Raw genomic sequence first — 56,681 nt, 5'->3', positions numbered from 1 at the left:
AGGTGCCCGAAGGTCTTCCTCTCCGCAATCGCGCTCGCTGCAACCGTCATCTATTGGCTATGAGTCCTGACCCTAGTAAACGACATTCCCCAAATAGAACGCCAACCGCACCATGTTGCAGCCACTTTACGGGTATGCAAAGTGATCATTGAGACTCATTGCAGTGAATGGCCGGTGTTAGCCCCTCGCGAAGGATTCTGGGTGGGTCATGAATACGTAGTTTGGGCTCGAAGCCGTCATGCAGCAGTGCAGAGCGGAACCCAGATTTGCTGCTGCCTGAACGTCGGCTTTCCGCCCGGTGGCCTGTCTGGCTCGCGCCCGCAGAGAAAGTCCACTTCCCGCCAAACCTGCATGTGATCACTCGGTTTACTATTCGCCAGGTGTACGACCGCATTGGGCTGAAAGCGGTCATTCTCTGCCATATAGACGAAAGGCCGCTTCGTGCAGGCAGGCATCAATCCCTGCAAAGCAAACGAAAAGCCGCCAAAGCCCCTACCCCCACCGTCTCAACACAACCTCAACCGCCTCCGCAACATCCGCCACCACCGCCGTCGGGCGCGGTGCGAACCTCGCCTCATCGCCGCTGCGATACTTCCCCGTCCGCACCAGGAACGCGGCCCCCAGCCCGGCCTTGAGCGCCCCGGCGACGTCGCTTTCGGCGTCGTCGCCGATCATCACCACCTCGCCCGGATCGCAGTTCATGCCCTGCGCGGCGGCGTGGAAAAACGCGGGCGCGGGTTTGCCGAACAGCCGCGCCTCGGTGCCGTTGGAATATTCCAGCGCCCGCACGAAGGCCCCGGCGTCGAGCAACAATTCGCCATCCGCATCGCGGAACACGCGATTGGCCGCCAGCGCCAGAAACGGCGCGCCCCTTGCCAGTTCCCGGAAGGCCGCGTTCATCCGCTCATAGGTGAAACTGGGCCCCGCATCGCCGACCACGACGGCGGTCCGGTCGCCGCCGGGCAGGTCCGCGAAATCTTCTTCCAGATCGGGATGGGCCAGCAGATGCGGCGCATAGCCTTCGCGCCGCAGCCAGTCACAGGCCGCTTCCGCCGGTGTCAGTACCTCTGCAGGGGTCACGGGAAATCCCATCGCGGCGAGCTTGGCCACGACCTTGCGTTTCGGGTTCCGGGTCGAATTGGTCAGGTATCGGACGGGCAATCCCGCGCGCTCCAGCTTGCGCAGCGCCTCGACGGCGCCCGGCACCGCATGATCGCCCTCATGGAGAACACCGGCGATATCCAGAACCACGCCCCTGATCACCCCGCCCCCTCCGTGCTGCCCCAGCTATGGGCCGAGTATGCACCGAAACGGGCGGCCGGGCCATCCGTAGCGTTTGCCGCTACAAATGCCGCAAATGCCGATAAAGGTCTGCGGCGCCTAGCCGTCGGCCTTTTCTTCCAGTACCAGCCATTCCTCTTCCGCCGCTGCCAGCGCCTGCTGCCGTTCGACCAGTGCGTCGGTGGCCTTCTGGAATTTCACCGGTTCCTTGCTGAAAAGCTCCGGATCCATCAGGAATTCCTCCAGCTTGCCGATCTCCGCTTCCAGCCGCTCAATGACGGACGGCAATGCCTCCAGCCGGTGCTTTTCGGTGAAGGACAATCCCTCGGCGGGCTTGGACTCCGGCCTCGATTCCTGCTTCACCTTTTCCCCGGAAGGCTTTGCTTTTGTTTTCTTTTCCTGCGGCTCGCGCTCGGCCCTCTGGGCCTGGTAGTCGCTCCATCCGCCAGCATAGACGGTCGCCCTGCCATCGCCTTCCATGGCGATGGTCGTGCTTGCCACCCGGTCGAGGAAATCCCTGTCGTGGCTGACCAGAAGCACGGTGCCGTCGTAATCGTCCAGCAGTTCCTGCAACAGGTCCAGCGTTTCGATGTCCAGATCGTTGGTCGGCTCATCAAGCACCAGAAGGTTACTTTCCTTCGCCATCAGCTTGGCCAGCAGCAATCGCGCTTTTTCCCCGCCCGACAAGGACTTGACCGCCGCGCGCGCCTGCCTTTCGTCGAACAGGAATTCCTTCAGGTACCCCACCACGTGCTTCGGCTGGCCGCGCACCAGAACCTGGTCGGCCTTGCCCGACACCCGCATATCGGGATCGCCGGTCAGGCTGTCCCACAGGGTCATTTCAGGGTCCAGCTGCGCCCGGCTCTGATCGAAGATCGCCGGCATCAGCTTGGTGCCAAGACTGACCGTTCCCGTGTCCGGCGCCTCTTGTCCCATCAGGATTTTCAACAGCGTCGTCTTGCCCACGCCGTTGGGGCCGACAAAGGCCACCCGGTCGCCGCGCTGGATCTTGACCGAGAAATCCTTCAGGATCACCTTGTCGCCGTAAGACTTTGAAATGTCTTTCGCTTCCACAACCTTGCGGCCCGATTTCGGGCCCGAGGACAGATCCATCGCCGCCGCGCCCTGGCGCTTGATCTGCCCCGCGCGTTCGGAACGCAATTCCTGCAGCTTGCGCAGCCGTCCCTGATTGCGCTTGCGCCGCGCCGAAATGCCCTCGACGGCCCAGCGGCCCTCGGACTTGATCTTGCGGTCCAGCTTGTGGCGCGCGATGTCCTCTTCTTCCCAGACCTTGTCGCGCCAGGCTTCGAACGCCTCGAATCCCCTTTCCTGCCGCCGAACGCTTCCCCTGTCGATCCAAAGGGTCGCCCGCGTCAGCGCACGCAGGAAAGCCCGGTCGTGGCTGATCAACACGAACCCCTTGCGGGTTTCGCGCAATTCGCTTTCCAGCCAGGCGATCGCCTCGATATCCAGGTGGTTGGTTGGCTCGTCCAGCAGCATCAGCTCGGGCGCCTCGGCCATCAGCTTGGCCAGCGCCGCGCGCCGCCGTTCCCCGCCCGACGCGGTTTCCACCGGGCGCGCGGGATCGAATTTCAATCCTTCACCGGCCATTTCCACCCGGTACATCTCGGACGCGTCCAGTCCGCTGGCGGCATAGTCGCCCAGCGTGGAAAAACCCGCCATGTCGGGTTCTTGTTCCATATACCCGACACTGACGCCGGGCGGCACCACGCGGGTGCCGTGATCGGGTTCGACCAGCCCCGCCATCACCTTCATCAGGGTGGATTTCCCCGACCCGTTGCGCCCGACCAAGGCCACCCGTTCGCCAGGCTGCACCACCAGAGACAGATCGAGAAACACCGGATCGCCGCCGAAGGTCAGCGAGATGTCGTTCAGTTGAAGCAAAGGAATACGTGCCATGTCAGGCGGGCTAGCGCGCGGCGCGGGCGGCGTCAATGGGGCGCGCGCTCTCCGGCAGCTTTGACCTGCGTCAATGCGTTTCGCGCAGCACTTGTCAGACTGCGATCACATTTGAATCCGTCAGGAGGAACACATTATGGCTCATCGCAGTTGGCTCCCCTCGGCCTGGCTTGGTTCCAAGGGAGAAGAACATCCTTTCGCCGCGCTGCGCGAACAGATCGACACGATATTCGACGATTTCGACAAGGGCATCCTTAATCGCGAAGGCGGCTTCGCCATCCGCAGCAATGTCAGCGAAACCGACAAGGACGTCTGCATCACCGCGGAACTTCCCGGCATCACCGAAAAGGATGTCGATGTCAGCATCACCGGCAACCGGATCACCATCAAGGGCGAGAAGAAAACCGAAGAAGAGGAAAAGGGCGAAGAGGAAAACCGCACTTTCCGCCGGATCGAACGCTATTCCGGTTCGTTCGAACGGATGATGACCCTGCCCTTTGACATCGACCCCGACACCGTTGCGGCCGAGGTCAAGGACGGCGTGCTGACCGTGACCATTCCCAAACCGCCCGAGGAAGTCACGGGCACCAGGAAAGTCGAGGTGAAGAAGGCGAAGTAGGCCGCGGCTCCGCAGCGAGGGCACGGCGGATCTCCGTCACGGGTCCGCCTACCCCGCGACCCCGCGCAAAAGCCGCTTGCGGGCCGGCGGAATCGCGTTGATTTCCAGCCCGGTGAACACGTGCAGCGTATTCATGTTCCGATCCACAACCGCGTGATCCGACACCCACCCGCCCATCAGCAGATACGTCCTGAGAAGCGGCGGCATCCGCAGCATCGCCTGTTTCGCATCCGGTTTGCGCCGCAGTTTCTGGCCGAACCGGAACACTTGCGGCGCCTTCACCCGCGGCAACCAGCGCTTCGGCGCCAGGTGCCGTTCCTTCAGCATCGCGAAAGCATCGAGGTATTCCTTTTCGTCGGTGCCGTGGAAGGACGAACAGCCGAACAGCATTTCGACTTCGTTGTCATCCACATACCGGGTCATCGCGCCCCAGGCGACGCGCAGAATATCTGGATCCCGGACCTCGGGATGGATGCAGAATCGCCCCATTTCGACCATCGGCCCCTCAAAATCCTTCAGGCCGGACAATTCATAATATTGCGCCGAATAGCTGCGGCCGATCTCGCTGCCGCCGGACAGCGGCAGAATCCGGAAGCAACAGACCAGCCGCCCGGTCTTGCTTTCCTCGACCAGAACATGGACGCAAACGGCATCGAAACCATCCACGTCCAGCCCGTCTGTCCCGTGAAAACTGAGGTGGCGCAACCGCTGTGCGGCTTCGACATCTTCGGCGGTTTTGGCCAGGCGCGTGTTATAGCGCCCCTTCTTCAATGACAGCATCAGGCGGCTCCGGCTGCTTTCCCAGGACAATTTGCCCTGGGTGAAAAGGTAGTTTCGCCGACCTTAGCACACAAGATATATCAGGGCTGTGACGAACTGCCTGCCCCGCTCTGTCCGGTCTTATCCCGCCTTATCCGGTAAAGTCGCCTGCCCGAAACTGTCCGATATTGCCCAGAAGCTGACGCAGGAAGCCCTTGTTGGCGATGTTCGAACTGGTCACCCGGCGGGTCAGCGGAACCACCCGGCCATCCTCCAGCATGAAGCGTTCTACATTGCTGACCACGCCACGCTTGTCGAAGCTGATCGCCAAGACCTGACGGTCGACCACTTCGGGGCGTTGATAGGCGTAATGGCGCACCCGGCTTTGAACGTAGTAATAGCCACTATCGTTCAGCACGCCAGTCGCGCCGGGCGTGCCGATGGTTTCGGCGACGCTGTCGCGGGTATCGACGCCGACGACGACCGCGGACAGATCCTCGTCAGTGGGCACGTATCCGTGATTGCGATACAAAGCGGTGCATCCGGCCATCGCCAGCATTACCAGCCCTGCGGCGGCAGTTCTGAAAGTCTTTCGCGTGCGTGACATTGCTGTCCTCTTGCCTTGGCCCTCTGCGCCTCTTATCCCGCTTACAGAAGGAAAGCCTTCGGTTCAAGCAGAGGAACCCACCCGATCATGACAAGCCTGCCCAGCCACCCGTTGCGCGTCTCCGACCTGCCGACCACCAGACCGACCCGTTTCGAACTGGTTCCGGATGACGCAGAACTTGCGGCCATCGCAAACGAATTGGACTTGGTTCAACTGCGCAAGCTGCGCTTCAAGGGGGAGATTCGCGCCGAGGGGCGCGAAGATTGGCTGCTTGTGGCCGAACTGGGCGCGACCGTGGTGCAATCCTGTGTCGTCAGCCTAGACCCGGTGACCACTCGGATCGACGAAAAGATCACCCGGCGCTTTGTTGCCGACCTGCCCGAGGACGCCACGGATGAAGAAGAGGTGGAAATGCCGGAGGACGACACGCTGGAAGCCCTGGGCAGCGTGATTGATCCGGCAGAGACGATGATCGAATCCCTGTCGCTGGCGCTGCCTCTCTACCCGCGCGCCGCAGGCGTGGAGCTGACCGAAAGCCAATTCACCGAACCGGGAAAAAAGGCTATGACGGACGAGGAAACCAAACCCTTTGCCGGGCTGGCCGCCCTGCGTGACAAGCTGGAAAAGAAAGACTGAAAAAAACACTTGCACCGAAGTGGATTCACAGTATTTTCCGGCGCTCATCCGAATTTTGGGTTGGACATGTCGGCACGGACCGAATATGAGCCACGAACCCACGTGAAACCGGGCCGCCTGCGCCCCTAGGAAATTGAGGTTGTGACATGGCTGTCCAACAGAACAAAGTATCCAAGTCGCGCCGCAACAACCGTCGCGCGCATGACGCGCTGGTCGCGGCAAATCCCAACGAATGCCCCAACTGTGGCGAGCTGAAGCGCCCGCACCATGTTTGCGCATCCTGCGGTCACTATGCCGATCGTGAAGTCGTCGCTCTGGTCGACGAAATCGATCTGGACGAAGACGCGGCATAACGCAAAACTCGGGGACCAGCGTCCGCAATGACCGCTTTGCAGGATCAATCCACGGCGGGTGCAGGGCGCACCATCATCTCCGTTGACGCCATGGGTGGCGATCGAGGACCGGCGGCAGTAGTCGCCGGTATTTCTCGTTCGGCCAAGAAAAATCCCGATATCGGCTTCATCCTGCACGGCCCCATCGCCGAGTTGAAGAAGCTGGTCGCGCGCAAGAAAACGCTGGACGGCCGGGTCGAGCTCCGCGACGCCCAAGGCGTTGTCACGATGGAGGACAAACCCTCCCAGGTGATGCGCCACGGCAAGGACACCTCGATGTGGTCGGCACTGGAATCGGTGCGGTCCGGCGAAGCGGATGTCTGCGTATCCTGCGGCAATACCGGCGCGCTGATGGCGCTTTCCATGGTGCGTCTGCGCAAGCTGCCGGGCGTCAACCGCCCCGCAATCGCGGTGCTGTGGCCGTCGCGCAATCCGCAAGGCTTCAACGTGATGTTGGATGTCGGAGCCGATGTGCGCGCCGACGAACGCGACCTGCTACAATACGCACTTATGGGGGCATCTTACTCCCGCAACGGCATGGGCCTGCAAAAGCCGCGTATCGGTCTGCTGAATGTCGGCACCGAGGAACACAAGGGCCGGGCCGAACTGAAGGCGGCCCATGACCTGATCAAGTCCAATGCCGACAATGCCGGTTTCGACTTCGTCGGCTTCGTCGAAGGCGGCGATATTCCCGGTGATATCTGCGACGTGATCGTCACCGACGGGTTCACCGGCAATGTCGCGCTGAAAACCGGCGAAGGCACCGCCAGCCTGATCGGTGACCTGCTGAAGGAAGCCTTCCAGTATTCGCCCCTGTCGCGGCTGGCCTCGGTTCTGGCCTATACCTCGATGCAGCGCCTGAAGAAGCGGATTGACCCGCGCCAGGTCAATGGCGGCGTGTTCCTGGGGCTGAACGGCACGGTGGTCAAATCGCATGGATCGGCCGATGCGACCGGGGTCGCGGCGGCGGTAAAGCTGGCCTTCCAGCTGTCTCAATCGGGCTTTTCCCACAAACTGGCGGCACGGGTTGCATCTGCCAAGGAGCAGGTTCAAGATGGGTCCGCTGAGCAGACCGAAAACGGTGATAAAGAATGACAATACGCGCTGTTGTAAAAGGCGTTGGCCACTATCTGCCGGAACGTATCGTTCCCAACAGCGAGTTTGAAAAAACCCTCGATACATCCGACGAATGGATTCGCTCGCGCTCCGGCATCGAGCGGCGGCATTTCGCCGCCGAGGGGGAAACCACCTCCGATCTGGCGGTCAACGCAGCCCGCGCGGCACTGAAAAATGCCGGACTCGAACCCGATGATATCGACACCGTGCTGGTCGCGACCTCGACCCCGGACCTGACCTTCCCTTCGGTCGGCACCATGGTGCAGGAAAAGCTGGGCATGACCCGCGGCTTCGGTTTCGACGTGCAGGCGGTCTGCGCCGGGTTCATCTTCGCGCTGACCAATGCCAACGCGCTGATTCTGGCGGGCCAGGCCAAGCGGGTGCTGGTGATCGGCGCCGAAACCTTCAGCCGGATCATGGACTGGACCGACCGGTCGACCTGCGTGCTGTTCGGCGACGGCGCAGGCGCGCTGGTGCTGGAAGCTGTGGAAAGCGAAGGCAGCACTTCCGACCGCGGCATCTTGGCATCGGACCTGAATTCCGACGGCCGTTTCCGCGACATGCTCTATGTCGATGGCGGCGTGTCCACCACCGGCACCTCGGGCAAGCTGCGCATGCAGGGCAATCCGTTGTTCCGCCAGGCCGTGGAAAAGCTGACCGCCACCGCCGAATCCGCGCTGAAAAAGGCCGGGCTGAGCGATGACGACGTCGATTGGATCGTGCCGCATCAGGCCAATATCCGCATCATCCAGGGCACCGCCAAGAAGATGGGACTGTCGATGGATAACGTCGTGGTGACCGTGCAGGATCACGGCAATACCTCGGCCGCATCGATTCCCCTGGCCATGTCGGTCGGCGTCGAACAGGGCAAAATCAAGAAGGGCGACCTGCTGGTTGCCGAGGCAATCGGCGGCGGCTTGGCCTGGGGCGCAGTGGTTCTGCGCTGGTAAGTCAAAAAGGGCCGTTTCAAACCCTTCTTGCAAGTCATTGATATTGACTCGGAAATTACCTTACCTCATGCTTGACCAAACAATGGGGGGCTCCTGTGATGAGTGGCAAGACTCTAACCCGGATGGATTTGAGCGAAGCGATTTTCCGCGAAGTCGGTTTGTCGCGTAACGACTCGGCCCAGCTGGTTGAAAGCGTACTGAACCACATGTCCGATGCTCTGGTGCGGGGCGAACAGGTCAAGATTTCGTCTTTCGGCACATTTTCGGTCCGGGAAAAGGCCGCCCGCGTGGGTCGCAACCCCAAGACCGGGGAAGAGGTGCCGATCAATCCCCGCCGCGTTCTGACCTTCCGCCCGTCTCACCTGATGAAGGAACGGGTCGCCGCCGGAAACGCAAAAAAGGGATAAGCTCGGATGGCGAAATCGCCCGACGCTTTCCGCACCATCAGCGAAGTCGCAGAATGGCTGGATCGTCCGGCCCATGTGCTGCGCTTCTGGGAAAGCAAATTCAGTCAGGTCAAACCGGTCAAGCGTGCCGGCGGTCGGCGGTATTACCGGCCGCAGGATATGCTTCTGCTGGGCGGCATCAAGAAGCTGCTGCATGACGACGGCATGACCATCAAGGGCGTGCAGAAGCTGCTGCGCGAAAACGGCGTGCAGCATGTCGCCGCGATGTCGCAGCCGCTGAACGGGTCAGAAACGATCGATGTCCCCCCTGCCCCCCAGCCCGAACCGGCCGCCGAGACACAGGACAACAGCGACAACCTCGTCGCCTTCAAACGGCCGGGATCCGGGACCGAACCGCAGGACGCGGCCAAGCCGGAACCGGAAGCCGAAAACGCACCGGTGCAGGACGCGGCCCCCGTCGCAGAAACCGATGCGCCGCAACAAGCGTCGCTGTTCGAATTCCCCGCCGCCGCCCCGGTGACCGAGGAGGCGCCGGCCCCCACCGAAAAACCCGTGGCAGAACTGGTCGAGGAACCCGTTGCGAAGGAAGCCGAATCCGAAACGGCAGCCGCGCCGGAACCGGCGCCCGAGAAACAGTCCTCGGCCGAATCCGAGGAGCAGCCCGCCGCGACGCAACAGCCCGAAACACCGGTTCCCGCCGCCGCCCGCCCCGGTATCCTGTCGCGTATACTGACCCGGCAGGCCAAGCTGTCCGGGGCCGACGTGACCCCGATTCTCGATCGCGCCAGGTCCCATGCCGATGCGCTTGGAAAAGCATCCCGAGAGCGGTGAAGAAAATCGCAATTGCCCCTTGCCCCCGTCCGGAAAATCGCTATGAAGACCAGACCGTCGGGCTATAGCGCAGCCTGGTAGCGCGTCCGTCTGGGGGACGGAAGGTCGCAGGTTCGAGTCCTGCTAGCCCGACCAATTTTCCCCTCTACCACCCTTTGAAAATCGCCTGCCAGCCCACCCGATACCGGGACGGGATCACCCGTTTGCGCCGACGCGACCGCCGCTGCGCGCAGTTTCCGGATGCGACGCAACGTTTCTTTGCAAATCCGTCCAGGCGGTCAATTTTTCTGTTTTCTCCGGCTTGATTCCCCCTTCCCTGTCGAGGATGGTCAGGCAACAGCGCCGCCCCGGCGGCCCCCGAATGCACGGAGGAGAGCATGAAGAAAACCGTCGAAGATTTCGCCCTGGAAAACCTGGTGGTGACCATGGATGCCGATGGCATCACCACGGTCACGCTGAACCGCGCGGCCAAGCGCAACGCGCTGAACGCCGAAACCGTCGAGGAACTGATCGAGGTCTTTTCCAACCTGCCCCGCATGGGCGCCCGCGCCGTCGTGCTGCGCGCGGAAGGAACCCATTTCTGTGCCGGTCTGGACCTGGTCGAACATCACGCCGAAGACCGCCGTCCGGAAGAGTTCATGCATCTGTGCCTGCGCTGGCACGAGGCCTTCAACAAGATGGAATACGGCGGAGTGCCGATCATCGCCGCGCTGAAGGGCGCCGTCGTGGGCGGCGGGCTGGAACTGGCATCGTCTGCGCATATCCGGGTGGCGGATCAAAGCACCTATTTCGCCCTGCCCGAAGGCCAGCGTGGCCTGTTCACCGGCGGCGGCGCGACCATCCGGGTGGCCGATCTGGTCGGCAAGGCGCGGATGATCGACATGATGCTGACGGGCCGTATCTATGCCAAGGAAGAAGCGATTCAGGTGGGGCTGGCGCAGTACCTGGTCGAGGACAGCGAAGCCAAGGCCTATGAAATCGCCCGCGCCGCGGCGGAAAACCCGCCCTTGTCGAATTTCGCCATCTGCTCGGCCATCAGCCACATGCAGAACATGTCGGCACTCGATGCGGCGTATGCCGAATCCGTGGTGGCAGGCGTCGTGAACACGCAACCCGCGTCGCGCGGGCGGCTGGCAGCCTTCGCCAACAAGACCGCGGCACGGGTGAAGCCCGGTCAGGGCTGATTTCAGCCCTTTGCCACCTGCATCAGCGGCCCGCAGCAAAGGCCGCCGGGCCGCTGATGCGCAGCAGGAAGGGCCGCCCGACCCGCTTTGCGGGCTCCGCACCCGCTCGAGAACGTAAAACAACGGTTTCCCGCAAGTATTTTCCCCATTTCCTATTCCGTCCCGGCCACGCCTTTTGCTAAGACAGGTCAATTGTAAAGGGGACCGACATGACCGGCGTTTTACCCAGCCAGGAATTGCAGCGGATGATCGCAGCGGGCCGGATTTCGGCCTCTCCGGAAATCATTGCCGAACAGATTCAGCCGGCAAGCCTTGACCTACGCCTTGGCACCCGCGCCTGGCGTGTGCGTGCGTCTTTCTTGGCGGGCCACGGCCGCACGGTGCAGGACCGGCTGGAAGAATTCGAGATGCACCAGATCGACCTCAGCAACGGGGCGGTACTGGAAAAGGGCTGCGTCTATGTCGTGCCGCTGATGGAAACACTGGACCTGCCCGAGGGTATCCAGGCGGTGGCGAACGCCAAGAGCTCCACCGGGCGACTGGACCTGCTGACCCGCACCATCACCGATGGCGGCGAGGAATTCGACCGCATCCAGCCCGGCTATACCGGTCCGCTTTATGCCGAGATCTGCCCGCGCTCCTTTTCCGTACTGGTACGCCCGGGCATGCGGCTGAACCAGATCCGGTTCCGCGCCGGTCAGGCGGTGCTGAGCGATGAAGAATTGCGCGCGCTGCATGCCGACACCCCGCTGGTGGACGGCGAGGCGGTGATCGACGAGGGCCTGGGTTTCTCGGTCGATCTGAAACCCAGCACAGGCACGCTGGTCGGCTATCGCGCCAAGCCCCATACCGGGGTGATCGATCTGGACCGGATCGGCGAATACGACCCGGCGGAATACTGGGAAGAGGTGCGGACGCAAAACGGCCAGATCATCCTCGACCCCGGCGCCTTCTATATCCTGGTCAGCCGCGAAGCGGTGCATATCCCGCCCGAATACGCCGCCGAAATGGCGCCCTACCTGGCGATGGTGGGCGAATTCCGCGTCCATTACGCCGGCTTCTTCGATCCCGGTTTCGGTCATGCGGCGGCGGGCGGCGCAGGATCGCGCGGCGTGCTGGAGGTACGCTGCCACGAAGCGCCCTTCGTGCTGGAACACGGGCAGGTGGTGGGCCGTCTGGTCTATGAAAAGATGGCCGAGGTGCCGCAGCAGCTTTACGGGTCCGGTATCGCCTCGAATTACCAGGGCCAGGGGCTGAAACTGTCGAAACATTTCCGCGCCCCCTGAGCGGAAAGGGGACAGGCCATGAAAACCTTCAGCGCTGCGACGATTGCCTTTCTGGCCGTTCTGGCGCTGACGGGCTGTTCCGCGCCCCCCGATGGCTCTTCGGCCCCCTACAGCGCCTATACGACGGCCCGGATCGACGTGATCATGCCGCCCAACGCCCCCCCGTGGGGCAGCAGTTCCGCCGCATCTCGGACAGCAGCGATACCGGAGGCCAGGGGGGCAATCACCTCGGCATGGATGTGCTGGCGCCGCAGGGCACCCCGGTCCTGGCCGCGGCGAACGGTGTCGTTGTCGCCTCCTATTACGAACCGGCCTATGGCAACCGGGTGGAAATCAGCCACGGAACTGATGCCGAAGGCCGCCAGATCACCACCCGGTCGGTGCATCTGGATGCGCGGACGATCGCCAAGGGCGATCATGTCAGCCACGGCCAGCAGATCGGCCGCGTGGGATCGACCGGGGCGCTGGCGGGAACGCTCAACCACCTGCATTTCGAGGTCCACCGCAAGGAAGGACAATCGGCCGAAGCCGTCGATCCGCATCTCTATTGGGCCGATGGCGTCGGCCGGGTCACCTGCTTCGACCCTGCCCACGATTTGCCCGACACGCCGGTGCGGCTGACCTATCCGCTGCGCTGCCACTGATCCATTCCGCAGCGTCACCCACCGCCCCGTCAGGTTCCGCTTTCCCAAGCCCCCGCGAAAGCGCTATCGCTGGGGCAAGATGCTGACACGCCCCATTCCCCTTCTGACCGCCACCATCGGCGTTGTCGGCGCCAATTCGCTGGTGCTGCCGCCGATCGCGACCGTTGTCGCGCAGGATCTGGGCGCGCAGCCCGGCGACATCATCCAGGCGATGGGCGCTTATGGCGCGGGCACCGCGCTGTCGGCACTGTTTCTGGCGCCGCGCGCCGATCTGATCGGCGCGGATAAGGCGCTGCGGCAGGCCTGCCTTTTGCTGATCGTGTCGCTGATCCTGTCGGCGCTGGCCCCGGTTGTTGCGGTGCTGCTGATCGCCCATGCCATCGCCGGGCTGGGTGCGGGCATGGCTTTGCCCGCGATCTATTCACTGGCCGCGCAGGTCGGGCCGCCGGGGCGCGAAAAGCAGACCATCGGCACCGTGCTGACCGGCTGGACGCTCAGCCTTGTGGGCGGTGTGGTGCTGGCCGCGTCGCTGGCCGATATCGCCGGATGGCGCAGCGTCTACGCGCTGATGGCGGGGCTGACCGGGGCGATCTGGCTACTGCTGGGGCGCTGCGACATGCGGGTAGCGGTGACGGCCACCGCCCCCACCTCGCCGCTGACCGGGCTGCGGGTTCCGGGCATCACCCGGGGGCTTCTGTCCAACGCGATGCTGATGCTGGGATTTTTCGGCGCCTACAGCTTCATGGGGCCGCATGTCGTCGACACGCTGGGAATGACCACCTCGGCCGCCGGGGTGGTCACCTTTGCCTATGGCAGCGGCTTCGGGCTGGCGGTGTTTCTGGACCGGTTCGTGGACCGGATGCCGGCGCGGCGGGCGACCGTTCTGGCCTTTGCCGGGCTGCTGATCGCCTACGTATTGATGGCGCTGAGCGCGGCGCAGTTCGGGCTGTTGCTGGCCGCCGCCTTCTGCTGGGGCATATTCCAGCATTTCGGGCTGAACGCCGTGGTGGCGCGGCTGACGGCGCTCGATCCCAAGCAGCGCGGCGCTGTGATGGGGCTGAATTCGGCCTCGACATATCTGTGCGTGCTGGGCGGCGCGATGGTGTTCCGCTGGCCGTTCGAAGCGGCGGGCCTGCCCGCCTGCTTGGCGGTGTCGGCACTCTGCGCCGCGCTGGCCTGCATCGAGGCGCTCTGGCCCTGCCCTACTTGTTCAGACGGCGCGTCATCCGGGCGGCCTGACGCGCGCGCTTGACGTCGTGCCGGGCCTGCTTGCCCTGCTTGCCACCGCTGGCCAGCTTGTTCACCCCGGCATCCACGCCCTTGTTGACGAATTTGCGGACCACCTGTCGGATGATCATGTTGATCAGTTGATTGGCGTTCATGGGGCTCTCCGGCTTTGTTTCAGCGCTATGTAGGCGATAAATGTGCCAATTTCAGGGCCGTGCAGTCCGCGGGCAAACGTACCGGTAACCGGTCAATCCTCGAACATCTCGCCCTGGCCGATTTCCTCGTCTTCCTCTTCATCGCCTTCGACCAGCGTCGGCATGGCCCCCGGCGGTGGCCGGTTGTCCAGTAGCCCGGCCGAGCGCAATTCCTTCAGCCCCGGCAGGTCGCGGGCGTTTTCCAGTCCGAAATGGTCAAGGAATTCCTGCGTCACGACGAAGGTAACCGGGCGCCCAGGCGTCATCCGGCGGCGGCCGAAGCGGATCCATTCCATTTCCAGCAACTGGTCCACCGTGCCCCGGCTGACCGAGACACCGCGGATTTCCTCGATCTCGGCGCGGGTGGTCGGCTGGTGATAGGCGATGATCGCCAGCGTTTCGATGGCGGCACGAGACAGCTTGCGCACCTCGACGGTTTCCTTCTGCATCAGGAAACCCAGGTCGGGCGCGGTGCGGATCGCCCAGGCATCGCCCACCTTGACCACGCGAACACCCCGGCCCTCATAACGTTTGCGCAGATGCACCAGCGCTTCGGAGGCATCGCAGCCATGCGGCATGCGGCCTTCCAGTTCCTTCACGCTCAGCGGTTCGGCGGAGGCAAACAGCATCGCTTCGACCATCCGTTCCTGCTCACCGATCGGGGGCGCTTCGAACAGGCTTTCTTCCTGTTGCGCGCCCTGCTCTGCCTGTTGTTCCGCGATTTCTTCAGCCATTGCGCTCATCTTCCCTTCTGCGCAGTTCGATCGGTTCGAACGTGCCGCCCTGCCGCAGTATCACCTTGCCCTCCTTGGCCAGTTCCAGCGACGCCGCGAAGGTCGCGGCGGTGGCCGAGCGGCGCTTGACCGGGTCGTTTTCCCAGCCGGAGGGGAAATAGCTGCTGATATCGGTCCAGGTGCCGGCAAACCCGATCAAGCCGCGCATCCGTTCCAGCGCCTGTTCCATCGTGTAGACCGAATCCCGGTCCATCACGAAGGGGCGGAATTCGTCCTTGGTGCGAATCCGCGCATAGCCCTGCATCAGATCCAGAAGCGTCGCCGTGTAGGTCACCCGCTTGACCCGTTCGACCCCTTCGGGCAGCCCGCGCACGAAGAAATCCTTGCCCATCTGGTCGCGCGCCATCAGCTTGGCCGCCGCGTCGCGCATCGCCTGCAGGCGTTCCAGTTGGAACGCCAGGTGAGCGGCCAGTTCTTCGCCCGAGGGCCCTTCCTCGGTCGGGTCGGGCGGCAGCAGCAGGCGCGATTTCAGGAAGGCCAGCCAGGCCGCCATCACCAGGTAATCGGCGGCCAGTTCGATCCTGAGCGCCTTGGCCTTCTCGACGAAGGCCAGGTATTGTTCCGCCAGTTGCAGGATGGAAATCTTGCGCAGGTCGACCTTCTGGGTGCGCGACAGCATCAACAGCAGGTCGAGCGGCCCCTCGAACCCGTCGACATCAACGATCAGGGCCTCCGCCGCCATCCGTTCGGCGACGCTCTGTTCTTCCTGCTTGTCTTCCTCGAAGTCGAATTCGTCCTCAGCCATGCCCGCGCCCATTCAACAGCGCGTCCAGCTTGGCCCTGAGGGCGGGAATGTCAACCTCGGCGGGGGCATGCCGGGTCAGGAGGGCGCGTTCCGCCCGCACCTGTCCCGCATCGGACAGCCGGCCCGAGGCCTCGGCCACCTTGCGTTTTTCCTCCAGCGACCCGTTGCAATGCAGGACCAGATCGCAGCCCGCAGCGATCGCAGCCCGGCTCAGATCGGCCGGGTCGCCGCTCAGCGCCTTCATCGAGATGTCGTCGGTCATGATCAGCCCGTCGAAACCGATCTCGTCGCGGATCAGGTCCATCATGACGGGCGACAAGGTGGCGGGGCGGTTATCGATCCGGTCGTAAACCAGATGCGCGGTCATCCCCAACGGCAGGTCGCTGAGCGCCCTGAACGGAGCAAAATCGGTGCGGTCTAGATCATCGCGCGAGGCCGACACCACCGGCAGGTCCAGATGGCTGTCGGCCACCGCGCGGCCATGACCCGGGATGTGTTTGACCACCGGCAGCACGCCGCCGTCCAGCAACCCATCCGCCACCGCCCGGCCCAGCCGCGCCACGGTATCGGCGTCAAAGCCGTAGCAGCGGTTTTTCAGGAACGGATGGGTGTCGGGTGTCGCCACGTCGACCAGCGGCGCGCAATTGCTGTCCACCCCCACCGCACGCAATTCATGCGCGATGATGCGGTAACGCAGATACATCGCCTCTGCCGCGGCCTCTCCGGCGGCCTGCGCATGATCCAGCGGCGGCAGCCATTCGGTGCCCAGCGGCGGGCGCAGCCGCTGCACCCGGCCGCCTTCCTGATCGATGGTGATCGGCGCCTCGCGCCCCACCGCGTCACGCAGGTCGGCGCAGAGCGCGCGAACCTGGTCGGCGCTGTCGATATTGCGGGCGAACAGGATGAAACCGAACGGATCGGCATCGCGCAAGAACCGTTTTTCTTCCGCGCCGAGCCGCAATCCCAGCGGATCGAGGATGGTCGCACCGAACCGGGTCACTTGGTGGTTACCGGAATGCATTCGGCCTTCTCGGCCACCAGCGCCGAACAGAAACGGCGCGCTTCGCTGATATCGGCAAAGCCGTGCGCGCGCAGCCGGTAGAAGGTGCGCCCGCCGCTTTCGGCCTTCTGGATCACCCGCTTCTTGTCTTCCATGAAATCGCCGAACCGGGCCGACATGCGGTCCCATTCCTTGCGCGCCACCTCGGCGCTGTCATAGGCGCCAAGCTGGGCCAGCCTTGTGCCCGCGGGAATGGTGGCCGGGTCGATATCGATGCCAAGCGCCGCGGCTGCCGCCGCCGGATCGGTGGAGGCCACCAGCCGTCCCCCTGCCGGACGCAGCCGGGGCCGGAGCGAGGTGGCAAGGCCGATCTTCGGCGCTTTCTTTGCGGGTTCGGCCTCGGACGCGATATCGTCCGCTTCGCCCGTCGCCGCCTGCTGCGGATCGTCTACCGGGCTCAGCGGCTCGGCGCCCTCGGTCAGATCCCTGACCAGCGCCTCGACCGACATGTTCACCGCCGGATCGGCGGGCTGTACGTCATCGCGCGCGCTCAGCTTGATCAGGCTCAGTTTGGCGGTTGTACTGTCCTCTGCGGCCAAGTCCACCGGGCGCGGCGCCAGGATCAGGCGGTCGGCGGGTTTTTCGGCCACGCCCTCGGCGGCGACCTTGTTGACCGCAAGCCCCTGATTTTCCGCCGGTGCGCCACCCGGATCCTCGGGCATCACCCGCATCGGGCCTTCGGCGGCACGCACGACAGGCACGCCGCTGACATCGCGCATCACCAGCTTGTAACCCCAGACACCGACACCGATGACCAGTGCCAGCGATACCGCGGCCCCGGTCCAGTTCGTGATCGTTGCGATGGATTTGCCCGTTGCGGGCGCATATTCGCGCCCGTCTGCCTGTGTCTCCGCCATAATCGCCTCTCGTGCCGGTGGGGCGTGCCCCGCCGTTTGACTGCTCTTCACGATCCGGCGGCGGTGCGTTAGCGCATCTCTTCCACCGGAGTTACGCCCAGAATACCAAGACCGGCGGAAATAACAACGGCCACGGCGCGGGCCAGCGCGATTTTCGCCTGGCTTGCGGCCGCGTCGCCTTCCTGAAGGAAGCGCAGCGACATGTCCTCATTGCCGCGGTTCCACAGCGAATGGAACTCGCTGGCCAGTTCATAGAGGTAGAAGGCAACCCGGTGCGGTTCGTTGTGGCGTGCGGCGATTTCCACCAGACGCGGCCATTCCGACAGCTTCTTGGCAACGCTGAGTTCCGCTTCGTGGCCCAGTTGCGACAGGTCCGCCGCCGCCAGCGTGGCGTCATCATGGGCGATGCCGGCCTCTTCGGCCTTGCGCAGCACCGAACAGATCCGGGCATTGGCGTATTGCACGTAAAAGACCGGGTTGTCCTTGGACTGTTCCAGCACCTTGTCGAAATCGAAATCCAGCGGCGCGTCGTTCTTGCGGGTCAGCATGTGGAACCGGGTCACGTCGGCGCCCACCTGTTCGACCACGTCGCGCAGGGTGACGAAGGTCCCTGCCCGTTTCGACATCTTGAACGGCTCGCCGTTCTTGTAGAGCTTCACCAGCTGGATCAGCTTGATGTCGAGAGGCACCTTCCCTTCGGACAGCGCCGCGACAGCGGCCTTCATCCGCTTGACGTAACCGCCGTGATCGGCGCCGAACACGTCGATCAGCATGTCGAAACCGCGTTCCACCTTGGTCCAGTGATAGGCGATATCGGGGGCGAAATAGGTCCATGCGCCGTCCGACTTCATCACCGGGCGGTCGACGTCGTCACCGTATTCGGTCGATTTGAACAGGGTCTGCTCGCGCTCTTCCCAATCCTCGGGCAGCTTGCCCTTGGGCGGCTCCAGCACGCCTTCGTAGATCAGGCCCAGCCCCTTCAGGCGTTCCAGCGCCGCTTCGATCTGGCCGGTGCCGTAGAGCGACTTTTCCGAGTAATAGACATCCATCTTTACGCCCAGGCTGGCCAGGTCGCCGCGGATCATCTCCATCATCGCTTGCGTTGCGAAATCGCGGATTTCGCCCAGCCATTCGGCCTCGGGCTTGTCCAGCAGGGTCGCCCCGTATTTTTCCTTCAGCGCCTCGCCGACCGGGATCAGGTAATCGCCGGGATAAAGGCCCTCGACGATCTCGGGTTCCAGCCCGTTGGCTTCGCGGTAGCGTTCATAGGCGGACCGCGCCAGCACGTCGACCTGCGCGCCGCCGTCGTTGATGTAATATTCGCGGGTAACGTCGTATCCGGCGTAATCCAGCAGGCTGGCCAGCGCATCGCCGAACACCGCGCCGCGGGTATGGCCGACATGCATCGGCCCGGTCGGGTTGGCCGAGACGTATTCGACGTTGACCTTCTTGCCCTGCCCCAGGCCCGAACGGCCGTAGGCGGTGCCGTCGGTCAGCGCGGTTTTCACGATGCCCTGCCACAGCGCGGGATCAAGCCGCAGGTTGAGGAAACCGGGGCCGGCGACCTCGGCGCTGGTCACGCGGGGATCGGCGGCGAGCTTGTCGGCCAGCTTCTCGGCGATATCGCGCGGCTTCATCTTGGCGGGCTTGGCCAGAACCATCGCGGCATTGGTCGCCATGTCCCCATGCGCGGCATCACGGGGCGGTTCGACCGCCACATTGGCGAAATCCAGCCCCTCGGGCAGATCGCCCGCTTGGATCATCTGGTCCAGCATGTCCAGCACCAGCGCGCGGATATCGGAGAACAGGTTCATCGGTCACACATCCTTTCAGCTTGGGCCGGGGTTTAACACGGCAAGGGGAAAGGTCAACGGCAAGCTGGCAAAGGGATCACCCCGCGCGGGCGGGCAAAGGGAGCGCCGCCCCCTCTGCGCCGTTGGCGCATTCACCCAGGGGGTATTTGCGCCAAGAAAAAGAACCGCGTCAGGCCTGGCCTTGCGTTTTTTCCTTCGGCGGCGCGAAATAGAGCAGTTTCACGCCCTCACCGCCTTTCAGGCTGCTGTCCTCGCGCGGGAAGCGCAATTCGCCATTGGGATAGATTGCCACGATCAGCACGACATCGGGACGATCGTCGCGCCACTCTTCGAGACCGTATTCCTCGCTCAGCGTGGTGGTGCGGAATTCCCACCCGGCGCGCACCAGCCCCTGCAATTCGTCATACTGGCGCCCCTGCGCGAAGACCCGGCCTCCCAAGGTGGCGGGCAGCGCATGTCGCGCCTGGCTTTCCTTTGCGCGGGCCAGCTGGAACACGTTATCGCGCCCGTATTCCGGCGCCAGGTCGGTGGTGACCAGCGTGTTGTAGGCATCGTTGTCGGTCAGCGCCACGAGCCGGACATACTGCGCCAGTTCGAGACTGTTTTCGGCCGCCTCCGACAGGATATCGCCGAAAAAGGTGGGCAGGCCCAGTTGCCGTGCCGCCCGCAATCGGCTGCGGTTGGGGTCCGCGATCAACACCGGCAGGCCTGCCTTGTCGAGCGCCTCGGCCAGCGCGGTGGACCATTTCGATCCGCCGATCAGCAACACGCCGGGCGTATCGGACCCGGCCAGCCCAAGCGCCTGCGCCAGCGGTTTCAGGGTAAAGCCGTGCAACACCACGGTGACGGCGACCAGCGCGAAGGCCAGCGGCGCTACCAGCGCGCCGTCTTCGATCCCCATCGCCGCCAGCCTTTCGCCGAACAGCCCCGCCACCGCGACAAGGACCACCCCGCGCGGCCCGGTCAGCGCGATCAGCAGCTTTTCGCGCCAGGGCAAGCCGGTGCCGACCAGCGAAATCAGCACCGTCAACGGCCGCGCCAGCCCGATCACCAGCCCCAAGAACAGCGCCGCGCGCCAGTTCAGCCGTCCCAGCATGGCGAAATCGAGCGACGCTGCGAGCAGGATGAAGACCCCGGAGACCAGCAGCACCGTCGCGTGTTCCTTGAAGCGCCTGATCTCGGAATAGGACGGCAGATCGGCGTTGGCGATCACCACGCCCATCAGCGTCACCGCCAGCAGCCCGCTTTCGTGCAGCAGCGTGTCCGACAGGGCGAAAACCCCGATCAGCACCACGAAAAGAACCGATACCTTCATGTATTCCGGCACCCAGCCGCGTTTGAACGCCGCCGCCAGCCCGTATCCCGCCGCCGCGCCCAGAACAGAAGCGACGGCGATGCCAAGCACCAGTTCCTGCACGGCATTGCCCGCGGTGGCGGCGGTTTGCCGGACCATCACCACCTCGAAGGCCAGAACCGCTGCCAGCGCGCCGATGGGATCGTTGATGATCGCTTCCCATTGCAGCAGTTGTGCCGGGCGGCGCGCCAGCTTGGCCTGGCGCAGCAAGGGGGCGATCACGGTGGGGCCGGTGACGATCATGATGCCGCCGAACACCGCCGATGTTTCCCAGCCGAGCCCGGCGCCATAGCGCAGCGCAAGCGCCGAAGACAGCCAGCCAAGGGGCGCACCGATGAAGACCAGCCGCCGCACCCCCTTGGCGGCGTCGCGCAGCTTGTGAAGGTTAAGGGTCAGACCACCTTCGAACAGGATGATCGCCACCGCGAGCGAGACCATGGGCGCGACAAGCGGCCCGATGTCGCGGCTGGGTTCCAGCAGTCCGGTGGCAGGTCCGGCGGCGATCCCGGCCAGAAGCATCAGCACGATGGCGGGCAGCTGCAACCGCCACGCGACGTATTGCGCCCCGACGCCAAGCGCACCGACCAGGGCGATGGCGGTGATTGGCGTCAATACCGCCTCGGCGCCGGTGATTGCCATGTTTCCCCCCTATCCGCCCCGTTGCGTGGGCGTGGCGCGGCGCCCGGCCGGAATCGCGCTCCGCCCGGTCAGCCGTTCATGTTCCTGCAGCGCGTAGCGGTCGGTCATGCCGGCGATGTAGTCCGACACGATCCGCGCCAGTGCGGTTTCATCCTGCGCCTCTTCCACCGCCTTGCGCCATTGCTTCGGCAACAGGTCGGGCCGGTCCATGAACATCGGAAAGAGTTCATGGATCAGCTCGGTCACATAGCTGCGGATTTCCACCACTTCCGGCGCCCGGTACATGCGGTGAAACAGGAATTCGCGGATCACCTTCAGCTGGGCCCACAGGTCGGGTGAAAACTGCACCATCATGCGGCCGGCATCGCGGATATCCTGCACCGAGGACGGATTCAGATCGTCAAGGTTACGCCTGGACACCGCGATCACATCCTCCACCAGCACCCCGAAGAAGCGGCGCAGCGCCTCGTGCCGGCGGCGGTAGTAGTTCAGGCCGGGATATTTGCGGTCAACCTCGCCGAAACAGTCCTTGAGGATCGGCATTTCGGCCAGTTCGTCGGTGGAAAACAGCTCCGCGCGCAGCCCGTCATGCAGGTCGTGATTGTTATAGGCGATGTCGTCGGACAGCGCCGCCACCTGCGCCTCGGCGCTGGCGTGGGTATGCAGTTCCAGATCGATCTGCGCGTTGCATTCTGCCAGGGCCCACGGAATGTCGCCGGTCACCGGGCCGTTATGCTTGGCGATCCCTTCCAGCGTTTCCCAGGTCAGGTTCAGCCCGTCCCATTCGGCGTAATGCCGTTCCAGCGCGGTGACGATGCGGATCGCCTGCGCGTTGTGATCGAACCCGCCATAGGGGGCCATCAGTTCCGACAGGGCATCTTCGCCGGTATGGCCGAAGGGGGTATGGCCCAGGTCATGCGCCAGCGCTACCGCCTCGGTCAGTTCGGGATTGAGTCCAAGGGTGCCGCAAATCGTCCGCGCCACCTGCGCCACCTCGATCGAATGGGTCAGACGGGTGCGAAAATAATCGCCTTCGTGTTCGATGAAAACCTGGGTCTTGTGTTTCAGGCGGCGGAAGCTGCTGGCATGGATGATCCGGTCGCGATCCCTTTGAAAACACGACCTGAACGCGCTTTCTTCTTCCGGGTAAAGCCGGCCGCGGCTGGCCTTGGGGTCGGATGCGTAGGGGGCTGTCATGCCGAAACTGGTCCTTGTCGCCTGTGCCTGCCGAACATATATTCATCCTGCAACCGCGACGATACAGTTTGGAGCCCCAAATGCAACTTCCCCCCAAGGTGACCCAACGCGCCTTTGAACGGCTGGCTGAAATCGGCGCCGGCGATCAGGGACAGGCGTTGCGCGTCGCGGTCGAAGGCGGCGGCTGTTCCGGGTTCCAATACGATATCCGGCTGGATCAGCCGGCCGAGGACGATCTGGTGCTGGAAGCGGATGGCGAAAAGGTCGTGGTGGACAGCGTTTCGCTGCACTTCCTGACCGGTGCGACGATCGATTTCAGCGACGAATTGATCGGCGCGCGTTTCGTGATCGACAACCCCAATGCGACTTCGTCCTGCGGTTGCGGCACCTCGTTTTCGATGTAATCCTGACGCTTTCCCGCTGACTGCAAGATCCGGCATACCCGCCGGAGCCGCAGCGCAACACGTGTCGATCAGGCACGCCTGACGCGTCGCAGACCGAGACGGCGCGCCTTCACCATGCCTGAAGACGATGACGCCAGCATGCGCGGGAGGCCTCGTTTGTCAGAAACCGAAAAATGAAGTAGCGTGGACCCATTGGAAGACCGCGCAGAACACTGAGCAGGAGAATTTGAAGACCACGACAATGTCAGGAGGAATTCATGAAGTTTATTAGACAATCGTTGGCAGCTGGTATTTTTGCCGCCCTTTCCACGATCCCCGCGCTGGCTCAGGACACGAGCTATGGCGAACGTGAATACATGGCAAGCTGCGCCTCGTGTCACGGCCCTGAAGCAAAGGGACAGGGGAACTTCGCAGAGTTTCTAAATGCCGATCCGCCGGACCTGACACAGCTGGCCAAGAACAATGGCGGCAAATTTCCTTTCAACAAGATTTATGGGATCATCGACGGACGCGAAGAAATGACGGTGCACGGGTCCGGTTACATGCCGATCTGGGGCAGCCGCTACAATGCCGAGGTGACGGAGCAATTCGACCCCTTCGGCGCGCGCCCGAACGAAGCAATGGTCGAACGCATCGTCCGCGGCCGGATTCTGGAACTGCTGTTCTTCCTCGCCTCCATCCAAGAATGAGAACCGCCTGATCCCGTGCAGACGGCGCCGCGGCCGGGGGAGATCCCCGCGCTTCGGCGTCACTGCCTGCGCGACCGGGGTCTGTCGGGCTGCGGCCTTGCAGGGCTGCACCCCGAAAACCTGAACCGGCGTCTTGCGCCCGCTACCCGCCTGCGGGCATAGAGGCGGGGCAGAAGGAGGCCGGGCATGAAGATCGCAACGTTCAACATCAACGGGATCAAGGCGCGGGTGAACGCGCTGAGCGACTGGCTGGACGAAGCCCAGCCTGACGTGGCGCTGTTGCAGGAAATCAAGTCAGTCGACGAAGGCTTCCCGCGCGAGATTTTCGAGGACAAGGGCTACAACGTCGAAACCCATGGCCAGAAAAGCTTCAACGGCGTGGCGATCCTGTCGAAACTGCCGCTGGAAGACGTCCGGCGCGGCCTGCCGGGCGATGACAGCGACGAGCAGGCACGCTGGATCGAGGCGACGGTGGTGGGCGACAAGCAGGCGATCCGTGTCTGCGGGCTTTACCTGCCCAACGGCAACCCGGTCGAATTGCAGGACGATGGCACCCCGGTGCCGGGCGGCAAATACGATTACAAGCTACGCTGGATGGACCGACTTCATGCCCGGGCGCAGGACTTGCTGGCCGACGAAATGCCGGCGCTGATGGCGGGCGATTACAACATCATCCCGCAGACCGAAGACGCCCGCCGCCCCGAAGCGTGGGTCGAGGATGCGCTGTTCCGCCCCGAAAGCCGCGCCGCGTTCCGCCGCATCCTGAACCTCGGCTTCACCGAGGCGTTCCGTGCCCGCACCCAGGGGCCGGGGCATTATTCATTCTGGGACTACCAGGCCGGCTGCTGGAACCGCGACGATGGGATTCGCATCGACCATTTCCTGCTGACACCGCAATGCGCCGACCTGCTGCTGGACTGCCAGATCGACAAGGATGTGCGCGGGCGGGACAAGCCATCGGATCACGTACCGGTCTGGGTCGAGCTGGACGCCTGATCGGCGTCACCACCTGCCGAGGGGGGGGCACAAGGGCGCCTGCCCCAGCAATATTTCCGCTCAGATGAAAAAGCCGCGCCTGGTCAGGGCCGCGCGGTTTCGTCGTGGTCATAAAGCCAGTCGAACTGGTGCAACATCGCCGAGGGGGCGAGCGTACCGCCAAGCTTCAGCGCGGCATGGGCGGCAAAGCGAACGGGCGCCGAACGCAGGTGATACTTCCATGCATTGCCGGTGGCCGCGTTGATCACCTTGCGGGCCCGCGCTTCACGGCGGGCCTGATAGGCGGCAAGCCCCGCGTCGATGCCGTCGGTTGCCGCCAGTTCATCGGCCAGCGCCCAGGCGTCTTCCAGCGCCATCGAGGCACCCTGCGCCAAAAACGGCAGCGTCGGATGCGCCGCATCACCCAGCAGCGCGCAATGCCCGCGCTGCCAGGTCCGCGCCACCGGATGGCGGAACAACCCCCAGAGATGCACTTCTTCGACGCGGGCCAGCATGTCCTGCGCTTCGGGTCCGAAATCGTCGAAAACGGCCCGCAGATTGTAGGGATCGTCCTGGTGGTTCCAGCCCTCCTCGGTCCAGTCCTTGCGTTCCTGCACCGCCACGAGGTTCAGCGCCGACCCGCCGCGCAACGGGTAGCTGACCAGATGCCGGCCCGGCGCCATGTGGACCCAGGCCTCGGCCGGACGGCCGGCATGATTGGGCACGATGGCACGCCATGCGACCTGACCGGTGAAGCGCGGCTTGTCCGCCCCATTCAGTTCCGGCCGCAGCCGCGAATGCAGCCCGTCGGCACCGATCACGAGGTCGGCCTCGAGGGTTGCGCCGTTCGCGGTGTGGACCCAGGGACGGTCGCCGGGCTCGACCCGCTCAACCCTTTGCAGCAGCCGGATGCGCACGCCGGCGTCACGCGCACCGCGCGCCAGCAGGCCGATCAGGTCGGCGCGATGGGTGAAATAGTAATGGCGGTTCGCCAACCGCCCGAGATTGAGCCGCAGCACCTCGCCCCTGCGGTAATCGCGCAGGCTGATCGCATCGGCGCGCACCGACCCGGCGGCCAGTTCATCGCCCAGCCCGAGCGCGTCGAGCACCGCAAAGCCGTTCGGACTGACCTGCAGCCCCGCGCCCACCTCGGTGATCGCTTCGGCCTGTTCCAGCAACGTGACCGAGGCACCGCGCAACGCCAGCGCCCGCGCCGCCGCCATGCCGCCGATGCCGCCGCCGATCACGATAACTTTCAGTCCCAGAACGCTCATTCGTCCACCGCTAAAAAAACGCCGGGACCTAGGCCCCGACGTTCCATATCTTCATTCCGTGCATTCCCGGCTCAGTCGTCGCGATGCACTTTTTCGCGCCGTTCGTGCCGTTCCTGGGCTTCCAGGCTCATCGTGGCGATGGGCCTTGCGTCCAGCCGTTTCAGGCTGATCGGTTCGCCGGTCACCTCGCAATAGCCGTATTCGCCTTCGTCGATGCGGCGCAGCGCGGCGTCGATCTTGGCGACCAGCTTGCGCTGACGATCACGGGTGCGCAGTTCCAGCGCGCGATCGGTTTCCTCGCTGGCACGGTCTGCGACATCGGGGATGTTGCGCGTGGTTTCCTGCAGGCCCTCGATCGTGTCCCGGCTATCGTCGAGGATCTCGTCCTTCCAAGCCAAGAGCTTCCGCCGGAAATACTCCAGCTGTCTGTCGTTCATGAACGGCTCATCTTCCGCCGGACGGTAATCATCGGAAATAAAGGTTTCCGCCTTCATCTCGTTTCCCTCTTCAAGGCCATGATCTGTCAATGCAGTATCCTTTGACATATGGCTGCCTCCCGGCGCCCGTCTATCCCAATGGTTGGGGAATGTCACTACCTATAACGCCACTGATTGCGGGAGGTTTAACTTCGCGATACTGTGCCGCGAAACTGTGCATTGAAGGGTGGAGAGTAGATGAAATTCCAAGGCACCGACGCTTATGTGGCGACCGATGACCTGACCGTGGCGGTCAACGCGGCGGTGACGCTGGAGCGGCCCTTGCTGGTCAAGGGCGAACCTGGCACCGGCAAGACGGAGCTGGCGAAACAGGTGGCCAGCGCCCTGGGGCTGCGGATGATCGAATGGAACATCAAGTCGACCACTAAGGCGCAGCAAGGCCTTTACGAATACGACGCGGTCAGCCGGCTGCGTGACAGCCAGTTGGGCGACGTACGCGTCCATGACGTGAAGAATTACATCAAGCAGGGCAAGCTCTGGCAGGCCTTCGAATCAGAGGAAAAGGTCGTCCTGCTGATCGACGAGATCGACAAGGCCGATATCGAGTTTCCGAACGACCTGCTGCAGGAACTCGACAAGATGGAGTTCCACGTCTACGAGACCGGCGAAACGATCCGCGCGCGTCACCGCCCGATCATCATCATCACCTCGAACAACGAAAAGGAACTGCCCGACGCCTTCCTGCGCCGCTGTTTCTTCCATTACATCCGCTTCCCCGACGCTGACACGATGAAGAAGATCGTCGAGGTGCACCATCCCGGCATCAAGGAACAGCTGCTGACCACGGCGTTGACCCAGTTCTACGAAATCCGCGACATGTCCGGGCTGAAGAAGAAGCCGTCGACCAGCGAGGTTCTGGACTGGCTGAAGCTGTTGCTGGCCGAGGATCTGGAAGCCGAGGACCTGAAGCGCGACGGCGCCAATGCGCTGCCGAAACTGCACGGGGCGCTGTTGAAAAACGAACAGGACGGGCACCTGTTCGAACGGCTGGCCTTCTTGGCGCGCAGCCAGCGCTGACCCCCAGCCCGGCGGATTGTGCCGCCGCGATCAACAGCCTGTTTCAGGCTTCCGGCGGCGCGGGTCATACTCGCGCCCCATTTCGCCGATAGGGTGCATTTATTCGGGATGCACGGGGCGTCCCCCGCCTTCGCGTCAGATTTCTGACGCGGGCGTCAGGCATTTTGCAGCCTTGAAAGTCGAAAGTATGGTATCAATTGATTTCCCATTGAGCCGGACCGGGGGCGGAACAGGATGAACATACCGCGTTTGCTGCTGCCGCTGTGCTTTGCCCTTGGCGCCTGCATGTCCACCGCCCCGACCGAAATGCCGACGCGGGCCTCGACCGACACGGCGCCGATGCTGCCGCCGATGAAAACCTTTTCCAAGACGCGACCCGATGCGCCGGCGGCGTCGAACGCCGATATCGCGCGGGATTTCCTGGACCTCGCGTTCCGGCTGGAATCGGGGCGCGAATTGCCGGTGCTGACCCGCTTCGAGGGTCCGATCACCCTGCGCGTCACCGGAAAGGCGCCGATCAGCCTTGGTATCGACCTGGAAAACCTGCTGTCGCGTCTGCGCCGCGAGGCTGGGATCGATATCCGCATGGCCCGCTCGAACTCTGCGTCGATCACCATCGAGGCGGTCAGCCATGACCAGATTCGCAAACAGCTGCCGCAGGCCGCCTGTTTCGTGGTCCCGAACGTGTCGAGCCTTGCCGAATATGCCGGTGCCCGCCGGGCAGCACGCACCGACTGGTCCCGGCTGGCCACGCGCGAAAGGCTGGCCATCTTCGTCCCCGCCGACGCGCCACCGCAGGAATTGCGAGATTGCCTGCACGAGGAACTGGCGCAGGCGCTCGGGCCGTTGAACGACCTCTATCGGCTGCCCGACAGCGTGTTCAACGACGACAACGTGCACACGGTCCTGACCGGCTATGACATGCTGATCCTGCGGGCGTTCTATTCGCCGCAACTGCACTCGGACATGCGACGGGATGAGGTTGCCGCGCGGCTGCCAAATATCCTGGCGGCGCTGAACCCGGCGGGTACGCGCCGGTCGTCGCTCTACTTGCCGGAAACCCCGCGCAGCTGGATCGACGCGATTCAATCCGCACTTGGCCCTGGAAGCAGCGCTGCGGCCCGCCGCGCCGCCGCGCAGCGGGCACTCAAAATCGCGCGCGCGGAAGGCTGGACCGATCACCGCCGCGCCTTTTCGCACTACGCGCTTGGCCGGCTGACGCAGAATCACGACGCCGATATCGCCCTGTCGCAATTCCGCACGGCGCAAAAGTATTATGCGCAATCCCCCGGCACCCGGCTGCACAGCGCCCAGGTGGCGCAGCAACTGGCCGCCTACGCGGTCAGCGAAGGCCGCGGGCAGGCGGCGCTGGACATCATCGACCCGTATCTGGACATCGCCGCCCAGCATGAAAACGCGGCGCTGTTGTCGACCCTGCTGCTGCTGCGCGCCGAGGCGCTCGACCTGCTGGGGCGTACCAACGAGGCGCGGCTGGTCAGGCTGGACAGTCTGGGCTGGGCGCGCTACGGGTTCGGGGCCGACTGGGCGGTGCGGGCCAAGCTGAAGGAAATCACCGCATTGAGCCCGCTGAAGAGGAGCAACGGGCAACTATGATCGTAATCGCAGGAGCAATTCTGGGGGCGCTTTTCGGGGCGTTTCTTGCCAAACGGCGCAATGGCAAGGGGCTGGACATGCTGCAATATGCGGCCGGATACGCCATTTTGTTCATGATCGTGGGCCTGTTCATCACCATCTTCGTCCATCGCGCCGCGGTGTAAGCACATGTTCCTGCCGTTCTTTGAAAATCTGAGGAAAGGCGGTGTGCCGGTTTCGCTGCGCGAATACCTCAGCTTTCTGGAAGGCATGAAGGCGGGGCTGGTCACCTATGACGTTGACGGGTTCTACTACCTTGCCCGCGTGGCGATGGTGAAGGACGAACGCAACCTCGACAAGTTCGACCGCGCCTTCGCCGCGACCTTCGAAGGATTGGACAACATCCAGCTGGGCGATGTTCTCGAAGCTGTCGACATTCCCGCCGACTGGCTGGAAAAGATGGCAGAGAAGCACCTCAGCGAGGAAGAAAAGGCCGAGATCGAGGCCATGGGCGGCTTCGACAAGCTGATGGAAACGCTCAAGAAACGGCTCGAGGAACAAAAGGACCGCCACCAGGGCGGTAACAAATGGGTTGGCACCGCCGGCACCTCGCCCTTCGGCGCCTATGGCTACAATCCCGAAGGGGTGCGGATCGGCCAGAAGGAAAGCCGCCACCAGCGCGCGGTCAAGGTCTGGGACAAGCGCGAATTCAAGAACCTCGACGGCGACGTGGAACTGGGCACCCGCAACATCAAGGTGGCGCTGAAACGGCTGCGCCGCTGGGCCCGCGACGGGGCGCATGACGAACTGGACCTCGACAACACGATCCGGGCGACGGCCGAACATGGTTATCTCGACGTGAAAACCCGGCCAGAGCGGCGCAACGCGGTGAAGGTGCTGCTGTTTCTCGACGTCGGCGGATCGATGGACCCGCATATCAAGGTGCTGGAAGAACTGTTTTCGGCCGCCAAGTCCGAATTCAAGCACATGGAGCATTTCTACTTCCACAATTGCCTCTACGAAGGGGTGTGGAAGGACAACCGCCGCCGCTGGGACGCCCAGACCCCGACCTGGGACGTGATCCATACCTACGGGTCCGATTACAAGTGCATCTTCGTCGGCGATGCCTCGATGTCTCCTTACGAAATCGCCTATCCGGGCGGCGCCAACGAGCATTGGAACGCCGAAACCGGCGAGACGTGGCTGCAACGCGCGCGCGAACAGTGGCCGTCACATATCTGGATCAACCCGGTGCCCGAGAAATACTGGAGCTACACCCAGTCGATTTCGATGATTTCGGACATTTTCGAGGGCCGCATGGTGCCGATGACACTGGAAGGGATCGAACGCGGCATGAAGGATCTGACGCGCTGAGGCAGTTGCCCTTTCACCCGCCCTGCCCCATATCTTTGACATGTTGCGTTTTACCCCGATCCTACTGGCCCTGCTCTATGGCATCGCGATGTACCGGTTTTCCGCCTGGCGCACCGCGAAGGAGCTGGATGCGAAATCCACCGAACTGGCCGATCCCGAGCTGAAGCGGGTGACCGATCGGCTGGCCGCGGCGCTGGAACTGCCGCGCATCCGGGTGAACCTTTACGAAATCGCGCCGGTGAACGGACTGGCCGCGCCCGACGGACGGATTTTCATCACCCGCGGATTTTACGACAAGTTCCGCCAGGGCGTCGTCACGGCCGAGGAAATGGCCAGCGTCATCGCGCACGAACTGGGGCACGTCGCCCTGGGCCATTCGCGCCGCAGGATGATCGATTTTTCCGGCCAGAACGCGCTGCGCACCGCCTTGGCGATGGTGCTATCGCGGATCTTGCCGGGGATCGGTGGTTATATCGCCAGCGGTCTGATGACACTGCTGTCGGCGCGCCTGTCGCGGTCGGACGAATACGAGGCCGACGAATACGCCGCCGCGTTGCTGACCAAGGCCGGCTTCGGGACGGAGCCGCAGAAATCGCTGTTTCGCAAGCTCGAGGCGCTAACCCAGTCGAACGCGGGCGCCGCCCCGGCCTGGCTGCTGAGCCATCCGAAGACGCCGGAACGGATAAAGGCGATCGAGAAGTTGGAAGCGCGCTGGCAGGGTTAGGGATCAAGCCTAACGGCTGAGTGCCAATACCTGTTTTGCCCAGCCAGGGCCTTACCCAACCTCGGCAGCTTCGCCTTCTTCATCAGCTTGCGGACCTCCCAAGGCTCACCGGACAGCCGTTCGGCCTCAAGCCGCACCTGTTCCACCACGCCGGCCACCAATTCGGGCTGCGCCTGCCAGATGCCGTGCAAAAAACCGTCCGGGTCCTGCCGCGCCAGACCTTCCTCGGCCAGGACGTTGCGCGGGAAATCCTGCGCGTTCAGCGTCAGGATCAGGTCCGCGCTGCCCGCGATGGCGGCGGCCAGAACATGTGTATCGGCCGCATCGGGCAGCCACAGCCGGTCTTCCAGCGACGGCTTCCAGCGCACCTCGGCCTTGGGCCACGCGGCCCGCAGCATCGCGATCTCGCCGCGTGCCTGCGCCTCGCCGCCGGGGCCCAGCTTGCGCGCGGCGCGGGCCCATTCTTCCAGTATGCGGGCCGACCAGAGCGGCGTGAACACGCCTGCCCGCGCCACGCCCAAGAGCACCTCGCGCATCACCGTGGGATAGATCACGCAGGTGTCGAGCAGCACCTTCATAGCCGGAAGAACAGCGACTTCAGATAGCCGCTTTCGGCAAGTTGCGGCATCAGCGGATGGTCCGGCCCGGCGAAACCGGTATGGATCAGCTGAGCCTGCCGCCCGGCCCGGCCGATGCCGCGCACCGAAGCGCCGCGGAACTTGGCCAGATCGGCGGCATGGGAACAGGAACACAGCACAAGGTAACCGTCCTCGGCCACCAGCGGCGCGGCCAGCCGCGCCACCCGTTCATAGGCGCGCAAACCGGCCTCCAGTGCGGGTTTCGAGGGCGCGAAAGCGGGCGGATCGCAGACCACGACGTCGAATTTCGCGCCTTCCTCGCCGAGGGACGTCAACACGTCGAACGCGTCGCCCTTGCGGGTGGAAAACTTGTCGGAAACGCCCATCGCCTCGGCCCCGGCGGCTGCCAGCGACAGCGCCGCTTCGGACCCGTCGACCGCCAGCCCGCTGGCCGCACCGCCGGCCAGCGCGGCAAGGGAAAAACCGCCGACATGACTGAACACGTCCAACACCCGCGCGCCCCGCGACAGCCGAGCCGCGAAGGCATGATTTGGGCGCTGGTCAAAGAACAGGCCCGTCTTCTGCCCACCGGTCAGGTCGGCCATGTAGATCGCACCGTTCATCGGCACCGGGATCGGTGCCTCGGGCGCGGAACCGCGCGCCACGGCGGTTTCATTGTCCAATCCTTCCAGCTGCCGGGCACGGCCGCTGGCGTTCTTGATCACCGTCTTGACGCCAGTGACCGCGACCAGGGCATCGGTCAGCGCCTCGAAGGCGGTATCGGCCCAGGCCGCGTTCGGCTGCACCACCGCATGGTCGCCGAACCGGTCGATCACCACGCCGGGCAGGCCATCGGCCTCGGCATGGACCAGCCGGTAGAACGGGTCTTCGAACAGCCGTTCGCGCAAGCTGAGCGCCTTGGACAGTCGTTTTTCGAACCAGTCCCGGTCGATCACCGCCTGCGGATCACGGTCCAGCATCCGGCCGATGATCCGCGATTCGGGATTGACCGCCACCACGCCCATCGGCTGCCTGTCGCCATCTTCCAGCACGGCAAGCGTGCCCGGCGCGATCTTGCGGGTACGGCGGTCGGTGACCAGTTCATTGTCATAGATCCAGGGAAACCCGTGCCGGATGGCGCGGGCATTGGCCTTGGGTCTGAGGCGGATAACGGGATAAGAGGGTGTTGTCATGGCGCCCTCTTAGCCTTGTTCGTCAGATTGGGAAAGGGTCAGCCTTGCGCAGCGGTTTCCAAACCAGCGACCAGTTCGGTCACGCCCTTCGGAGCGGAACCGGACGCGGCCAGTTCCTGGGTGATCACGTTGGCCAGGTGCCGGGTGATCCGCAGCTTCTGCGTCAGGCCCTGCTGTTCCGCCGCAAGGGCCTTGGAGCCGCCGTAGCCGCGCAGGTCAGCCTTGACCTCGTATGTCGGCACGATCACCTCGCCGGTGACCGGGTTGCGCACGGTCATGTTGAAGGCGATCGAATGCACGCCGCCGATGGTGTAACGGGTCTTTTCGGTCAGCGCGTGGAACCGCAACAGGTCGATATCCACCACCACCGGCAAGGCACCTTGCTGGTTCTGCTGCTGAACCTGGATCAGGCTGTCCTGGAAAATCCGGGCCACCTGTTCGTGACGGTCCCCCATAGCATCACCGCGCCAGACGATATCGCCCATCGGGTAATACATGTTCGCTTCGGACACGCGCAGCGACCGCGACACCTTGATGTTGTAATCGGCCAAGGCCACGACCGGCGCGGCGGGCAACATCTGCGGCGCTTCCAACGGAATGTTCCGCGACGCGGTGTCGACCGAAGCGCAGGCCGAAAGGCCCAGACCGATTGCCAGAATGATCCCAGTACGAATTTTTTTCATTGCCCCATCTCCTTAGGCCAGTCCCCCAGGCCTTTGTGGTATGGGCCATATCTCCTGCCGAAATCGGGCAGATTTTGGGCCAATTCAAAGCGCAACCGGGATCATTCCACGGCGCTTGCCAGAACCCTATGCACCGGAGATGGTGACCGGCGCACCGCGACGCAACGCCGGATTGCAAACCGGTCTTCGGTCGGGTCAGGCAGGTTTCCCATCTGCCGGAAAACCCATCGCCGCCGCCCCCGGAACGCGCAGAAGCTCGGCCCTGCCCTGCCTGCCGGGGCCGGACCGGCAGGCCACTTGTGCCGTTACCGCTAACTCCGTATAGAATCCCCGGATACCGGAGAGATATCCATGCCGCAGCTGAACGATATGATTTCGCGGGTCACCGATCGCATCCGTGAAAGAAGCCTTGAGAGCCGATCGACCTATCTGAAACGGATGCAGCAGGCGGCCGAGGAAGGTCCGCGGCGGGCGCATCTGACCTGCGGCAACCAGGCCCATGCCTTTGCCGCGATGGGGTCGGATCAGGCCACCCTGATCGATGCCCACGCGCCCAACCTCGGGATCGTCACCGCCTATAACGACATGCTGTCGGCGCATCAGCCGTTCGAACGCTTCCCCGCCCTGATCCGCGACGCGGCACGCAAAGCCGGGGCCACCGCGCAGGTCGCTGGCGGCGTCCCGGCGATGTGCGACGGGGTCACGCAGGGCCAGGTGGGGATGGAACTGTCGCTGTTTTCGCGCGACGTGATCGCGCTCGCCGCCGGGGTGGCGCTGTCGCATAACACCTTTGACGCGGCGCTTTACCTCGGCGTCTGCGACAAGATCGTGCCGGGGCTGGTGATCGCGGCGGCGACCTTCGGCTACCTGCCGGGGATATTCCTGCCCGCCGGGCCGATGACAAGCGGGCTGCCCAATGACGAAAAGGCGAAAGTGCGCCAGCAATTCGCCGCCGGCGAAATCGGCCGGGACGAGCTGATGGAGGCGGAAATGGCCTCTTACCACGGGCCGGGCACCTGCACCTTCTACGGCACCGCCAATTCCAACCAGATGCTGATGGAATTCATGGGGCTGCACCTGCCCGGGGCCAGTTTCGTCAATCCCAACACGCCGCTGCGCGATGCGCTGACCGTGGCCGGAACACAGCGAGCGCTGGAAATCACCAATCTGGGCAATGATTACCGGCCCGTGTCGCAGGTGCTGGACGAACGCGCCTTCGTCAACGGCATCGTCGGGCTGATGGCAACCGGCGGATCGACCAACCTGGTACTGCACCTGCCCGCGATGGCGCGGGCGGCAGGGATCCGGCTGAGCCTTGAGGATTTCAACGATATCAGCGCGGTGACACCGTTGCTGGCCAAGGTCTATCCCAACGGATTGGCCGACGTGAACCATTTCCACGCCGCAGGCGGTCTGGGCTACATGATCGGGCAATTGTTACAGGCCGGGTTGCTGCACGAGGACGTCATGACCGTCGCGGGCGACGGGTTGGAGCGCTACACCCAAGACCCCAAGTTGAAGGACGGCCGCGTCGTCTATGAACCCGGGCCGCGCGACAGCCAGAACGACAAGATCCTGCGCCCGGTGGATCAGGCGTTCCAGCCCACCGGCGGGTTGCAGCAGCTCAAGGGCAACTTGGGCCACGGCATCATGAAAGTGTCCGCCGTCGCGCCGGATCATCAGGTGATCGAAGCCCCCGCCCGCGTATTCCACAGCCAGGATGCAGTAAAAGCGGCATTCAAGGCGGGCGAATTCACTTCCAACACCGTTGTGGTGGTGCGCTTTCAGGGACCGCAGGCCAACGGCATGCCCGAATTGCACGGGCTGACCCCGACGCTGGCCGTCTTGCTGGATCGCGGGCTGAAGGTGGCGCTGGTCACCGACGGACGGATGTCGGGCGCCTCGGGCAAGGTGCCCGCCGCCATCCATGTCAGCCCCGAAGCCAAGGCGGGCGGTCCGCTGGCGCGGGTGCAGGATGGCGATATGATCCGCGTCGATGCGGTCACCGGCGTGCTGCAAAACCTCAGCGAAGGCTTTGCCGACCGGCCCGCCGCGCACCCCGATCTCAGCGACAACAGCCACGGAATCGGCCGTGAATTGTTCGAAACCTTCCGCCAGAATGTGGGCCTCGCCACCGACGGCGCGGCCGTTATCGTTTAGGAAATCGTCATGACACCGCAGGACGCCAGCAGCTTCACTGAATCCCTTTGCCACCGCGCCCCGGTCATCCCGGTTCTGGTGGTCGATGACATTGACACCGCCATCCCGCTGGCCGAAGCCCTGGTCGAGGGCGGCCTGCCCGTGCTGGAGGTCACCCTGCGCACGCCGGTGGCGATGTCGGTGATCCGGGAAATGTCGCAGGTCGCGGGCGGGATCGTCGGCGCCGGAACCGTGCTGACGCCGGAAGATGCCGAAAACGCCAAGGCGGCGGGCGCGCAATTCGCCGTGTCGCCCGGTGCCACCAACCGTTTGCTGGACGCGTGTGAAGACATCGGCCTGCCGCTGCTGCCGGGCGCAGCGACCGCCAGCGAAGCGATGGCATTGCTGGAACGCGGCTACTCGACACAGAAATTCTTCCCCGCCGAAGCCGCGGGCGGGGCGGCGATGTTGAAATCGCTCGCCGCGCCGCTGCCGCAGATCCTGTTCTGCCCGACCGGCGGCATCAGCCATGCGAACGCGCATGACTACCTGGTTCTGCCCAACGTCGCCTGTGTCGGCGGCAGCTGGGTCGCGCCCAAGGATCTGCTCCGGTCGGGCGACTGGGGCAGGATTGCCGCGTTGGCGAAGGAAGCCAGCCGCCTGCACTGAATGCCCCGGGGCGGACTGGTGTGCGTTTTTCGCTGGCCCCGCCCGGCAATTCGGCTAACCTGAACGGGAATTGAACCAACGTGATAGTTTGCCAGATAACGGTTCCATATCCCGCCCCGCCTTCGACGCCAAAGGCCTGACCAAGGTCTATGGCGAAGGCAGCGCCGCCGTTCACGCCCTGCGCGGGGTGGATCTGACGATTCCCGAAGGCGAATTCGTGGTCCTGCTGGGCCCCTCGGGCAGCGGCAAGTCGACGCTTCTCAACATTCTTGGCGGGCTCGACCGGCCGACCGAGGGCAGCGTTCATTTCGAAGATAAAAGCCTGACCGACATGAACGACGCCGAACTGACCCGCTACCGGCGCGATCATGTCGGCTTCGTGTTCCAGTTCTACAACCTGATGCCCAGCCTCAACGCGCGCGAGAATGTCGAACTGGTGACCGAAATCGCCCGCAATCCGATGGATGCGTCCGAAGCGCTGGCTCTGGTCGGGCTGGATCAGCGCGAAACCCATTTCCCGTCGGAAATGTCGGGCGGCGAACAGCAACGGGTCGCCATCGCGCGTGCGGTTGCGAAACAGCCGACGGTGCTGTTCTGCGACGAACCCACCGGTGCGCTGGACAGCACCACCGGCCGCGCGGTGCTAAAGGTTCTGACCGACGTGAACGAAAAGCTGGGCACCACCGTCATAATTGTCACCCATGCCGCCAGCACCGCACAACTGGCCGACAGGGTGATCCATTTCGCCGACGGAACGATCCGCGAAGTGGTGCTGAACGAAACCAAGCTGACCGCGGAAGACATAGAATGGTAGGCCCGCTGGACCGGAAGCTGTTACGCGACCTGGTCCGGATCAAGGGACAGGCGGCGGCGATCGGTCTTGTAATCGCGCTTGGCGTGATGATGCTGGTGATGATGACCGGGCTGGTCAACACGCTGGAGGAAACCCGTCGCGCCTATTACGACCGCTACCGGCTGGCGGATGTCTTTGCCCCGGTGATCCGGGCGCCGGAAAGGATGACCGAACGGATCGCCGCCCTGCCCGGCGTCGCCGCGGTGCAAAGCCGGGTGTCCGGCGCGGCATTGATCGACATGGCGACGGGCGAATTGCCGGTCCGTGCCCAGGCCCTGTCGCTGCCCGATAACGGCGCGCCACGGCTGAACGACATCTACCTGACCTCGGGCCGGTTGCCTGAACGGGGCCACAGTGATGAAATCGTGATCCTGGAAGGTTTCGCCAAGGCGCGCGGCCTGCTGCCAGGCGACAGGATCACCGCCACGATGAACGGGGCCAAGCGGCAATTCCGCATCGTCGGCTTCGCGCAATCGCCGGAATTCCTCTACAGCACCGCGCCCGGGGAACTGGTCCCCGACGATGCGCGTTTCGCCGTGATCTGGATGCGGCGCGCCGCCCTGGGCGCGGCCTATGACATGCAGGGCGCGTTTTCTGAGGCGCTGATCTCTTTGACCCGGGACACCAACCCGCGGGCCGTGATCGCCGCCGTCGACCGGCTGCTGGCCCCTTATGGCGCCGTCGGCGCCTATGCACTGTCCGATCTCTATTCCAACCGTTTCATCAGCGAGGAAATCCGGGGACTGCGGGTTTCCACGGCGTCGATTCCGCCGATCTTTCTCGGGGTGGCGGCGTTCCTGCTTTATATCGTGATTTCGCGGATGGTGCAGGCCGAACGGGAACAGATCGGGCTCCTCAAGGCCTTCGGGTATTCCAGTTGGGAGGTCAGTTTTCACTATCTCAAACTGGTGCTGGTCATCGCCGTTTTGGGCGCCATCGTCGGGTCCGTCGCCGGCGTCGCGGCGGGGTCGTCGCTGGCCGTGGTCTACCAGCTTTATTACAAGTTTCCCTTCCTCGTTTTCGCGATCGATCCGCGCAGTTTCGTGATCGGCTTCGCGACCTCGATCCTGACGGCGTCGACCGGCAGCCTGTTCGTGCTGCGCGGGGTGTTCAAACTGACGCCGGCGGTGGCGATGCGCCCGCCCGCCCCGCCGGATTATTCCCGTGCCTACGACCTAGCCGGGGCGATGAAGCGCTGGCTGGACCAACCTGCCCGCATGGTGCTGCGCCGGCTGAGCCGCTACCCGGGGCGGATGCTGGGCGGGGTGATCGGCATCGCCTCGGGGCTGGCGCTGTCGGTGGCGACCCTGACCATGATGGCGGGTTTCAATGAAACCATCGACCTCAGCTTCACGGTTCTCGACCGGTCCGACATGACCGTGGTCTTCACCTCCAACCAGCCGCCCAAGGCATTGCTTGAACTGGGCCGCATCCCCGGCGTCGAACATGTCGAACCGATCCGCGTCGCCTCGGCGGTGCTGCGCAACGGCACCTACAGCTATCGCGGCGCGCTCGAGGGGCGGCCGGAACTATCAGTTCTGAACCGGGTGATCGATACCGATTTCCGCCAGGTCCCGATGCGGCGCGAGGGGTTGATCCTGTCCCAGACCCTGGCCGATATCCTGCATGTCGGCCCCGGCGACTGGATCGAGGCCGAGATCCGCGAAGGCCGCCGCCCGGTGCTGCGCCTGCCGGTGATCGGCACCGCACAGACGCTGACCGGCGCGCCCGCCTATATGGAAATCACCGCGCTGAGCCGCGCGCTGCAGGAACCGCAACAGGTGTCCGGCGCCTACCTGACCATCGACGAAGACCATACCGGGCAGATATTCGAACGGATCAAGGGCATGCCCCGGGTCGCCGGGGCGACCTTGAAGGAAGATGCCCGCAACGCACTGATCGAGATCATGAATACCGGGCCGGCATCGGTGCGTTTCGTGATGCTTGCGGTGGCCGCGGTGATCACCTTCGGCATCGTCTACAATGCCGCCCGGATTGCCCTGGCCGAACGGATGCGCGACCTGGCCAGCCTACGGGTGATGGGGTTCACCAGCGGCGAAACCTCTTTCGTGCTGCTGGGCGAGCTGGGGGCGGTGACGCTGGCCGCCTTGCCGCTGGGATCGCTGTTTGGCTACGGCTTGACCTATCTCATGGTGAAAGGATTCAGCACCGATATCTACCAGATACCGGCCATCTTCAGCCCGTCCAGCCACGGCACCGCGATCATCGCTGTGCTGGTGTCGGCGGCGATATCGGGCTGGCTGGTGAAACGTGACCTGGACCGGGCCGACCTGGTCGAGGCGCTGAAAACGCGGGAGTGAACGGATGGCAGCGAAGAAATACACGCGCCGGATCATCAGCCTTGTCGTCGCCGTGGGGCTGGCCGGGGCGCTGACCTATGCTTTCTGGCCGCGCGCCGCGCTGGTCGATATGGGCACCGTCATCGAGGGACCGATGCAAGTGACGATCGACGAGGAAGGCCGTACCCAGGTGCATGACCCCTACACCGTGTCGACCCCGGTGACGGGTCGGTTGCTGCGGGTCGAGGTCGATCCGGGCGACGAAGTGACCGCGCAGGAAACCGTGGTGGCGCGGATGCTGCCGACCACGTCCACGGTGCTGGATGCGCGATCGCGCGAACAGGCCCGGGCCACCGTCACCGCCGCCGAAGCCGCGCTGCGCGTGGCCGAGGCCGCGGTAAACAAGGCCCGCGCCGACCGCGACCTGGCCGCGGCGAACCTGGCCCGGACCCAGAAACTTTTCGACAGCGGCATCTCGAGCCAGGCCGCGCTGGACAACGATGCCCGCGCCGCGCGGGCGGCGGAAGCGGCGCTCGATACCGCGCGGGCGGCGATTTCGATGCGGGTGGCCGAGCTGAACAATGCACAGGCCGCGGCGCGGAATTTCGATGGCGCCGGGTCCGACACATCCGAGAATTCCGCTGCCGACGAAGTCCACCCGCTGCTTGCGCCGATTTCGGGCCGTATCCTGCAGGTGCTGCAACGGTCCGAAACCACCCTGCCCGCCGGCACGCCGATCTTGGAAATCGGCGATATCCGCAACGATCTGGAAGTGCTGTCGGAAATGCTGTCGACCGACGCGGTGCAGATCGCGCCGGGCGATACCGTCATCATCGATCAATGGGGCGGCGACACGCCGCTGAACGGCGTGGTGGCGCGGATCGAACCGCGCGGCTTCACCAAGGTGTCCGCGCTCGGGGTCGAGGAACAGCGGGTGCGCGTGACGATCCGCTTCACCGACCCGCCCGAGGCGCGCGCCGGGCTGGGCCACGGGTTCCGGGTCGAGGTGCGGGTGGTGACATGGTCTTCGGACAAGGCGCTGATCGTGCCGGCGGGGGCGCTGTTCCGCCAGGGCGGGAACTGGGCGATCTTCGTGGTCGAGGATGGCGTCGCACGCGCGCGCCCGGTCGAGATCGAGGCGAATAACGGACTGCAGGCAGCGATCACCGACGGGATAGCAGACGGCGACACGATCGTGCTTTACCCGCCCGCCGGGCTGGAGGACGGGCAGAAGGTGGCGCAGCGGGCGGCGTACTGAGCGAGAGCCCCGAAAATCGCGCATGACGCTGTAATAAAAGCCAAAAATGGTCATTTGCAACAAACGCAGCGACAGACCGTTCCGTACGCCGTTTGCCTAAACATAACGGCAGACTATTTCCTTAGAAGAAGATTGTAATCACGTGGCATGCCACAAACCGCCCGTGATGCCGTGGCACGGGGTGCTGTAAGTCAAACAGTTTTTAAGCGGCAGAAGTATTGTAAAATATCTTATTTAGCTAGGAGGAGAAGATGAAACGCTTTGCTGTGACCCTCGCCGCCCTGACGATAGCGGCGCCTGCATTCGCCGAGGGCGTAACAACCTACACTACCGACGCCAGTTTCGAGGATGCCGCATTCGCCGTCGAAAGCGCCATCATCGGGCGCGGGCTGGTCGTTGACTATGTAAGCCACGTCGGCGCGATGCTGGAACGCACCGGGACCGATGTGGGGAGTGATGTCAAACTGTTCGAGGCGGCGGATGTATTCATTTTTTGCTCGGCGGTCACTTCGCGGAACGTCATCGAGGCCGATCTTTTGAACATCGCACATTGCCCCTATGGCGTCTTCGTGGCCGACAAGGGCAACGAGGTCATCGTGGGGTACCGCAATTACCCCGAAGGCGCCATGCAGGAGGTCCAATCCCTGCTGGACGAGATCGCTCAAGAGGCCGTCGGAGACTGAGCCTTCGGCTCATGCACCGATCGGATTTCACCCCGAAATCCGGCGCGGAAAATGACTCACTTTTCGCCGCCCTGCCCCGCCATGTTACGCAATCCACTGCCGACGCTCACCGCGAGGAACAGGATCGCCGCGACGCAGACGATGGTCGGCCCGGTCGGTGTGTCGAACATGAGCGCGCCCTGCAGCCCGCCCAGCACCGAAATCGCCCCGATCAGCGCCGATATCGCCGCCATTGCCTCGGGCGTGCGGGCGAACGGGCGCGCGGCGGCGGGCGGCACGATCAGCATCGCCGCGATCAGCAACACGCCGACCACCTTGATCGCCACCGCCACCACCACCGCCAGCGCCAGGGTCAACACCAACTGTTCGCGCCGGGGGTCGATGCCGCTGGCATGGGCCAGGTCGGGGTTCAGCGTCGCGGTCAGCAGCGCCGACCAGCGCCAGGACACCAGCGCCACGACCAGAACGGCACCGCCCCAGATCACCGCCAGGTCGACCCGTCCCACCGCCAGGATATCGCCGAAGAGATAGGCCATCAGGTCGATCCGCACACCCTTCAGGAACGACACCGCCACCAGCCCGAAGGCCAGCGCCGAATGCGCCATCACACCCAACAGCGTATCCATCGCGAACCCCCGCCCGCTCAGCACGCTGACCGTGGTCGCCATCACCAGCGCAACCGCCAGGGCCCCGGCGAACACCGACATGTTGAAGCTCAGCGCCAGCGCCACACCGAGGATCGAGGCATGCGCGGTCGCATCGCCGAAATAGGCCATCCGCCGCCACACCACGAAACATCCCAACGGCGCCGCCGCCAGCGCCACGCCCAGCCCGGCCAGTGCCGCGCGGGTCATGAAATTGTCCAGTATGTTCATTCCGCGGCCTCGTTGGGGTGGTCATGGTGATCATGCGCATGGTCGTGGTCGCAGCCTTCGTGGCTGTGGTCGTGATCGTGCCGGTACAGCGCCAGCGCCCCGCCGGTGCCAGTTCCGAACAGCGCCCGGTATTCCGGCGCCGAGGCGACGATTTCGGGCGTCCCGTGGCAACAGACATGCCCGTTGAGGCAGATCACCCGGTCGCTGGCGGCCATCACCACGTGCAGTTCATGGCTGACCATCAGCACGGCACAGCCCAATTCTGACCGCACCTCTTCGATCTGGCGGTAGAACGCCGCCGAACCCGGCTGGTCGAGCCCCTGCGTGGCCTCGTCGAGGATCAGCAGATCGGGATCGTCCAGCAGCGCCCGGGCCAGCAACACGCGCTGGAACTGCCCGCCGGACAGCCCGGCCATCTGGCGGGCCGCCAGACCGTGCAGCCCGGCCTTGTGCAGCGCCGCCTCGATCGCGCCGCGCGACACCCTCTTCGGCAGGCCAAGAAACCGCGCCACGGTCATCGGCAGCGTCGGATCGATATGTAGCTGTTGCGGCACGTAACCGACCCGCAGCCCCTTGGCCCGCTCGATCCGTCCCGCAACGGGCTTCAACGCCCCGATGATGGTTTTCATCAGTGTCGATTTGCCCGATCCGTTCGGTCCGACCACCGTCACGATTTCGCCCCGGTCGATGTGAAAATCCACATCCGACAGCGCCAGAACGCCGCCTTGACGGACGCTCAGTCCGGTGATTTCGATCAGGTGGGTCATGCCCCGCCAGCCTTTTTCCTTCTGCAGGCCGGGCACAGGCCCTCGGCTTCGACCACCGCCTGTTCGATCTCGAACCCGGCCTCCTCGGCGGCCGCTCCGAGATCGCCCTTGGACGGTTCCGCCGCCGCCTCGACCACTGCCCCGCATTCACGGCAGATCAGGAAGGCCGGGGTGTGACTTTCGCCCGGATAGGTGCAGGCGGTGAAGGCATTGAGACGCTCCACCTTGTGCGCGAACCCGTGCTTCACCAGGAAATCCAGCGCCCGGTAAGCGACCGGCGGCTGCGATCCCAGCCCCTCGGCCCGGAGCGTGTCGAGGATTTCGTAAGCCCCCATCGCCCGGTGTTCGGACAACAGGATTTCTATCACCCGCCGCCGCACCGGGGTCAGTTGCAGCCCCTTTGCCTGACAGGCCTCCGCCACGGAGGCGACTCCGTCGGCCATGCAATGGGCGTGATCGTGTTTTTCAAATCCGAGGGCGTTCATGCGTCTTCCAGACTTATCCGTTTTTTCGGCTTGTAATGTTATATTATTCCAAATACAAGCCGCCCCGACATGTTATAAGATAACAAAGGTGGACCCAAAAATGCTGAAGCCCGGCCTCGCCCTTCCCCTGATCGTCCTGGCACAAGCCACGCTGGCCGAGGTGCCGCAGGTGGTCACCGATATCGCCCCGATCCAGTCTCTGGCGGCACAGGTTATGGGGGATCTGGGCGGCCCCGCGATGATCGTGGAGCCGGGAGCCTCACCGCATGGCTACGCGCTGCGCCCGTCGCAGGCGCGGGCGCTGGAACAGGCCGACCTGGTGTTCTGGGTCGGTCACCCGCTGGCGCCGTGGTTAGAAACGCCGCTGGAACGTCTGGCCAGGCGGGCGACCATCGTCGAACTGCTGGAAACCGAAGGGACGATCGAACGACCGTTCCGCGCAACCGCCGTTTTCGCCCCCGATCATGGCGAGGACAGCCACGAGGACCACACGGACGAATCACATCAAGACGATGGCCACGAAGATCACGACCATGCCGGCACCGACCCGCATGCCTGGCTCGACCCGGAAAACGCGAAGGTCTGGCTCGGCGCGATGGCCGAGGCGCTGGCGCAAGCCGACCCCGAACATGCCGATACCTACCGCAGGAACGCCAAGGCCGCGCAGGACGATCTGGACCTTCAGATCGACCGGATAGAGGCGGTGCTGCGTCCGGTATCCGACCGCCCCTTCGTGGTATTCCATGACGCCTATCAGTATTTCGAAACCCGGTTCGGCCTGGCCGCCAGCGGCGCGATTTCGCTGAGCGACGCCTCGGCTCCCAGCCCGGCCCGGGTCCAGGATATCCGCGACGAAATCCAGCAGTACGGCGTTGTCTGCGTGTTTTCCGAACCGCAGTTCAATCCCGGCCTCGTCGCCACCGTGTTCGAAGGCAGCAACGCCCGCACCGCCGTGATCGACCCGATGGGCACGCAGCTGGAAACCGGCCCGTCACTTTACGGCGCGCTGCTGGATCAATTGGCCGGGCAGATGGCCGGATGCCTGAAAAAATGACCGGTTCAGGGGAATTGCAGAACACCAATCGACGGGGACCGTTCTGAATTCACGGGAAACATCGTTGCGAAACGTCGTAGTGTGAAGGACATTCATCGCTTCGTTTCGCGACGCGCACCGATTTCCGCGGTCACCGCCAAAACCAACATTGCAATGGCAAGTATGATGAGCAGGCCCGAAACGGCCCATCCCCCGAACACCAGAAACACGTAAAACGCAAAAAGCACGCTCGCGAAAAAGTCCGGTATATTTTCGCAATGCGCCGACGTTGAACTCGCGACGCATCCTCCCAGATATCCGATCAACCACAGGAGAAGCGGGAATCCGAGTATCCCCAAGGCCCAAAGGGTCAGCCAGCGACCGTTTTTGCTTTTGAAGCGAAATCCAAACACTGCACATCTCCTGATACCAGGCCATTTACCAGTGACGAACCATTGTATGTCAAACGTCGTTGGATCAGATACCAGCAATGGAATCGCCCTACGAAGCAATCGGTTGCCCCAGTATCGAAACCTGAGGTCCCCTTGGACCGGGCCCAAATCGAAGTGATATTCCACGGCCGAACGGCGCCCCACCGCGCAAAACATCGCTTTATTTTCCAGAACCGGATGGAGCTTGATGGACAGAGCGCTTATCCTGATTTTGAAATTCCCTGTTACTTCAAGCTTTGGCGATTCCATTGCGACACCTATCCACCCTTCTGCTTTGCGCGGCCCTTGCTGCGCCCGCCCCGGCCACCGCGCTGGACCGGTTGGATTTTTCGTTGCAGGGGGAGGAAAACAAGACCCTTCTCAAGCGGCTGCGCGGCGCCTCTTTGCTGCGTACTGCCAAACGTGAAGGCATCGACGACCCGCAGGACCTGTTTTCGACCGCTCTGGCCGATTACCGGCGGCTGGTCGAAACGCTTTACGCCCTGGGCTACTATTCCGGCATCGTCCATATCCGCATCGACGGGCGCGAAGCGGCGCTGATCCCGCCGCTCAGCCCGCCCCGCGCGATTTCGCAGATCGAGGTCAGCATCGATCCCGGCAAGCCTTTCCGCTTCGGTGAGGTCGACATCGCGCCACTGGCCCGGGGCACGCAACTGCCCGAGGATTTCCGCACCGGCGAACGCGCGCGCGCCGCAACCATCATCGACGCCGCCAGCGGCGCGGTGGCCAGCTGGCGCGATGCTGGCCATGCCAAGGCGCGCGTCAAGACGCAGGATCTGCAAGCCGATCACGCCAACCAGACGCTGACGGCACGGATCGGCCTTGCCCCCGGACCGCAGGTACGCTTCGGCGACCTGATCCTGTCGGGTAACACCAAGGTCCGCTCCGAACGTATCCGTCGCATCGCCGGGCTGCCCACCGGTGAGGTATTTTCCCCCGACGCGCTGGACAAGACCGCGAACCGGCTGCGCCGCACCGGGACCTTCCGCTCGGTCGCGGTGACCGAGGCGGATGATCTGGGCCCCGACAACCGGATGGATATCGGCCTAGCGTTGGTTGACGAGAAACCCCGCCGCTTCGGCGCCGGGATCGAATTGTCGAATTTCGAAGGGCTGGCCGTGTCAGGCTTCTGGATGCATCGCAACTTTCTGGGCGGGGCCGAACGGCTGCGGATCGAGGGCGAGATTTCCGGCATTGCCGGTGAAAGCAGCGGCGTGGATTATGACCTAGGCGCACGGATCGAACGCCCGGCCGCATTCGGGGCCGATACCGTGGGTTTTGCCTATTTCGACATGGCCAGCCTTGATGAACGCGATTACAGCGCCGACACGGTGACCGCCGGGATCGGCGCAACCCGGATTTTTTCCGACCATTTGCAGGGCAGCGTCGAATTCGCCCTGTCCTACAGCGAAACCAACGACGTCTACGGTGCCCGCGACTTCACCCTCGCCAGCCTGCCGATATCGCTGCAATGGGACCGGCGCGACGATATCCTGAACGCGACCCGCGGGCAGTATATCGATGCACGGCTGACCCCATTTGCCGGTCTGAACGGCGAAGCCTCGGGCGCGCAATTGAAATTCGACAGCCGGATCTACCGCCGGATGGATTCCGAGGGTCGGCTGGTGCTGGCCGGGCGGCTGCAGCTGGGATCGGTCGTCGGCACGGCATTGTCGCGGACCGCCCCGACCTACCTGTTCTATTCCGGCGGCGGCGGCACGGTGCGCGGCCAGCCCTATCAATCGCTGGCGGTGGATGTCGGCCCCGGCCGCATCGGCGGGCGCAGCTTTGCCGGGTTGTCGGCGGAAGCGCGGGCGAAACTGACGGACCGGATCAGTATCGTCGGATTTGCCGATGCGGGCTATATCGGCCGCGAAAGCTTCTATGACGGGTCAGGAAACTGGCACTCCGGCGCCGGGCTCGGCGTCCGCTATGACACCTCGGTCGGGCCGATCCGGCTGGATGTCGCAACCCCGCTCAGTGGCGACACCGGTGAAGGCGTGCAGGTTTATATCGGGATCGGGCAGGCTTTCTGATGCGCAAGTTTATCCTTCCCCTGCTTCTGATCGCGCCCCTGTCCGCTCCGGCGCAGGAAAACACCGGCCAGGACGATCGCGGCTATCTCGAGGCGCTGCTGGAGGATTCGCTGTCCAGCCCCGGCGCGCAGGTCGATATCACCGGGTTCGAGGGCGCGCTGAGTTCCACCGCCACCATCGAACGGCTCAGCATCGCCGACGCCGATGGCATCTGGTTGCAACTCGACAACCTGTCGCTCGACTGGAACCGCAGCGCGCTGCTGCGCGGCAATCTGCAGGTGAATGAACTTTCGGCCGGCGAAATCACCTTCGACCGGCTGCCACTGCCCGAAGAAACCGGCCTGCCCGCCGCCGAGGCGCCGGGCTTTGCCCTGCCCGACTTGCCGATCTCGGTCGATCTGGGCAAGCTTTCCGTTGGCAAGGCGACATTGGGCGCCGCGCTGCTGGGGCAGGAGTTGACGCTGTCGCTGAACGGGTCGGCAAAGCTGGTTTCCGGCGCGGGGTCGGCGAACCTGTCTGTCAGGCGGCTCGACGTGGCCGAAGGCGCGCTAGAGTTTTCCGCCAGTTTCTCGAATGAAACCAATATACTGTCACTTGATCTTGACCTGCATGAACCGGCTGGCGGGATCGTGGCCAGCCAGCTATCCCTGCCCGGTGGACCTGCCGTCGACCTGACCGTGAAAGGCGAAGGCCCGGTCGAAGATTTCGCCGCCGACCTGACGCTTGCCACCGACGGGCAGCAAAGGCTGCAGGGCAACCTGACGATGACCGCCACCAGCCGCGACGATCGGCCCGACGCGGTTACCGACCTTGTGTTCGGTGCCGAGATCGGGGGCGACCTCGCACCGCTTTTCGCCCCCGATTACCGCGCCTTCTTCGGCCCCGACATCCGGCTCAGGGCCGAGGGCAAACGGCTGGCCGAGGGCGATCTGCACGTCGACCAGTTGACGCTGAGTGCCGATGCGCTGTCCTTGCAGGGCAAGGCGCGGCTGTCGGCAGAGGGATGGCCCGAACTGCTGCAACTGGACGGGCAAATCCGGCCACGGCAGGGCGATACGGTGCTGCTGCCGCTTTCCGGGCCCGCAACCCGGCTGCGCGCGGCGGAAGTTTCGCTGAACTACGACGCGGCGCAAGGCGATGGCTGGCGCCTGAATGCGTTGCTCGACGGGCTCGAGCGCCCGGATATGCGGCTTGGCGCGGCCCGGGTGACCGGCACAGGCCGGCTGCAGCGCGGCGACGGGTCCAGCCTCGGGCAGGTCGCGGGGCAGATCGACCTGTCAGCCAGCGGGATCGGGTTTACCGATGCCGCCCTGCAGACCGCCATCGGAACGGACCTGCGCGGCAAACTCGGCTTTGACTGGTCCGAAAACGCACCGCTGAACCTGACCGGGATGGAACTGACGGGCGGCGATTACCGAACCGGCGGCGACCTGACGATTTCCGGCATCTCGGACCGGCTGAACATCGTGCTTGCCCCGGACCTGACGGTGAGCGCACAGGACCTGGCGCGGTTTTCGGTGCTCGCCGGACGCAGGCTGGGTGGTGCGGCCAGCGTCGCGATCAACGGTGAAATGCACCCGCTGTCGGGCCGGTTCGAGCTGACCATCGACGGCGAAACCCGCGACCTTGCATTGTCCCAGCCGCAGGTCGATCCGCTGTTGCAGGGGCGCGGAACGCTTCACCTGAACGCCTGCCGCGATGCGAACGGCAGTTCGGTCGAGGACCTGAGCATCGCAACAGATCACGTTGAAATCACGGGCGACGCGCGGCTGCGGACCGGGGCGGGATCGGCAGAACTTGCCGCCCGGATCACCGATCTGGCGCGGGTCGTCGAGGGTATCGGCGGCGCGGCAAAGGCCGAGCTCAGGGCCGATCTGAGCGGTGGACAATGGCAGGTCGACGCCAGGGCCGACGGGCCGGGTGGAGCGCAGGTCGCGGCCGTGGGCAGCGTGGCCGAGGATGCCACGACGATGAACATGGCGCTGACCGGTACCGCACCGCTGGCGCTTGCCAACCGGATATTGCGTCCGCGCCAACTGGCGGGGCTGGCGCGGATCGACCTGCGCCTTGATGGCGCGCCGTCACTGGCCGCGCTTTCCGGCGAAATCAGCACCAGCGGCGCCCGGCTGGCGCTGCCGACCCAGAGGCTGGCGCTGGAGGATATTTCCGGCGCGATCCGTCTGAACGGGGGCAGCGCGGTGATCGACATGTCGGCGGGGGTGTCCTCGGGCGGCCAGATCACGCTTCGCGGTCCGGTATCGCTCTCTCCCGGCTATGCCGCCGACCTGAGCGCCGATCTGACCGCGATCCACCTGACCGACCCGACGCTCTACGACACCACGCTGGACGGGCGCATCGGGATGACCGGGCCACTGTCGGGCGGCGCCCGGATCAGTGGCACCGTGACGCTTGGCGAAACCGAATTTCGGGTGCCCAGCACATCGGGGCCAAGCTATGCCGACCTGCCCGGGCTGAAGCATCGCAACGAACCGGCCGAGGTGCGCCGGGTGCGCAGCTGGGCCGGGCTGATCGAAACCTCCGGCAACGGCGGATCGGGACCGGCCTACGGGCTCGACCTGACGATCCGGGCACCGGCGCGGATTTTCGTGCGCGGGCGCGGGCTGGACGCGGAACTGGGCGGCGGCTTGCAGCTTCTGGGCAGCACCGACAACGTGGTGCCGCAGGGCCGCTTCGACCTGATCCGCGGACGGCTCGATATCCTTGGCAAGCGGCTGACCCTGACCGAGGGGCTGATCCGGCTGCAGGGCGCCTTCGATCCCTATATCCGTTTCGCCGCCGACACGGTGGCGGACGGGACCAGCGTGACGATCGCCATCGACGGATCGGCCAGCAATCCGGGGCTGAAATTCAGTTCCAGCCCGGACCTGCCGGAGGATGAAATCCTTGCCCTGGTGCTGTTCGGGCGCGGCATGTCGTCGATTTCGCCGCTGCAGGCGCTGCGGCTGGGCGCCGCAATCCGCACCCTGTCGGGCGGCGGTGGCGGCGGGCTGACCGGTGACCTGCGCCGGGGGCTGGCGCTGGACGATCTGGACCTGAGCACCAGCGAGGAAGGGGTCACCGAGGCGCGGGTGGGCAAGTATATCAGCGACAATATTTACAGCGAAGTGATCGTGGACACGACCGGCAACAGCCAGATCAACCTGAACCTGCAGATCAGCCCCAGCCTCACCGCGCGCGGCCGGCTGGGATCGGACGGGGAAACCGGCATCGGGGTGTTCTTCGAGAGGGATTACTGAGGGGCGGCGCTTCCGCTTTGCGCCAGGAAACAGCGGTCAGGGCAAAGGCCTGCCGACTATCTGTTTGCGGAACCTGAGTAATGCGCCCAAGGGGCACGGCGGAGACTCAGCGGACGAGAAGCAAGAGCATGATCAATCCGAATACCGCGCCACCTATCAGCAGGTACGTGGGATCCCTGGCGATTGATTCTGCCCAGTAGGACATGTCCCAACTGCCGAAGCCGCCGCCACCGGCGCCACCAGATGTCCCTTCCAAGGCAATTCCATATTCGACCATTGCTCCCTCCCCGAGGGGCACATGCTTCAAAGATAAGTTTAACCGAAAAAGCCGGAATTTCACATAGAAAGCCGGGGGATGAGACGCGCGGTTCCGACATCCGCGTCAGGCTCCGGTGCTTGCCCCGGATAGGATGTTGCGTGATCGCGAAACCCGGTCGCGTACAACCTCGTGCCACGCTCTTGGCGGCCATCCAGTGCACGCGTTCATCCCCCTTGCGCGCGCCCCGCGGTTTCGCCGGGCCGCGGCCCCCTGCCCTCTGCTTCCGGACAGGCTTGAAATCCGCGCCAATTCCGCCATCCTTAAAAAGAACAAAGAGGAAACAAATGTCCGCCGATTTTGCCGTCTGCTACCCGTTGAAACGCGGCCGCGCCCACGAGGCCTGCGGCCCCGGGGCAACCTATTTCGCCGCCACCTGCTGCAATTTCAGCGACAAGCCGGCGTTCTGGATCAGCCCGTCCTGGCAGCAGGGCGGGCTCAACCCCGAAGGGCTGGCCGCCTATTGCGATCCGACCCGACTGCTGCTGGCGCGAGCCGCGAGCCAGATCGACATTCTGGCGGTCGCCGAAGAGGCGCTGCGCTCGGGTGCGGTGGGGCTGGTGGTGGCGGAAATTTACGAACCGCTGTCCCTGACCCATGGCCGCCGGCTGCAACTGGCGGCCGAGGCGGGGCGGACGACCGGGCTGATCCTGACGCCCGACGGCATGGGCAGCAATGCGGCCGAAACCCGCTGGTGCTGCATGCCGCTCAGCGGCGACCGGGACTCGACTCTGCACCGCTGGGATCTTATAAAGAACAAATCAGGAACATTAGAGAATTGGGTGACTCGTTGGGATGCAACGGCGCGTCGTGTCATTGTGGTTTCCAAGGCTGGCGAGCGACCGCGCGCTGCGTCTGCGACCGGTTGAGGCGGCCTTTGCGCTGACCGCCAAGCAAAGCAATACGGACCGGCTGCACTGCCTCGACGCGCGGGCAGAACGGGCCGGGCTGGCGCGCGGAATGACCCTGTCGGATGCCCGCGCCTTGCAGCCCGATCTGATCACCCGCCCCGCCGACGCGCCGGGCGACGCGCGGTTCCTGCGGGCGCTGGCCCGCTGGGCCGGGCGCTATTGCCCCTGGGTGGGGCTGGAAGGTGCCGACGGTCTGGTGCTGGACGTCACCGGGTCGACGCATCTTTTCGGCGGCGAAACCGGGCTGATTGCGGATATGCGGATGCGGCTGAGCCGCGCCGGGATGGAAACCCGGATCGGGTTGGCCGACAGCCGCGGCGCGGCCTGGGCGCTGGCGCATTTCGGCGAAGGCATCGCCGCGCCGGGCCAGCCGTTGCAGGCGCTCGGCGATCTGCCGGTGGCGGCGCTCCGGATCGATCCGAAGCTGGTGATCGGGCTGGAACGGCTGGGGCTGCGCAGTATCGCCGATCTGCACGCCACCCCGCGCGCGCCGCTGGCGCGGCGGTTTGGCAACGGGGTGCTGCTGCGGCTGGATCAGGCTTTGGGCGCCCAGCCCGAACCGGTCACGCCGCTGGCCGATCCACCGCATTACGGCGTGCGGCTGACCCTGCCCGACCCGATCGGGTTGCTGGAGGACGTGCAGGCCGGCGCGGCGCGGTTGCTCGCGCAGCTTTGCAGCAAGCTCAGGCACCATGATCAGGGGGCGCGGGTGCTGCTGCTGACCCTGCGCCGGGTCGATCAGGCCAGCCAGCAGGTCGAATTGCGGCTGGCCCGCCCGATGAACGACCCGCAGGCGATCCTGCCGCTGTTCGACCGCGGACTGGCCGGGATCGAGGCCGGATTCGGCATCGACCAGCTGCGCCTTGCCGCCATTCAGGTCGAGGACCTGCCCCCGGCCCAGATCCAAAGCGCCGTCCGGCAAGACGAAAATGACGGGCTGGCGGCGCTGATCACCCGGATCGGCACGCGGATCGGGCTGGAAAACGTGCAGCGCTTCCTGCCCGCCGACAGCCATATCCCGGAACGCAGTTTCATCATCGCCGCCGCCGCGTTCAGCGACCCCGCGCCATCCTGGCCGCTGCTGCGGCCCCGCCCGCTGCGGTTGTTCCCGCCCGAACCGGTGGCCGGGACCGGCCGCACCCCGCCCGCCCGGTTCCGCTGGCGGCGAATGACCCTGCGCGTCGAACGGCAGGCGGGGCCGGAACGGCTGACCCCGGAATGGTGGCTGGAGGATGAAAGCTGGCGCAGCGGGCTGCGCGATTACTGGCGGGTGGAAACCGCGCAGGGCCGCAGGCTGTGGATGTTTCACACGCCGCAGCATCCCGGCTGGTACGTGCAGGGGGAATTCGCATGACGGACCGGGTCGAAAATGCGCCTTTTCCGGGGGCCGTTGCCGCCTATGCGGAACTCTGCTCCACCTCCAACTTCACCTTCCTCACCGGGGCCTCGCATCCCGAGGAACTGATCACCCGCGCCGCCGAACTGGGGCTGAGCGCGATCGCCATCACCGACCGCAATTCGCTGGCCGGCGTCGTGCGCGCCTATTCGGCGCTGAAGGAACTGCACCGCAGCAGCGCCGGTGCGATCGACATCCGGTCCGAACAGCGCAGCGATGCCTCGTCCCGCCAACCCGTCGGGCCGCGCAATCCGCTGCCGCGTCCCGGCACGCCCGCCCTGCCCCGGCTGATCACCGGCTGCCGCCTGGTGCTGCGCGACAGCCCGGTGGACTGGATCGCCCTGCCCCGCGACCGCGCCGCCTATGCCCGGCTGTCCCGCCTGCTGACGCTGGGCAAGCGCCGCGCGGCAAAAGGCGACTGTCACCTCGACCGGCGCGACCTGCTGGAAGGGGCCGAGGGCATGATCCTGATCGCCCTGCCGCAACAGGGGCTCGGCGGCCCCGCCCCGCGCCACATCGCGGCGCTCCGGCGGCGGTTCCCCGGTCAGGTCTTCCTTGGCGCGGCCCCGCGCTATGACGGCAGCGATCAGGACTGGTTCAACGCCTGCGCCCGCCTGGCGCTGCGGGTGTCGGCGCCGATGGTGGCGGTGGGCGACGTGTTGATGCATCACGGCAGCCGCCGGCAACTGGCCGATGTGCTGACCTGCATGCGCCACAACATCACCATCGACCAGATCGGCACCCGCGCCCTGCCCAATGCCGAACGCCGGCTGAAGGCGCCCGCCGACATGGCGCGGCTTTACCGCAACCATCCCGCCGCGCTTCGCCGCACGTCGGAAATCGCCGGGCAATGCTGCTTCGACCTCGGCGAACTCAGCTATGAGTACCCCGATGAGATTGCCGGGGCGGAGACCCCGCAGGGACGGCTGCGACGTTTGGCCTTCGACGGGCTGGCATGGCGCTGCCCAAACGGCATCCCCGAACGCTACGAGGCAATGGCGCGCAAGGAACTGGCGATGGTCGAAGACCTGGGCTTCGCGGCCTATTTCCTCACCGTGCATGACATCATGGCCCATGCCCGCAGCCTCGGCATCCTGTGCCAGGGGCGCGGGTCGGCGGCCAATTCGATCCTGTGCTGGGCGCTTGGCATCACCGATGTCAGCCCGGAACAGATTTCCATGGTGTTCGAACGGTTCGTGTCGAAATACCGTGGCGAACCGCCCGATATCGACGTCGATTTCGAACATGAACGGCGCGAGGAGGTGATCCAGCATATCTATGAAAAATACGGCCGTCACCGCGCCGGGCTCTGCGCCACCGTCATCCATTTCCGATCCCGCGCCGCGATCCGCGAGGTGGGCAAGGTGATGGGGCTTTCGCAGGATGTCACCGCCGGCCTGTCGGGCCAGATCTGGGGCTATTCCGGCAAGGGGCCGGACCCGGAGCGGATGCGCGACCTGGGGCTGGACCTGCAGGACCGGCGGCTGGCCCAGACCGTGCGGCTGATCCGCGACATCATCGGGTTCCCGCGCCACCTCAGCCAGCATGTCGGCGGCTTCATCATCACCAAGGGGCGGCTCGATGAGCTGTGCCCGATCGAGAACGCCGCGATGGAGGACCGCACCGTCATCGAATGGGACAAGGACGACATCGACGCCTTGGGCATCCTCAAGGTCGACGTGCTGAGCCTCGGCATGCTGAGCTGCCTGCGCCGGTCCTTCGACCTGCTCGAAAGCCATGAGGGCCACCGCCTGTCCATCGCCACCGTGCCGCAAGAGGATGCGGCGACCTATGGCATGCTCGGCATCGCCGACGCGGTGGGCGTGTTCCAGGTGGAAAGCCGGGCGCAGATGAATTTCCTGCCGAGGATGAAGCCCCGGACCTTCTACGACCTGGTGATCGAGGTCGCCATCATCCGCCCCGGCCCGATCCAGGGCGACATGGTGCACCCCTATATCAACCGCCGCCAGGGCCGCGAACGGGTCACCTTCCCTTCGCCGGAACTGGAACGGGTGCTGGGCAAAACGCTGGGCGTGCCGCTGTTTCAGGAACAGGCGATGCAGATCGCCGTGGTCGCGGCCGGTTTCAGCCCGGAAGAGGCGGACCGGCTGCGCCGCTCTCTCGCCACCTTCCGCCGCATGGGCACGATCGGCACCTTCCGCGACAGGTTCGTCGCCGGCATGCTGGCCAATGGCTATGACCAGGATTTCGCCGAACGCTGTTTCGGCCAGATCGAGGGCTTCGGCGAATACGGCTTTCCCGAAAGCCACGCGGCGGCCTTCGCCATGCTGGCCTATGTCTCGGCCTGGCTGAAATGCCACCACCCGGCGATCTTCGCCTGCGCGCTGCTGAATTCGCAGCCGATGGGGTTCTATGCGCCCGCCCAGATCGTGCGCGATGCGCGCGAACACCAGGTCGAAATCCGCCCCATTTGCGTCAACAGCAGCGCCTGGGATAACACGCTGGAACGCCGCGCCGACGGGCAATTGGCGCTCAGGCTGGGGTTCCGCCAGATCAAGGGCTTCCGCGAGGACGACGCCAGCTGGATCGTGGCAGCGCGGGGTAATGGTTATCCCGATCCCGAAAGCCTGTGGCTGCGCGCCGGCATCCGCCCCGCGGTGCTGGAGCGTCTGGCCGAGGCCGACGCCTTCGCCGTGATGGGCCTGACCCGGCGCGACGCGCTGTGGCAGGTCAAGACCATCCGCGCGCCCACGCCGCTGCCGCTGTTCGCCGACCCTATCGACGGCGAAAGCATCGACGAGCCGCAGGTGGACCTGCCGCAGATGCATCTGGGCGAGGAAGTGGTGGAGGATTACGTCGCCACGCGGCTGAGCCTGAAGGCCCACCCGATGGAGCTGATCCGCCCCGACCTGCCCGGCCTGACGCTGCATTCGGATCTCGCCACCGCGCCACTGAGCGGCTGCTCGGTCTGCGGGCTGGTGATCACCCGGCAGCGGCCCGGCACCGCCTCGGGGGTGATCTTCCTGACGCTGGAGGATGAAACCGGCGTGGCCAACGTGGTGGTCTGGCCCAAGGTCTATGACCGGTTCCGCGCGGTGGTGATGGGCGGGCGGCTGCTGAGGGTCAGCGGACATCTGCAGCGCGAAGGCATCGTGACCCACCTGATCGCCCGCGACATCAGCGATGAATCGCACCGGCTGTCCCGGCTGGGCCATCCGCTGGCGACCGAAATCGGCACCACACAGCCCCGGGCCGACGACGCCCCACGCCCCGCCCCGCGCGCCACCGCGCGGCATCCGCGGGAACAGGCGAAACGGCTTTTCCCCAGCCGGGATTTCCATTGACCGGCCACTCTCTGCCCGGCCCCGGAAAAAACTTCACGCCGGTGCGGAATTTTTGTAAAAACCCTCTGGACACCCCCCCCCTGCCTCGCCTAGAACGCCCCCACCCGAACGCAAGACGTTCACCCGTGCCCGGGTAGCTCAGGGGTAGAGCAGTGGATTGAAAATCCTCGTGTCGGTGGTTCGATTCCGCCCCCGGGCACCATTAAATCACTGAAATTGTTGATTTATTTGGCCCGTTGAAACCTTCGGATTTGGTCCGTAAAAGTTATACACAGTTATACACTCTTCCGACGGGTCTGATTTGGCCAAAGAATCCAAAAATCGAATACTCAAGATCAAACACCTCCGTAGGGTTAGGACCCATTGATTTCCGCCGGGTGGCGTGATTCACCGTTCGAAAAACGAGCGGTAAAATGTCTGACCTTTTCTGGC

53 protein-coding genes and 2 tRNA genes are annotated in these 56,681 nt (G+C 64.5%); 33 read left to right on the top strand and 22 right to left on the bottom strand.

The window, feature by feature from the left end; all coding sequences use genetic code 11:
- Window positions 1–492 precede the first annotated feature (492 nt).
- Complete coding sequence (locus IT775_RS19345) at window positions 493–1,263, bottom strand: TIGR01458 family HAD-type hydrolase (protein WP_212702887.1); 771 nt, start codon at window positions 1,261–1,263, stop codon at window positions 493–495.
- Between the two features lie 117 nt (window positions 1,264–1,380).
- Window positions 1,381–3,201, bottom strand: coding sequence for an ABC-F family ATP-binding cassette domain-containing protein (locus tag IT775_RS19340; protein ID WP_212702886.1), 1,821 nt, complete (start codon window positions 3,199–3,201; stop codon window positions 1,381–1,383).
- Between the two features lie 136 nt (window positions 3,202–3,337).
- Here IT775_RS19340 and IT775_RS19335 point away from each other — a divergent pair, with 136 nt between their 5' ends.
- Window positions 3,338–3,820, top strand: a complete 483-nt coding sequence (locus tag IT775_RS19335; protein WP_212702885.1) for an Hsp20/alpha crystallin family protein — start codon at window positions 3,338–3,340, stop codon at window positions 3,818–3,820.
- A gap of 48 nt (window positions 3,821–3,868) precedes the next feature.
- On the opposite strand, the gene IT775_RS19330 is transcribed toward IT775_RS19335, so the two are convergent.
- Entirely contained in the window at window positions 3,869–4,600 is a 732-nt protein-coding gene (locus IT775_RS19330; protein WP_212702884.1) for a GNAT family N-acetyltransferase, read from the bottom strand.
- Window positions 4,601–4,730: 130 nt separating this feature from the next.
- Window positions 4,731–5,186 carry an outer membrane protein assembly factor BamE gene (locus IT775_RS19325; protein WP_212702883.1) on the bottom strand — a complete coding sequence of 152 codons (456 nt, stop codon included), beginning with the start codon at window positions 5,184–5,186 and terminating at the stop codon, window positions 4,731–4,733.
- Between the two features lie 87 nt (window positions 5,187–5,273).
- Between IT775_RS19325 and IT775_RS19320 the strand changes: the two genes are divergently transcribed.
- The 11 genes from IT775_RS19320 (at window position 5,274) to IT775_RS19270 (ending at window position 13,884) form a co-directional block, all read left to right on the top strand.
- Window positions 5,274–5,822, top strand: coding sequence for a YceD family protein (locus IT775_RS19320; protein ID WP_212702882.1), 549 nt, complete (start codon window positions 5,274–5,276; stop codon window positions 5,820–5,822).
- A 146-nt stretch (window positions 5,823–5,968) separates the two neighbouring features.
- On the top strand, window positions 5,969–6,175 hold the full coding sequence (rpmF, locus tag IT775_RS19315) for a 50S ribosomal protein L32 (RefSeq protein ID WP_058263232.1): 207 nt from the start codon (window positions 5,969–5,971) through the stop codon (window positions 6,173–6,175).
- 27 nt (window positions 6,176–6,202) lie between these two features.
- On the top strand, window positions 6,203–7,309 hold the full coding sequence (plsX, locus tag IT775_RS19310) for a phosphate acyltransferase PlsX (RefSeq protein WP_212702881.1): 1,107 nt from the start codon (window positions 6,203–6,205) through the stop codon (window positions 7,307–7,309).
- Window positions 7,306–8,280 (top strand): beta-ketoacyl-ACP synthase III, encoded by a 975-nt coding sequence (locus IT775_RS19305; protein WP_212702880.1) that lies wholly within the window; start codon window positions 7,306–7,308, stop codon window positions 8,278–8,280. The genes plsX and IT775_RS19305 overlap by 4 nt, the downstream gene beginning before the upstream one ends.
- Window positions 8,281–8,378: 98 nt before the next feature.
- Complete coding sequence (gene ihfA / locus IT775_RS19300) at window positions 8,379–8,687, top strand: integration host factor subunit alpha (protein ID WP_212702879.1); 309 nt, start codon at window positions 8,379–8,381, stop codon at window positions 8,685–8,687.
- A 6-nt stretch (window positions 8,688–8,693) separates the two neighbouring features.
- Window positions 8,694–9,518: a MerR family transcriptional regulator gene (locus IT775_RS19295; protein ID WP_212702878.1), complete on the top strand. Its 825-nt coding sequence runs from the start codon at window positions 8,694–8,696 to the stop codon at window positions 9,516–9,518.
- Between the two features lie 58 nt (window positions 9,519–9,576).
- A tRNA-Pro gene (locus IT775_RS19290) sits at window positions 9,577–9,653 on the top strand.
- A 242-nt stretch (window positions 9,654–9,895) separates the two neighbouring features.
- A complete protein-coding gene (locus IT775_RS19285) occupies window positions 9,896–10,702 on the top strand; it encodes a crotonase/enoyl-CoA hydratase family protein (RefSeq protein WP_212702877.1) in 807 nt (268 codons plus the stop codon).
- A 209-nt stretch (window positions 10,703–10,911) separates the two neighbouring features.
- Entirely contained in the window at window positions 10,912–11,988 is a 1,077-nt protein-coding gene (locus IT775_RS19280) for a 2'-deoxycytidine 5'-triphosphate deaminase (protein ID WP_212702876.1), read from the top strand.
- Window positions 11,989–12,152: 164 nt separating this feature from the next.
- Window positions 12,153–12,632, top strand: coding sequence for a M23 family metallopeptidase (locus IT775_RS19275; protein ID WP_212702875.1), 480 nt, complete (start codon window positions 12,153–12,155; stop codon window positions 12,630–12,632).
- Window positions 12,633–12,711: 79 nt separating this feature from the next.
- The gene (locus IT775_RS19270) at window positions 12,712–13,884 is read left to right on the top strand and encodes an MFS transporter (RefSeq protein WP_212702874.1); all 1,173 of its coding nucleotides are present in this window, start codon (window positions 12,712–12,714) and stop codon (window positions 13,882–13,884) included.
- On the opposite strand, the gene IT775_RS19265 is transcribed toward IT775_RS19270, so the two are convergent.
- The 8 genes from IT775_RS19265 to IT775_RS19230 all read right to left on the bottom strand — a co-directional run bounded on the left by IT775_RS19265 (window position 13,835) and on the right by IT775_RS19230 (window position 22,513).
- Window positions 13,835–14,014: a hypothetical protein gene (locus IT775_RS19265; protein ID WP_212702873.1), complete on the bottom strand. Its 180-nt coding sequence runs from the start codon at window positions 14,012–14,014 to the stop codon at window positions 13,835–13,837. The genes IT775_RS19270 and IT775_RS19265 overlap by 50 nt on opposite strands.
- Before the next feature lie 92 nt (window positions 14,015–14,106).
- Complete coding sequence (scpB, locus tag IT775_RS19260) at window positions 14,107–14,787, bottom strand: SMC-Scp complex subunit ScpB (protein WP_212702872.1); 681 nt, start codon at window positions 14,785–14,787, stop codon at window positions 14,107–14,109.
- On the bottom strand, window positions 14,780–15,592 hold the full coding sequence (locus IT775_RS19255) for a segregation and condensation protein A (protein WP_212702871.1): 813 nt from the start codon (window positions 15,590–15,592) through the stop codon (window positions 14,780–14,782). Before IT775_RS19255 ends, scpB begins: the two co-directional genes overlap by 8 nt.
- Window positions 15,585–16,613 carry a beta-N-acetylhexosaminidase gene (gene nagZ / locus IT775_RS19250; protein WP_212702870.1) on the bottom strand — a complete coding sequence of 343 codons (1,029 nt, stop codon included), beginning with the start codon at window positions 16,611–16,613 and terminating at the stop codon, window positions 15,585–15,587. Before nagZ ends, IT775_RS19255 begins: the two co-directional genes overlap by 8 nt.
- Window positions 16,589–17,509 (bottom strand): SPOR domain-containing protein, encoded by a 921-nt coding sequence (locus tag IT775_RS19245; RefSeq protein WP_212702869.1) that lies wholly within the window; start codon window positions 17,507–17,509, stop codon window positions 16,589–16,591. The genes nagZ and IT775_RS19245 overlap by 25 nt, the downstream gene beginning before the upstream one ends.
- Before the next feature lie 68 nt (window positions 17,510–17,577).
- Window positions 17,578–19,323, bottom strand: coding sequence for an arginine--tRNA ligase (argS, locus tag IT775_RS19240; protein ID WP_212702868.1), 1,746 nt, complete (start codon window positions 19,321–19,323; stop codon window positions 17,578–17,580).
- Window positions 19,324–19,492: 169 nt separating this feature from the next.
- Window positions 19,493–21,316, bottom strand: coding sequence for a cation:proton antiporter (locus tag IT775_RS19235; protein ID WP_212702867.1), 1,824 nt, complete (start codon window positions 21,314–21,316; stop codon window positions 19,493–19,495).
- A 9-nt stretch (window positions 21,317–21,325) separates the two neighbouring features.
- Complete coding sequence (locus IT775_RS19230; RefSeq protein ID WP_212702866.1) at window positions 21,326–22,513, bottom strand: deoxyguanosinetriphosphate triphosphohydrolase; 1,188 nt, start codon at window positions 22,511–22,513, stop codon at window positions 21,326–21,328.
- 80 nt (window positions 22,514–22,593) lie between these two features.
- Here IT775_RS19230 and IT775_RS19225 point away from each other — a divergent pair, with 80 nt between their 5' ends.
- The 3 genes from IT775_RS19225 to xth all read left to right on the top strand — a co-directional run bounded on the left by IT775_RS19225 (window position 22,594) and on the right by xth (window position 24,602).
- Window positions 22,594–22,917, top strand: coding sequence for a HesB/IscA family protein (locus IT775_RS19225; protein WP_212702865.1), 324 nt, complete (start codon window positions 22,594–22,596; stop codon window positions 22,915–22,917).
- A gap of 257 nt (window positions 22,918–23,174) precedes the next feature.
- On the top strand, window positions 23,175–23,606 hold the full coding sequence (locus IT775_RS19220) for a c-type cytochrome (protein ID WP_212702864.1): 432 nt from the start codon (window positions 23,175–23,177) through the stop codon (window positions 23,604–23,606).
- A gap of 186 nt (window positions 23,607–23,792) precedes the next feature.
- Complete coding sequence (gene xth, locus IT775_RS19215) at window positions 23,793–24,602, top strand: exodeoxyribonuclease III (protein ID WP_212702863.1); 810 nt, start codon at window positions 23,793–23,795, stop codon at window positions 24,600–24,602.
- An 83-nt stretch (window positions 24,603–24,685) separates the two neighbouring features.
- On the opposite strand, the gene IT775_RS19210 is transcribed toward xth, so the two are convergent.
- Both IT775_RS19210 and dksA read right to left on the bottom strand, forming a co-directional pair.
- Window positions 24,686–25,855 (bottom strand): FAD-dependent oxidoreductase, encoded by a 1,170-nt coding sequence (locus tag IT775_RS19210; RefSeq protein ID WP_212702862.1) that lies wholly within the window; start codon window positions 25,853–25,855, stop codon window positions 24,686–24,688.
- Between the two features lie 71 nt (window positions 25,856–25,926).
- Window positions 25,927–26,349 (bottom strand): RNA polymerase-binding protein DksA, encoded by a 423-nt coding sequence (dksA, locus tag IT775_RS19205; RefSeq protein ID WP_212702890.1) that lies wholly within the window; start codon window positions 26,347–26,349, stop codon window positions 25,927–25,929.
- Between the two features lie 180 nt (window positions 26,350–26,529).
- Here dksA and IT775_RS19200 point away from each other — a divergent pair, with 180 nt between their 5' ends.
- The 5 genes from IT775_RS19200 to IT775_RS19180 all read left to right on the top strand — a co-directional run bounded on the left by IT775_RS19200 (window position 26,530) and on the right by IT775_RS19180 (window position 31,060).
- Entirely contained in the window at window positions 26,530–27,369 is an 840-nt protein-coding gene (locus tag IT775_RS19200) for an AAA family ATPase (protein WP_212702861.1), read from the top strand.
- Between the two features lie 234 nt (window positions 27,370–27,603).
- Window positions 27,604–28,983, top strand: a complete 1,380-nt coding sequence (locus IT775_RS19195) for a DUF2927 domain-containing protein (protein WP_212702860.1) — start codon at window positions 27,604–27,606, stop codon at window positions 28,981–28,983.
- Window positions 28,980–29,147 carry a hypothetical protein gene (locus IT775_RS19190; RefSeq protein ID WP_212702859.1) on the top strand — a complete coding sequence of 56 codons (168 nt, stop codon included), beginning with the start codon at window positions 28,980–28,982 and terminating at the stop codon, window positions 29,145–29,147. The genes IT775_RS19195 and IT775_RS19190 overlap by 4 nt, the downstream gene beginning before the upstream one ends.
- Before the next feature lie 4 nt (window positions 29,148–29,151).
- Window positions 29,152–30,336: a vWA domain-containing protein gene (locus IT775_RS19185; protein WP_212702858.1), complete on the top strand. Its 1,185-nt coding sequence runs from the start codon at window positions 29,152–29,154 to the stop codon at window positions 30,334–30,336.
- Window positions 30,337–30,376: 40 nt separating this feature from the next.
- Window positions 30,377–31,060: a M48 family metallopeptidase gene (locus IT775_RS19180; protein WP_212702857.1), complete on the top strand. Its 684-nt coding sequence runs from the start codon at window positions 30,377–30,379 to the stop codon at window positions 31,058–31,060.
- On the opposite strand, the gene IT775_RS19175 is transcribed toward IT775_RS19180, so the two are convergent.
- The 3 genes from IT775_RS19175 to IT775_RS19165 are packed head-to-tail and all read right to left on the bottom strand — an operon-like array spanning window position 31,057 to window position 33,514.
- The gene (locus tag IT775_RS19175; RefSeq protein WP_212702856.1) at window positions 31,057–31,638 is read right to left on the bottom strand and encodes an RSP_2648 family PIN domain-containing protein; all 582 of its coding nucleotides are present in this window, start codon (window positions 31,636–31,638) and stop codon (window positions 31,057–31,059) included. The two genes, IT775_RS19180 and IT775_RS19175, sit on opposite strands and share 4 nt — an antisense overlap.
- Window positions 31,635–32,831: an RSP_2647 family RNA methyltransferase gene (locus tag IT775_RS19170; protein ID WP_212702855.1), complete on the bottom strand. Its 1,197-nt coding sequence runs from the start codon at window positions 32,829–32,831 to the stop codon at window positions 31,635–31,637. Before IT775_RS19170 ends, IT775_RS19175 begins: the two co-directional genes overlap by 4 nt.
- Before the next feature lie 38 nt (window positions 32,832–32,869).
- Entirely contained in the window at window positions 32,870–33,514 is a 645-nt protein-coding gene (locus tag IT775_RS19165; protein WP_212702854.1) for a DUF6778 family protein, read from the bottom strand.
- Between the two features lie 351 nt (window positions 33,515–33,865).
- On the opposite strand from IT775_RS19165, the gene edd reads away from it, so the two are divergent.
- From edd to IT775_RS19135, 6 genes are all read left to right on the top strand, one after another.
- Complete coding sequence (gene edd / locus IT775_RS19160; protein WP_212702853.1) at window positions 33,866–35,674, top strand: phosphogluconate dehydratase; 1,809 nt, start codon at window positions 33,866–33,868, stop codon at window positions 35,672–35,674.
- A 9-nt stretch (window positions 35,675–35,683) separates the two neighbouring features.
- A complete protein-coding gene (locus IT775_RS19155) occupies window positions 35,684–36,322 on the top strand; it encodes a bifunctional 4-hydroxy-2-oxoglutarate aldolase/2-dehydro-3-deoxy-phosphogluconate aldolase (RefSeq protein ID WP_212702852.1) in 639 nt (212 codons plus the stop codon).
- A gap of 106 nt (window positions 36,323–36,428) precedes the next feature.
- Entirely contained in the window at window positions 36,429–37,136 is a 708-nt protein-coding gene (locus tag IT775_RS19150; protein WP_212702889.1) for an ABC transporter ATP-binding protein, read from the top strand.
- Entirely contained in the window at window positions 37,130–39,496 is a 2,367-nt protein-coding gene (locus IT775_RS19145; RefSeq protein ID WP_212702851.1) for an ABC transporter permease, read from the top strand. Before IT775_RS19150 ends, IT775_RS19145 begins: the two co-directional genes overlap by 7 nt.
- Window positions 39,497–39,500: 4 nt before the next feature.
- Window positions 39,501–40,733, top strand: a complete 1,233-nt coding sequence (locus IT775_RS19140; RefSeq protein WP_212702850.1) for an efflux RND transporter periplasmic adaptor subunit — start codon at window positions 39,501–39,503, stop codon at window positions 40,731–40,733.
- 251 nt (window positions 40,734–40,984) lie between these two features.
- Window positions 40,985–41,416: a DUF302 domain-containing protein gene (locus tag IT775_RS19135; protein WP_212702849.1), complete on the top strand. Its 432-nt coding sequence runs from the start codon at window positions 40,985–40,987 to the stop codon at window positions 41,414–41,416.
- 56 nt (window positions 41,417–41,472) lie between these two features.
- On the opposite strand, the gene IT775_RS19130 is transcribed toward IT775_RS19135, so the two are convergent.
- From IT775_RS19130 to IT775_RS19120, 3 genes are read right to left on the bottom strand one after another with little or no spacing between them, the layout of a single operon-like run.
- Window positions 41,473–42,291, bottom strand: coding sequence for a metal ABC transporter permease (locus tag IT775_RS19130; protein WP_212702848.1), 819 nt, complete (start codon window positions 42,289–42,291; stop codon window positions 41,473–41,475).
- Window positions 42,288–43,058, bottom strand: a complete 771-nt coding sequence (locus IT775_RS19125) for an ATP-binding cassette domain-containing protein (RefSeq protein ID WP_212702847.1) — start codon at window positions 43,056–43,058, stop codon at window positions 42,288–42,290. Before IT775_RS19125 ends, IT775_RS19130 begins: the two co-directional genes overlap by 4 nt.
- The gene (locus IT775_RS19120) at window positions 43,055–43,543 is read right to left on the bottom strand and encodes a transcriptional repressor (protein ID WP_212702846.1); all 489 of its coding nucleotides are present in this window, start codon (window positions 43,541–43,543) and stop codon (window positions 43,055–43,057) included. Before IT775_RS19120 ends, IT775_RS19125 begins: the two co-directional genes overlap by 4 nt.
- Before the next feature lie 100 nt (window positions 43,544–43,643).
- On the opposite strand from IT775_RS19120, the gene IT775_RS19115 reads away from it, so the two are divergent.
- Window positions 43,644–44,597 carry a zinc ABC transporter substrate-binding protein gene (locus IT775_RS19115; RefSeq protein WP_212702845.1) on the top strand — a complete coding sequence of 318 codons (954 nt, stop codon included), beginning with the start codon at window positions 43,644–43,646 and terminating at the stop codon, window positions 44,595–44,597.
- A gap of 92 nt (window positions 44,598–44,689) precedes the next feature.
- Here IT775_RS19115 and IT775_RS19110 read toward each other — a convergent pair whose 3' ends face one another.
- A complete protein-coding gene (locus IT775_RS19110; protein ID WP_212702844.1) occupies window positions 44,690–45,277 on the bottom strand; it encodes a hypothetical protein in 588 nt (195 codons plus the stop codon).
- Here IT775_RS19110 and IT775_RS19105 point away from each other — a divergent pair.
- Together IT775_RS19105 and IT775_RS19100 are read left to right on the top strand one after the other, a co-directional pair.
- Complete coding sequence (locus IT775_RS19105; protein WP_246525743.1) at window positions 45,265–47,064, top strand: autotransporter assembly complex protein TamA; 1,800 nt, start codon at window positions 45,265–45,267, stop codon at window positions 47,062–47,064. The two genes, IT775_RS19110 and IT775_RS19105, sit on opposite strands and share 13 nt — an antisense overlap.
- Window positions 47,064–50,321, top strand: coding sequence for a translocation/assembly module TamB domain-containing protein (locus IT775_RS19100; RefSeq protein WP_212702843.1), 3,258 nt, complete (start codon window positions 47,064–47,066; stop codon window positions 50,319–50,321). Before IT775_RS19105 ends, IT775_RS19100 begins: the two co-directional genes overlap by 1 nt.
- A 106-nt stretch (window positions 50,322–50,427) precedes the next feature.
- On the opposite strand, the gene IT775_RS19095 is transcribed toward IT775_RS19100, so the two are convergent.
- The gene (locus IT775_RS19095; RefSeq protein ID WP_212702842.1) at window positions 50,428–50,598 is read right to left on the bottom strand and encodes a hypothetical protein; all 171 of its coding nucleotides are present in this window, start codon (window positions 50,596–50,598) and stop codon (window positions 50,428–50,430) included.
- A 326-nt stretch (window positions 50,599–50,924) separates the two neighbouring features.
- Between IT775_RS19095 and IT775_RS19090 the strand changes: the two genes are divergently transcribed.
- The 4 genes from IT775_RS19090 to IT775_RS19075 all read left to right on the top strand — a co-directional run bounded on the left by IT775_RS19090 (window position 50,925) and on the right by IT775_RS19075 (window position 56,451).
- Window positions 50,925–51,506: an ImuA family protein gene (locus tag IT775_RS19090; RefSeq protein ID WP_212702841.1), complete on the top strand. Its 582-nt coding sequence runs from the start codon at window positions 50,925–50,927 to the stop codon at window positions 51,504–51,506.
- Window positions 51,433–52,902, top strand: coding sequence for a Y-family DNA polymerase (locus tag IT775_RS19085; RefSeq protein WP_212702840.1), 1,470 nt, complete (start codon window positions 51,433–51,435; stop codon window positions 52,900–52,902). The genes IT775_RS19090 and IT775_RS19085 overlap by 74 nt, the downstream gene beginning before the upstream one ends.
- Window positions 52,899–56,249, top strand: a complete 3,351-nt coding sequence (locus IT775_RS19080) for an error-prone DNA polymerase (protein WP_212702839.1) — start codon at window positions 52,899–52,901, stop codon at window positions 56,247–56,249. Before IT775_RS19085 ends, IT775_RS19080 begins: the two co-directional genes overlap by 4 nt.
- Window positions 56,250–56,376: 127 nt before the next feature.
- Window positions 56,377–56,451: transfer RNA gene (locus IT775_RS19075), tRNA-Phe, on the top strand.
- Window positions 56,452–56,681 lie beyond the last annotated feature (230 nt).

It is taken from the genome of Thalassovita aquimarina (assembly GCF_018219815.1).
Lineage (GTDB): Bacteria > Pseudomonadota > Alphaproteobacteria > Rhodobacterales > Rhodobacteraceae > Thalassobius > Thalassobius aquimarinus.
The sequence above is the reverse complement of the archived record's forward strand: the minus strand, read 5'-3'. Positions and strand labels throughout refer to the sequence as shown.

Bases quoted from the DNA above. Each gene is read 5' to 3' on its own strand.
- IT775_RS19270 (WP_212702874.1), top strand. From the start codon at position 12,712: ATGCTGACACGCCCCATTCCCCTTCTGACCGCCACCATCGGCGTTGTC.
- IT775_RS19265 (WP_212702873.1), bottom strand. From the start codon at position 14,014: ATGAACGCCAATCAACTGATCAACATGATCATCCGACAGGTGGTCCGC.
- IT775_RS19095 (WP_212702842.1), bottom strand. From the start codon at position 50,598: ATGGTCGAATATGGAATTGCCTTGGAAGGGACATCTGGTGGCGCCGGT.
- rpmF (WP_058263232.1), top strand. From the start codon at position 5,969: ATGGCTGTCCAACAGAACAAAGTATCCAAGTCGCGCCGCAACAACCGT.
- IT775_RS19220 (WP_212702864.1), top strand. From the start codon at position 23,175: ATGAAGTTTATTAGACAATCGTTGGCAGCTGGTATTTTTGCCGCCCTT.
- IT775_RS19135 (WP_212702849.1), top strand. From the start codon at position 40,985: ATGAAACGCTTTGCTGTGACCCTCGCCGCCCTGACGATAGCGGCGCCT.
- IT775_RS19155 (WP_212702852.1), top strand. From the start codon at position 35,684: ATGACACCGCAGGACGCCAGCAGCTTCACTGAATCCCTTTGCCACCGC.
- IT775_RS19235 (WP_212702867.1), bottom strand. From the start codon at position 21,316: ATGGCAATCACCGGCGCCGAGGCGGTATTGACGCCAATCACCGCCATC.
- dksA (WP_212702890.1), bottom strand. From the start codon at position 26,349: ATGAAGGCGGAAACCTTTATTTCCGATGATTACCGTCCGGCGGAAGAT.
- IT775_RS19120 (WP_212702846.1), bottom strand. From the start codon at position 43,543: ATGAACGCCCTCGGATTTGAAAAACACGATCACGCCCATTGCATGGCC.
- IT775_RS19165 (WP_212702854.1), bottom strand. From the start codon at position 33,514: ATGAAAAAAATTCGTACTGGGATCATTCTGGCAATCGGTCTGGGCCTT.
- IT775_RS19125 (WP_212702847.1), bottom strand. From the start codon at position 43,058: ATGACCCACCTGATCGAAATCACCGGACTGAGCGTCCGTCAAGGCGGC.
- IT775_RS19080 (WP_212702839.1), top strand. From the start codon at position 52,899: ATGACGGACCGGGTCGAAAATGCGCCTTTTCCGGGGGCCGTTGCCGCC.
- argS (WP_212702868.1), bottom strand. From the start codon at position 19,323: ATGAACCTGTTCTCCGATATCCGCGCGCTGGTGCTGGACATGCTGGAC.
- plsX (WP_212702881.1), top strand. From the start codon at position 6,203: ATGACCGCTTTGCAGGATCAATCCACGGCGGGTGCAGGGCGCACCATC.
- IT775_RS19335 (WP_212702885.1), top strand. From the start codon at position 3,338: ATGGCTCATCGCAGTTGGCTCCCCTCGGCCTGGCTTGGTTCCAAGGGA.
- IT775_RS19085 (WP_212702840.1), top strand. From the start codon at position 51,433: ATGCAACGGCGCGTCGTGTCATTGTGGTTTCCAAGGCTGGCGAGCGAC.
- IT775_RS19180 (WP_212702857.1), top strand. From the start codon at position 30,377: ATGTTGCGTTTTACCCCGATCCTACTGGCCCTGCTCTATGGCATCGCG.
- scpB (WP_212702872.1), bottom strand. From the start codon at position 14,787: ATGGCTGAAGAAATCGCGGAACAACAGGCAGAGCAGGGCGCGCAACAG.
- IT775_RS19305 (WP_212702880.1), top strand. From the start codon at position 7,306: ATGACAATACGCGCTGTTGTAAAAGGCGTTGGCCACTATCTGCCGGAA.
- IT775_RS19110 (WP_212702844.1), bottom strand. From the start codon at position 45,277: ATGGAATCGCCAAAGCTTGAAGTAACAGGGAATTTCAAAATCAGGATA.
- IT775_RS19340 (WP_212702886.1), bottom strand. From the start codon at position 3,201: ATGGCACGTATTCCTTTGCTTCAACTGAACGACATCTCGCTGACCTTC.
- IT775_RS19185 (WP_212702858.1), top strand. From the start codon at position 29,152: ATGTTCCTGCCGTTCTTTGAAAATCTGAGGAAAGGCGGTGTGCCGGTT.
- IT775_RS19330 (WP_212702884.1), bottom strand. From the start codon at position 4,600: ATGCTGTCATTGAAGAAGGGGCGCTATAACACGCGCCTGGCCAAAACC.
- IT775_RS19195 (WP_212702860.1), top strand. From the start codon at position 27,604: ATGAACATACCGCGTTTGCTGCTGCCGCTGTGCTTTGCCCTTGGCGCC.
- IT775_RS19140 (WP_212702850.1), top strand. From the start codon at position 39,501: ATGGCAGCGAAGAAATACACGCGCCGGATCATCAGCCTTGTCGTCGCC.
- IT775_RS19280 (WP_212702876.1), top strand. From the start codon at position 10,912: ATGACCGGCGTTTTACCCAGCCAGGAATTGCAGCGGATGATCGCAGCG.
- IT775_RS19100 (WP_212702843.1), top strand. From the start codon at position 47,064: ATGCGCAAGTTTATCCTTCCCCTGCTTCTGATCGCGCCCCTGTCCGCT.
- ihfA (WP_212702879.1), top strand. From the start codon at position 8,379: ATGAGTGGCAAGACTCTAACCCGGATGGATTTGAGCGAAGCGATTTTC.
- IT775_RS19295 (WP_212702878.1), top strand. From the start codon at position 8,694: ATGGCGAAATCGCCCGACGCTTTCCGCACCATCAGCGAAGTCGCAGAA.
- IT775_RS19130 (WP_212702848.1), bottom strand. From the start codon at position 42,291: ATGAACATACTGGACAATTTCATGACCCGCGCGGCACTGGCCGGGCTG.
- IT775_RS19320 (WP_212702882.1), top strand. From the start codon at position 5,274: ATGACAAGCCTGCCCAGCCACCCGTTGCGCGTCTCCGACCTGCCGACC.
- nagZ (WP_212702870.1), bottom strand. From the start codon at position 16,613: ATGCATTCCGGTAACCACCAAGTGACCCGGTTCGGTGCGACCATCCTC.
- IT775_RS19230 (WP_212702866.1), bottom strand. From the start codon at position 22,513: ATGACAGCCCCCTACGCATCCGACCCCAAGGCCAGCCGCGGCCGGCTT.
- IT775_RS19190 (WP_212702859.1), top strand. From the start codon at position 28,980: ATGATCGTAATCGCAGGAGCAATTCTGGGGGCGCTTTTCGGGGCGTTT.
- IT775_RS19145 (WP_212702851.1), top strand. From the start codon at position 37,130: ATGGTAGGCCCGCTGGACCGGAAGCTGTTACGCGACCTGGTCCGGATC.
- IT775_RS19325 (WP_212702883.1), bottom strand. From the start codon at position 5,186: ATGTCACGCACGCGAAAGACTTTCAGAACTGCCGCCGCAGGGCTGGTA.
- edd (WP_212702853.1), top strand. From the start codon at position 33,866: ATGCCGCAGCTGAACGATATGATTTCGCGGGTCACCGATCGCATCCGT.
- IT775_RS19255 (WP_212702871.1), bottom strand. From the start codon at position 15,592: ATGGCTGAGGACGAATTCGACTTCGAGGAAGACAAGCAGGAAGAACAG.
- IT775_RS19245 (WP_212702869.1), bottom strand. From the start codon at position 17,509: ATGGCGGAGACACAGGCAGACGGGCGCGAATATGCGCCCGCAACGGGC.
- IT775_RS19200 (WP_212702861.1), top strand. From the start codon at position 26,530: ATGAAATTCCAAGGCACCGACGCTTATGTGGCGACCGATGACCTGACC.
- IT775_RS19115 (WP_212702845.1), top strand. From the start codon at position 43,644: ATGCTGAAGCCCGGCCTCGCCCTTCCCCTGATCGTCCTGGCACAAGCC.
- IT775_RS19170 (WP_212702855.1), bottom strand. From the start codon at position 32,831: ATGACAACACCCTCTTATCCCGTTATCCGCCTCAGACCCAAGGCCAAT.
- xth (WP_212702863.1), top strand. From the start codon at position 23,793: ATGAAGATCGCAACGTTCAACATCAACGGGATCAAGGCGCGGGTGAAC.
- IT775_RS19175 (WP_212702856.1), bottom strand. From the start codon at position 31,638: ATGAAGGTGCTGCTCGACACCTGCGTGATCTATCCCACGGTGATGCGC.
- IT775_RS19285 (WP_212702877.1), top strand. From the start codon at position 9,896: ATGAAGAAAACCGTCGAAGATTTCGCCCTGGAAAACCTGGTGGTGACC.
- IT775_RS19210 (WP_212702862.1), bottom strand. From the start codon at position 25,855: ATGAGCGTTCTGGGACTGAAAGTTATCGTGATCGGCGGCGGCATCGGC.
- IT775_RS19225 (WP_212702865.1), top strand. From the start codon at position 22,594: ATGCAACTTCCCCCCAAGGTGACCCAACGCGCCTTTGAACGGCTGGCT.
- IT775_RS19090 (WP_212702841.1), top strand. From the start codon at position 50,925: ATGTCCGCCGATTTTGCCGTCTGCTACCCGTTGAAACGCGGCCGCGCC.